This window comes from Hymenobacter glaciei (genome assembly GCF_039539585.1).
Taxonomy (GTDB): domain Bacteria; phylum Bacteroidota; class Bacteroidia; order Cytophagales; family Hymenobacteraceae; genus Hymenobacter; species Hymenobacter glaciei.
This window is the reverse complement of sequence record NZ_BAABDK010000031.1, coordinates 229219-285641: the sequence shown is the minus strand read 5'-3', so window position 1 is coordinate 285641 and position 56423 is coordinate 229219. Positions and strand designations below refer to the sequence as shown.

General features: G+C 60.9%; 45 protein-coding genes, 1 tRNA gene and 2 pseudogenes. 27 read left to right on the top strand and 21 right to left on the bottom strand.

All coding sequences use genetic code 11. The features are described from left to right. The first annotated feature begins 1058 nt into the window (after positions 1-1058). From ABD837_RS20960 to ABD837_RS20955, 3 genes and pseudogenes are all read left to right on the top strand, one after another. Positions 1059-1253: a transposase gene (locus tag ABD837_RS20960; RefSeq protein ID WP_345058511.1), complete on the top strand. Its 195-nt coding sequence runs from the start codon at positions 1059-1061 to the stop codon at positions 1251-1253. A gap of 159 nt (positions 1254-1412) precedes the next feature. Further along, positions 1413-1568: pseudogene (locus ABD837_RS25065) on the top strand (IS3-like element ISKpn18 family transposase); the annotation flags it as partial. Between the two features lie 17 nt (positions 1569-1585). Next, positions 1586-2041 (top strand): DDE-type integrase/transposase/recombinase, encoded by a 456-nt coding sequence (locus ABD837_RS20955; RefSeq protein WP_345058509.1) that lies wholly within the window; start codon positions 1586-1588, stop codon positions 2039-2041. A 568-nt stretch (positions 2042-2609) separates the two neighbouring features. On the opposite strand, the gene ABD837_RS20950 is transcribed toward ABD837_RS20955, so the two are convergent. Beyond that, a tRNA-Glu gene (locus tag ABD837_RS20950) sits at positions 2610-2681 on the bottom strand. Between the two features lie 317 nt (positions 2682-2998). On the opposite strand from ABD837_RS20950, the gene gap reads away from it, so the two are divergent. The 5 genes from gap to ABD837_RS20925 all read left to right on the top strand — a co-directional run bounded on the left by gap (position 2999) and on the right by ABD837_RS20925 (position 7789). Next, positions 2999-4006 carry a type I glyceraldehyde-3-phosphate dehydrogenase gene (gene gap, locus ABD837_RS20945; RefSeq protein WP_345058507.1) on the top strand — a complete coding sequence of 336 codons (1008 nt, stop codon included), beginning with the start codon at positions 2999-3001 and terminating at the stop codon, positions 4004-4006. A 184-nt stretch (positions 4007-4190) separates the two neighbouring features. Continuing rightward, on the top strand, positions 4191-5060 hold the full coding sequence (locus ABD837_RS20940) for a diacylglycerol/lipid kinase family protein (RefSeq protein WP_345058505.1): 870 nt from the start codon (positions 4191-4193) through the stop codon (positions 5058-5060). Between the two features lie 88 nt (positions 5061-5148). Beyond that, positions 5149-5484 (top strand): translation initiation factor, encoded by a 336-nt coding sequence (locus tag ABD837_RS20935; RefSeq protein ID WP_345058503.1) that lies wholly within the window; start codon positions 5149-5151, stop codon positions 5482-5484. A gap of 114 nt (positions 5485-5598) precedes the next feature. Beyond that, a complete protein-coding gene (locus tag ABD837_RS20930; protein WP_345058501.1) occupies positions 5599-6036 on the top strand; it encodes a DUF1622 domain-containing protein in 438 nt (145 codons plus the stop codon). A 157-nt stretch (positions 6037-6193) separates the two neighbouring features. After that, complete coding sequence (locus tag ABD837_RS20925; RefSeq protein WP_345058499.1) at positions 6194-7789, top strand: protein adenylyltransferase SelO; 1596 nt, start codon at positions 6194-6196, stop codon at positions 7787-7789. Positions 7790-7872: 83 nt separating this feature from the next. On the opposite strand, the gene ABD837_RS20920 is transcribed toward ABD837_RS20925, so the two are convergent. Continuing rightward, complete coding sequence (locus ABD837_RS20920) at positions 7873-9303, bottom strand: RtcB family protein (RefSeq protein WP_345058497.1); 1431 nt, start codon at positions 9301-9303, stop codon at positions 7873-7875. 165 nt (positions 9304-9468) lie between these two features. Beyond that, complete coding sequence (gene kdsB, locus ABD837_RS20915; RefSeq protein ID WP_345058495.1) at positions 9469-10218, bottom strand: 3-deoxy-manno-octulosonate cytidylyltransferase; 750 nt, start codon at positions 10216-10218, stop codon at positions 9469-9471. Positions 10219-10409: 191 nt separating this feature from the next. Between kdsB and ABD837_RS20910 the strand changes: the two genes are divergently transcribed. Together ABD837_RS20910 and ABD837_RS20905 are read left to right on the top strand one after the other, a co-directional pair. After that, positions 10410-11381, top strand: a complete 972-nt coding sequence (locus ABD837_RS20910; protein ID WP_345058493.1) for a LysM peptidoglycan-binding domain-containing protein — start codon at positions 10410-10412, stop codon at positions 11379-11381. Between the two features lie 177 nt (positions 11382-11558). Further along, positions 11559-12305 (top strand): TIGR02757 family protein, encoded by a 747-nt coding sequence (locus tag ABD837_RS20905; protein WP_425554366.1) that lies wholly within the window; start codon positions 11559-11561, stop codon positions 12303-12305. Between the two features lie 87 nt (positions 12306-12392). On the opposite strand, the gene ABD837_RS20900 is transcribed toward ABD837_RS20905, so the two are convergent. The 5 genes from ABD837_RS20900 to ABD837_RS20880 form a co-directional block, all read right to left on the bottom strand. Next, positions 12393-14036 (bottom strand): hypothetical protein, encoded by a 1644-nt coding sequence (locus ABD837_RS20900; RefSeq protein ID WP_345058489.1) that lies wholly within the window; start codon positions 14034-14036, stop codon positions 12393-12395. 32 nt (positions 14037-14068) lie between these two features. Further along, on the bottom strand, positions 14069-15760 hold the full coding sequence (locus ABD837_RS20895; protein WP_345058487.1) for a hypothetical protein: 1692 nt from the start codon (positions 15758-15760) through the stop codon (positions 14069-14071). Between the two features lie 94 nt (positions 15761-15854). After that, on the bottom strand, positions 15855-16496 hold the full coding sequence (locus tag ABD837_RS20890) for a hypothetical protein (protein WP_345058485.1): 642 nt from the start codon (positions 16494-16496) through the stop codon (positions 15855-15857). 3 nt (positions 16497-16499) lie between these two features. Continuing rightward, the gene (locus ABD837_RS20885) at positions 16500-17513 is read right to left on the bottom strand and encodes a WD40/YVTN/BNR-like repeat-containing protein (RefSeq protein ID WP_345058483.1); all 1014 of its coding nucleotides are present in this window, start codon (positions 17511-17513) and stop codon (positions 16500-16502) included. Positions 17514-18291: 778 nt separating this feature from the next. Then, positions 18292-18702 (bottom strand): hypothetical protein, encoded by a 411-nt coding sequence (locus ABD837_RS20880; RefSeq protein WP_345058481.1) that lies wholly within the window; start codon positions 18700-18702, stop codon positions 18292-18294. Between the two features lie 620 nt (positions 18703-19322). Here ABD837_RS20880 and ABD837_RS20875 point away from each other — a divergent pair. From ABD837_RS20875 to ABD837_RS20865, 3 genes are all read left to right on the top strand, one after another. Next, complete coding sequence (locus tag ABD837_RS20875) at positions 19323-21767, top strand: endonuclease MutS2 (protein WP_345058479.1); 2445 nt, start codon at positions 19323-19325, stop codon at positions 21765-21767. A 422-nt stretch (positions 21768-22189) separates the two neighbouring features. Beyond that, positions 22190-22627 (top strand): inner membrane protein YiaA, encoded by a 438-nt coding sequence (gene yiaA, locus ABD837_RS20870; RefSeq protein ID WP_345058477.1) that lies wholly within the window; start codon positions 22190-22192, stop codon positions 22625-22627. A gap of 347 nt (positions 22628-22974) precedes the next feature. Beyond that, complete coding sequence (locus tag ABD837_RS20865) at positions 22975-25965, top strand: MSEP-CTERM sorting domain-containing protein (RefSeq protein WP_345058475.1); 2991 nt, start codon at positions 22975-22977, stop codon at positions 25963-25965. A 346-nt stretch (positions 25966-26311) separates the two neighbouring features. Here ABD837_RS20865 and ABD837_RS20860 read toward each other — a convergent pair whose 3' ends face one another. From ABD837_RS20860 to ABD837_RS20835, 6 genes are all read right to left on the bottom strand, one after another. Then, on the bottom strand, positions 26312-28672 hold the full coding sequence (locus ABD837_RS20860; RefSeq protein WP_345058473.1) for a phospholipase D-like domain-containing protein: 2361 nt from the start codon (positions 28670-28672) through the stop codon (positions 26312-26314). 122 nt (positions 28673-28794) lie between these two features. Further along, positions 28795-29799, bottom strand: a complete 1005-nt coding sequence (locus tag ABD837_RS20855) for a hypothetical protein (protein ID WP_345058471.1) — start codon at positions 29797-29799, stop codon at positions 28795-28797. Between the two features lie 124 nt (positions 29800-29923). Further along, positions 29924-30964: a UDP-N-acetylmuramate dehydrogenase gene (gene murB / locus ABD837_RS20850; RefSeq protein ID WP_345058469.1), complete on the bottom strand. Its 1041-nt coding sequence runs from the start codon at positions 30962-30964 to the stop codon at positions 29924-29926. Positions 30965-31062: 98 nt separating this feature from the next. Next, entirely contained in the window at positions 31063-31608 is a 546-nt protein-coding gene (locus ABD837_RS20845) for a hypothetical protein (RefSeq protein ID WP_345058468.1), read from the bottom strand. A gap of 84 nt (positions 31609-31692) precedes the next feature. Continuing rightward, complete coding sequence (locus ABD837_RS20840; RefSeq protein ID WP_345058467.1) at positions 31693-32274, bottom strand: hypothetical protein; 582 nt, start codon at positions 32272-32274, stop codon at positions 31693-31695. 23 nt (positions 32275-32297) lie between these two features. Continuing rightward, positions 32298-33719: a sugar MFS transporter gene (locus ABD837_RS20835; protein WP_345058465.1), complete on the bottom strand. Its 1422-nt coding sequence runs from the start codon at positions 33717-33719 to the stop codon at positions 32298-32300. A gap of 125 nt (positions 33720-33844) precedes the next feature. On the opposite strand from ABD837_RS20835, the gene ABD837_RS20830 reads away from it, so the two are divergent. From ABD837_RS20830 to recQ, 4 genes and pseudogenes are all read left to right on the top strand, one after another. Continuing rightward, positions 33845-35071: a THUMP domain-containing class I SAM-dependent RNA methyltransferase gene (locus tag ABD837_RS20830; RefSeq protein ID WP_345058463.1), complete on the top strand. Its 1227-nt coding sequence runs from the start codon at positions 33845-33847 to the stop codon at positions 35069-35071. A gap of 80 nt (positions 35072-35151) precedes the next feature. After that, positions 35152-35376 (top strand): DUF559 domain-containing protein, encoded by a 225-nt coding sequence (locus ABD837_RS20825; RefSeq protein ID WP_345058461.1) that lies wholly within the window; start codon positions 35152-35154, stop codon positions 35374-35376. Next, positions 35336-35485 (top strand): annotated as a pseudogene (locus tag ABD837_RS25055) (DUF559 domain-containing protein); the annotation flags it as partial. The gene ABD837_RS20825 and the pseudogene ABD837_RS25055, both read left to right, overlap by 41 nt. A 141-nt stretch (positions 35486-35626) precedes the next feature. Further along, positions 35627-37876, top strand: coding sequence for a DNA helicase RecQ (gene recQ / locus ABD837_RS20820; RefSeq protein WP_345058459.1), 2250 nt, complete (start codon positions 35627-35629; stop codon positions 37874-37876). A 14-nt stretch (positions 37877-37890) separates the two neighbouring features. Here recQ and ABD837_RS20815 read toward each other — a convergent pair whose 3' ends face one another. Further along, positions 37891-38310 carry a hypothetical protein gene (locus ABD837_RS20815; RefSeq protein WP_345058457.1) on the bottom strand — a complete coding sequence of 140 codons (420 nt, stop codon included), beginning with the start codon at positions 38308-38310 and terminating at the stop codon, positions 37891-37893. Between the two features lie 9 nt (positions 38311-38319). Here ABD837_RS20815 and ABD837_RS20810 point away from each other — a divergent pair, with 9 nt between their 5' ends. The 8 genes from ABD837_RS20810 to ABD837_RS20775 all read left to right on the top strand — a co-directional run bounded on the left by ABD837_RS20810 (position 38320) and on the right by ABD837_RS20775 (position 45562). Then, on the top strand, positions 38320-39015 hold the full coding sequence (locus ABD837_RS20810; protein WP_345058456.1) for a DUF2306 domain-containing protein: 696 nt from the start codon (positions 38320-38322) through the stop codon (positions 39013-39015). Next, on the top strand, positions 39012-39875 hold the full coding sequence (locus ABD837_RS20805; RefSeq protein ID WP_345058454.1) for a hypothetical protein: 864 nt from the start codon (positions 39012-39014) through the stop codon (positions 39873-39875). Before ABD837_RS20810 ends, ABD837_RS20805 begins: the two co-directional genes overlap by 4 nt. Before the next feature lie 101 nt (positions 39876-39976). Beyond that, positions 39977-40834: a hypothetical protein gene (locus ABD837_RS20800; protein ID WP_345058452.1), complete on the top strand. Its 858-nt coding sequence runs from the start codon at positions 39977-39979 to the stop codon at positions 40832-40834. Between the two features lie 50 nt (positions 40835-40884). Beyond that, on the top strand, positions 40885-41748 hold the full coding sequence (locus ABD837_RS20795) for a hypothetical protein (protein ID WP_345058450.1): 864 nt from the start codon (positions 40885-40887) through the stop codon (positions 41746-41748). Positions 41749-41873: 125 nt separating this feature from the next. Then, complete coding sequence (locus ABD837_RS20790) at positions 41874-42761, top strand: hypothetical protein (RefSeq protein ID WP_345058448.1); 888 nt, start codon at positions 41874-41876, stop codon at positions 42759-42761. A 121-nt stretch (positions 42762-42882) separates the two neighbouring features. Then, a complete protein-coding gene (locus ABD837_RS20785) occupies positions 42883-43686 on the top strand; it encodes a hypothetical protein (RefSeq protein WP_345058446.1) in 804 nt (267 codons plus the stop codon). 83 nt (positions 43687-43769) lie between these two features. Next, positions 43770-44633, top strand: a complete 864-nt coding sequence (locus tag ABD837_RS20780; protein WP_345058444.1) for a helix-turn-helix domain-containing protein — start codon at positions 43770-43772, stop codon at positions 44631-44633. Positions 44634-44839: 206 nt separating this feature from the next. Then, entirely contained in the window at positions 44840-45562 is a 723-nt protein-coding gene (locus ABD837_RS20775) for a pirin family protein (RefSeq protein WP_345058442.1), read from the top strand. A 99-nt stretch (positions 45563-45661) separates the two neighbouring features. On the opposite strand, the gene ABD837_RS20770 is transcribed toward ABD837_RS20775, so the two are convergent. Beyond that, entirely contained in the window at positions 45662-46567 is a 906-nt protein-coding gene (locus tag ABD837_RS20770; RefSeq protein WP_345058440.1) for a hypothetical protein, read from the bottom strand. 222 nt (positions 46568-46789) lie between these two features. Here ABD837_RS20770 and ABD837_RS20765 point away from each other — a divergent pair, with 222 nt between their 5' ends. Next, positions 46790-47770, top strand: a complete 981-nt coding sequence (locus ABD837_RS20765; RefSeq protein WP_345058438.1) for a fasciclin domain-containing protein — start codon at positions 46790-46792, stop codon at positions 47768-47770. Positions 47771-47878: 108 nt separating this feature from the next. Then, positions 47879-49426 (top strand): alpha/beta hydrolase family protein, encoded by a 1548-nt coding sequence (locus ABD837_RS20760; RefSeq protein ID WP_345058436.1) that lies wholly within the window; start codon positions 47879-47881, stop codon positions 49424-49426. Between the two features lie 357 nt (positions 49427-49783). Here ABD837_RS20760 and ABD837_RS20755 read toward each other — a convergent pair whose 3' ends face one another. The 5 genes from ABD837_RS20755 to ABD837_RS20735 all read right to left on the bottom strand — a co-directional run bounded on the left by ABD837_RS20755 (position 49784) and on the right by ABD837_RS20735 (position 56399). Continuing rightward, on the bottom strand, positions 49784-51652 hold the full coding sequence (locus ABD837_RS20755; RefSeq protein ID WP_345058434.1) for a M2 family metallopeptidase: 1869 nt from the start codon (positions 51650-51652) through the stop codon (positions 49784-49786). 408 nt (positions 51653-52060) lie between these two features. Continuing rightward, on the bottom strand, positions 52061-53353 hold the full coding sequence (locus ABD837_RS20750; RefSeq protein WP_345058432.1) for a hypothetical protein: 1293 nt from the start codon (positions 53351-53353) through the stop codon (positions 52061-52063). A 26-nt stretch (positions 53354-53379) separates the two neighbouring features. After that, positions 53380-53706, bottom strand: a complete 327-nt coding sequence (locus ABD837_RS20745; protein ID WP_345058430.1) for a low molecular weight protein tyrosine phosphatase family protein — start codon at positions 53704-53706, stop codon at positions 53380-53382. Between the two features lie 129 nt (positions 53707-53835). Next, positions 53836-55287 (bottom strand): DEAD/DEAH box helicase, encoded by a 1452-nt coding sequence (locus ABD837_RS20740; RefSeq protein ID WP_345058428.1) that lies wholly within the window; start codon positions 55285-55287, stop codon positions 53836-53838. Positions 55288-55463: 176 nt separating this feature from the next. Further along, positions 55464-56399 carry a YihY/virulence factor BrkB family protein gene (locus tag ABD837_RS20735; RefSeq protein ID WP_345058426.1) on the bottom strand — a complete coding sequence of 312 codons (936 nt, stop codon included), beginning with the start codon at positions 56397-56399 and terminating at the stop codon, positions 55464-55466. Positions 56400-56423: the final 24 nt, after the last annotated feature.

Sequence of the window (56423 nt, the reverse complement as noted above, 5' to 3'; positions counted from 1 at the left end):
GCCGCCAACCTTTTTACACGTAATGCCCCTGCCGCTTTTGCCAGCCGCAGGGGCATTTTGCTGTCTGCCCCCGACGGTAGATTCGCAGATTGCTTGCTGGCTATATATTACACCGCTTTATTATTAAACGCATCTATCCGTCCGGTTTAGAAATTCGCTAACGTAAATAATCTGGCATTGGCCTAATGAAGATTGAGATTGTAATTATCAATTACTAAGGTTGTCTAACCAAGCCAAACAGAAGAAGAACATATGTTTCTTGTGTGATGACAACCAAAACTAACGGCACGTCGCTTGACAAACGGCACAAGCATGACAAGCTTTTAAGGCCGAGGCCATGCGTCTGACCAGTAAAAGCTGTAGCATGTTAGCCGCCACGCGGCAGTTGGGAATCATCTTCAAGCTATTGTAATTCAAGTAATAAGATAAACTCGTGGCTGAAATGGGTCGCAAAGTAGTAGCCCGTGACCCAGAGGTCAGCGCCCTGTACACTCATCTGAAGAGGGAGCAGGGAATTAACTTTGTGAAAATGCCTAGGTCATCTTCGGCCACCCGCTACAGGGAGTTCTCACTAGCATATTACACTGTGTGCTGGCCAAAGTAGTCGTGCGTTCGCCTGGTCAGGGACTGCGAGCGCCACCGGTGGCTAACTGCGTTTGGCAACGCCGTAGGCAACAGCTGCCGGTCGAACAGGGTCGGCAGGGAGTCGTGCCCGAAGCTGGTGCTTATGACGGACACCACGATGGTTCACCCCCGCTCTGCGGCAAAGTGTAGGCCAAGGGTACGCGGTCGGCCGCTGGCACATCCGTCGGGAGCTCAAAGCGCACGGCCTATGGGCCCCTGCAGCCCCGCTTGTTTGTGCCCCGCGCCACTGAGTTTGACTATGCAGTGCACGCCACGCTTAGTCGCTTACTCGGCCAGCTGGCTCCCCCGCCCTGAGCTGGGTCTTGGCTAGGGACATTGCGTATCTGTCCCGCCAGGTCGGAGACTGGCTGTACTTGGCCTTGTGAGGTGGTCTAGTTAAAACGGACAGTGAGAAGTCTTACCTTCCACTGCCCATGACCGAGAAACTGAATCCTGGTGGCTTATCCGCCACCCGTAAGAAATACACGTTCGCCTTCAAAGCCAAGTGCGTGCGCCAAGTAGCGGCCGGGGCCCGGCAAAGCGACGTGGCCCGCGCCCAAGGCATTTCGCCCGCCTTGCTGGGCCGCTGGCAGCGGCCCAGCAAGGCGGGCGCAAGCTGTGCCCAGTAGCGTCGAGCGCGCCGAACTCAAGCGCGTGGAAATGGAGCGCGATATTTTAAAAAAAGTCGTTACCATCTTTGCGCAACCGGCTCAATCATCAGTCGTTACGTATTCATCGAGGGCTGTACGGAGCCGTGGCCGGTGCAGGTACTCTGCCGCGTATTGGCCATGAGCACGGCCGGGTATTACGCGTGGCGCCGCCGTTCGCCGCCGCCCGCTGCGCCGTGGCAGGAAGCGGCGCAGGCCGCTTTCATGCGCCATGCCCGGCGCTACGGCACCCGGCGCTTGCGGGCCGAACTACACGCCGAGGGCCATAACGTGGGCCGTTACGCCCTGTGCTCGTGGCTGCACCGGCACGCGTTACGGGCGCTGAGCACCCGCCCGCACCGGCCCCGGACGACCGTGGCCGACCCGCGCCCACCGCCCCTGACCGGGTGTGGGGCGGCGACATCACGTATTTGTCGCTCGTGGGCGGGCGCTGGTGCTACCTGGCCACGTGGCGCGATGCGTGTTCGCGCCGGGTCGTGGGCTGGCACCTGGCCGCGCAGATGCCCACCGAACTCGTGCTGGTGGCGCTGGCACAAGCCCTGACCCTGCGCCAGCCCGCACCGGGACTCATCGTCCACGCCGACCGCGGCAGCCAGTACACCAGCGCCGCCTGCCGGGCCCGCGTCGACCAGGCCGGGGCCGTGCCCAGCTTTAGCCGACCGGGCAACCCGTACGATAACGCCCAGGCCGAAGCCGGCTGGAGCACACTCAAAACCGAACTGCTGCCCCACGGCACCGCGTTTGCCTAGCTCGAAAAAGCCCGTTTGGAAGTGGCCCACTACCTCGATTCCTACTTTAACCTCGACCGCCGCCACTCTGCGCTCGGCTACCGCTCGCCCCACCAATTTGAACAGGACCTAAAAACCAACCTACCTTAGCGAACTGTCCGTTTTTACTGGACCACCCCACATACCTAGCTTAAGTTTAAAAGCAGCTTTATCCTTGAAATCAACCTTGAATACCCCTTCCACAACCTCTAAGTGCATATAGGTTGTTTGGGTGAGTACGATTTTGGCGGTTTGATGCCTCTCGATGAAAGTAGTAAGCATCCCGAAAGGTAGTATCTGCTCCCACGTTCAATCATAGGAGCAAGCAAAAGCGCCGGGGCCGCTGCGAAACGCAACAACTCCGGCGCTAAGCGGGAAATAGTGGGACAACTGATTCACCCGGCCCGACAAAGGTAGATACTGCTGGCATTGGAGCTGCGAGGCATCTGTAAACCCACCCCAAAGAGGTAAGGTAGGCCGTTCTCATGCCCCACAGTCTACCCCCAACAAGCAAAAAAAGCCATTTCCAGTGCGGAAATGGCTTTTTTAGTAGTCCGTAGGGGAATCGAACCCCTGTTGGTAGAATGAAAATCTACTGTCCTAACCCCTAGACGAACGGACCGTTATTCGTTTTGATGATGCAAAGGTACGGCGCGCTTGTTGCTACACAAGCAACAAGGCAAAAAAAAGTGCCGAATTAAGCAAAGGGTGCTGTTTTTCAGGTGAAAAGATTTTTGTGGGTGTGGTGACGTTGCGCTTTGGCGGCCAGCGCCGGGCTAAAAGGAAGGCCATTCACGTTACTTATTAGTAGTCCGTAGCGGAATCGAACCGCTCCGGCGCTGACCCATGTGACTAACCCGCGCCTGCCTACTATCTTCGCCCCGCATTTCAATGGCTGCCAGTGTGGGAGCCTGCCACCTATCTTTCTCTGTTTTACTAATGGCAAAAATTAAAGTCGCCATCAACGGCTTCGGCCGCATTGGCCGTCTCACCTTCAAGTCGCTGCTTGGCCGCGACAACGTGGAAATCGTTGCTATCAACGACCTGACCGACAACAAAACGTTGGCCCACCTGCTAAAGTATGACTCCGTACACGGCCGTTTCGATGGTACCGTGAGCTACGACGAGGAAAGCCTCACCGTGAACGGGGTGAAAATTGCCGCTCTGGCCGAGCGCGACCCCAAGTTACTACCCTGGGGCAAGATGGGGGTTGACGTAGTGCTGGAATCGACTGGTCGCTTCGTGGACGAGGCGGGCGCTGGCCAGCACCTCACCGCTGGTGCCAAGAAAGTAGTGATTTCGGCACCTGCTACCGGCAACATCCCCACGGTGGTTTTGGGCGTGAACGAGGACATCCTCACCGGCTCGGAAACCATTCTGAGCAACGCTAGCTGCACTACCAACTGCCTGGCCCCAATGGCCAAGGTGTTGGACGATGCGTTCGGCATCGAGAAAGGCTACATCACCACGGTGCATGCTTACACGTCGGACCAGAACCTGCAGGATGCTCCTCACAAGGACCTGCGCCGTGCTCGCGCCGCTGCTTATAGCATCATTCCGACCAGCACCGGGGCCGCTAAGGCCGTAGGTCTGGTGCTGCCCACCTTGAAGGGCAAGCTCGACGGCCTGGCTATGCGCGTGCCCGTGCCGGATGGCTCGATGACCGACCTGACTGTTATCCTGAAAAAGGAGGTGACTAGGGAGCAAATCAATGCTGCTATTAAAGCTGCTGCTGATGGCCCTATGAAAGGAATTATTGAGTACACCACCGACCCGATTGTGAGCATTGACATCGTGGGCAACCCCCACAGCTGCATCTTCGACTCGGAGCTGACTTCGGCCAATGGCACGTTGGCTAAGGTAATTGGCTGGTACGATAACGAAACCGGCTACTCCACCCGCACCGCCGACCTCATCCAGAAGCTCGGTGAGCAAATGAACGGTTAATTGCTGCTCGCGTAATAGACGCCGTCCGCGTTGCCATTTACTGGCAGGCGGGCGGCGTTTTCGTTTGATAAGTATAGTGTGATAAAAATTCAATAGGAAGATGTGCTAATCTTAGTCTTATTTCTCCCTATCGAGTACTCATTGGTTCGTTTAAAAGCCGCCAAGCTTGCGCTGGGCGTTTATCATGCCCAAAACCTGCTTTATTTTAAATCCGAAAGCCGGCCCAAGCCAGCGCCACGACATGCCGGCGCTGATTGCGCGCTATTTCGGCGCACGCGAAGCTGACTATGAAATCAGGCTCACGGAGTATGCCGGGCACGCCGTGGAACTGGCCCGAACTGCTGCTGCCGAGGGATTTGCTATAGTTGCTGCTGTGGGTGGCGATGGCACTGTGAACGAGGTGGGACGCGGCCTGCTGGGCACCGAAACGGCCCTGGGCATCATTCCACAAGGGTCGGGCAATGGGTTGGCGCGCCACCTGAAGGTGCCATTGGGCCTGTCGGCCGCCTTGCGGCAGCTGGCCGCACCCACGTTCAGCCGCATGGATGTGGGCGTTATCAACGGCCACGAGTTCTTTTGCACGGCCGGTTTGGGGTTTGATGCGCACGTAAGCCAGCACTTTGCCATGGCCGGCTCGCGGGGCCTGAGCACTTACTTGCAGGTAACACTGCGCGAGTACCGCCGCTATTGCTCGGTGCCAGTGGTTGCTACCCTCGACGGTCAGGAAATCAGCACCGACTGCTACGTGCTGGCTTTTGCCAATGCTTCGCAGTACGGTAACAACGCCTACATTGCCCCCCGGGCCGACCTGCGCGACGGCCTGCTAGATGTGTGCCTGATTGATGCATTGCCTGCCATGCGCGCCTTTCGGGTGAGTCTGGCGATGGCGCTTGGCAACTTGCCACAGAGCAAAGCCGCCGAGTATTTCCGGGTGCCACGCGGACGGGTTGTTGCCGAGGCACCCATTGGCTTCCACGTCGACGGTGACTACCTGGGCCACGCTACTGAATTCGATGTAGCCCTACTGCCGTTGGCATTGGCCGTGGCGGTTTGATTTTTGGTGTCAGTAACCAGCGGTTAGTTGCAACTAATTAGAAGGTGCTGACTCTGGCAACAATTAATAACGAGTAACTTATTAGCGCATGAAACAGAACCGGACGGGAGTTGTATACTCCACCAATCCCGATTTCGGCTATCAGTCGAATGAGCCAACAGCGGCTACCACGTTGCCCCCCCAGCAACAGCAATTGCGAGTACAGCTGGATAAGAAACAGCGCGGGGGCAAGCAGGTAACGCTCGTGACCGGCTTTGTGGGTGCCGATGCCGACCTGCAAAGCCTAGGCAAGCTGCTGAAAACCAAGTGCGGCGTTGGCGGCAGTGCCAAAGATGGGGAAGTAGTGGTGCAGGGCGACTTCCGCGACAAGGTGCTTGAGGTACTGCTGAAGGAAGGCTATAAAGCCAAAAAGGCCGGCGGTTAGGGATAAGAATACATTCGGGCTGGTACTTGCGCTGGTAACCGTACAGCGCAGCTCGACTTATTGGCCGGCTGTGCCATACTTCACCTTGTTAATTCGATTGCCTGGCCTATGTTCATGTTATCCATACTCTTTCTATCGGCGCTACCTGAGGCCGCACGCGATGTAACCTCGGTGCACGGCCGCGCCGAAAGCGTTGTTATTGAAGGCGTATTGTGGCTGAAGCTGGGTGTTGAGACCGTAGGCGCTACTATTATAACGCTGGGTATACTCAGTGCCGGCTGGCTGTTGCTGAAGGCGCTGATGCGGCAGCAAACGGCTGATTTCACGGCTATTCGGTTGGCGCTGGCCCGGTATTTAGCCCTGGCGCTGGAGTTTCAGCTCGGAGCCGATATTCTGAGCACAGCCATAGCGCCAAGCTGGGAGCAGATTGGCAAGCTCGGTGCTATTGCAGTCATCCGTACGGCTCTTAACTACTTCCTGTCTCGGGAGATGCGCGAGGAGCGTGGCCAGACCGATAGTGCCGAGAAGCCTGTGGTGGAACGCGCGGACTGACATACGGGGTTTACATCTCCGATAAATGTACCCCCAGGTGCAACTGGAGCGTTTACCAAGGGACGTTGATGCTCTCCAGAACCTGGAGTCAGCGCAATGCTGCGCGTCTTGCAAGCTTCCCGATACCTTCTATCATTGCCTAACTACCTGCATACTTATGCCAACTGCACCACTTGACCAAGTTCCGTTTGAAAATCCCTTTGTAGAAGAGCTGCGCGGCGAATTGTCCGGCAATAAGGGCTCGCGCCAGGTTCCCGGCTATTGTTATTCGCGGGTGGCACCCTCGCCGGTGCCCGACCCGAAAATACTAGCGTGGTCCGAGGAGCTCGGCGGGTTTCTGGGCCTGGCCCGGCCAGAGGAGCGCAGCGCGGCGGTTGCCATGCTAGCTGGCAACCTGCTTACTTCGGGCATGAAGCCCTTTGCCGCACGTTACGGGGGGCATCAGTTTGGTAATTGGGCCGGGCAACTGGGCGATGGCCGCGCCATTTCCCTGGGCCAGGTACCAGCCGTAGATGGCTCACGCTGGGAGATACAGCTGAAAGGAGCTGGGCCCACACCGTACTCGCGCCGCGCCGATGGCCGGGCGGTGCTGCGCTCGTCGGTGCGGGAGTTCTTGTGCAGTGAAGCCATGCACTACCTCGGTGTGCCCACCACGCGGGCCCTTAGCCTGGTAACAACCGGCGCCGACGTGGTGCGCGACATGTTTTACAACGGCAATGCCGCGCCCGAGCCAGGGGCCATTGTAGCGCGGGTAGCTCCAACGTTCATTCGCTTTGGCAACTTTCAGATTATGGCCGCTCATAACGAGTTGGACAATCTGCGGGCCCTGGCCAACTACGTGCTGCGCCACCATTACCCCGAGTTAGGGGAACCCTCGCCGGCAGTGTACGTGCACTGGTTTGAGGAAGTGGCCCGCCGAACGGCCGTGATGGTGGCGCACTGGATGAGCGTGGGCTTCGTGCACGGCGTGATGAACACCGATAACATGTCCATTCTGGGCCTCACCATTGACTACGGCCCCTACGGCTGGCTCGAGCCCTACGACCCCGACTGGACGCCCAATACCACCGATTTTGGCTCGCGCCGCTACGCCTTCGGGCAGCAACCCCACGTGGCCATGTGGAACCTGATGGCCTTGGCCCAGGCCCTTTCGCCGCTGGTAGAAGATGCCCGGGCGCTACGCCCCGGCCTCGATGTGTACGCCGAGACGCTGGCCGCCACGCAGCACGAATTGTTTCTGCGCAAGCTGGGCCTCACTTCGCTGGACCGGGCCGGCGACCAGTCATTAATTGAGGACCTTCCCGCTGCCCTGGCCGAGCCAGAAATCGACATGACCATCTTCTTCCGACAGCTTGCCCACCTGGCACCGGAGCTGCTGGCCGCCACTGGAAACGAAGAAGCCTTGTTTAGCAAGCTGCTTGAGAAAGCGGCCTACTCCATTGCTCCCAACGAGGACCAGACCCTGCGGGCATGGCTCCACCGCTACACGGAGCGGCTGCGGCAGGAGCCTGCCTCCGCCGAAGCCATTCGGGAGGCGATGTTACAGGCCAACCCCAAGTTTGTGCTGCGCAACTACCTTGCCCAGAATGCCATCGAGGCAGCCGAAGCAGGGGACTTGGCCCCACTCGAAACACTGTTTAACGTGCTGAAAACGCCCTTTGATGAACACCCTGAGCATGAGGAGCTGGCTGGCAAGCGGCCCGACTGGGCCCGCGACAAACCGGGCTGTGCCACGTTGTCGTGCAGTTCGTAAAAGCAGCATTGCCCATAAAAGAACAGGGATAAAACAGACGTACTGTTTTATCCCTGTTCTTTTATGGGTTATCGATAGCTGAGCTACTCGCCGCCGTACTTGCTGTGGCTTCCGCCACCGGCATCCATGCGCACGATTTTGGGTGTGAACGAGCCCAGCACGTCCACTAAGTCGCGCTGGTGGGCCATTACCTGATGAATGTCCTTGTAGGCCATCGGGGCTTCATCGAGTCCGCCGCCAATGAGCTCGACGCCCTGGTCGCGTAGCAACCGGCGTAGCTCTCCTTCCGACACCTGCAGCTTGGCCTGGGTGCGCGAGAGCCGCCGCCCAGCTCCGTGCGACGCTGATTGGATGGAATCCTGCTCGCCCCGGCCGCGCACGATAAAGCCTGGGGCCGTCATCGACCCTGGAATGACACCCAGCACGCCAGCGCCTGCCGGGGTTGCCCCCTTTCGGTGCACTATGGCTTCACGGCCGTTGGGCAAGGTTTCTTTCCAGGCGAAGTTGTGGTGGTTTTCTACTTTGGCCAAGGGCTTTTCGCCCAAGGCCTGGCTTAGGCGACGGTGAATGTCGCGGTGGCAAGCCGAGGCGTAATCGCCGGCCAGGTTCATGGCCCGCCAGTACTCCTGACCTTCCTGCGAGTCGAGGTCGAGCCAAGCGAGGTAGCGTGCCTCGGGCGGCAGCGGGCATTTTTTCATGGCTATTTTGGTGTAGTGCTGGGCAATGGCCGCGCCTAGCCCCCGCGAACCACTGTGCGAGAGCAGCCCCAGGTATTGGCCTACGGGCACGCCCAGTTCGTTGTCTTCGGCCGTGATGTCGACCAGGCCCCATTCCACGAAGTGGTTGCCCGAGCCCGACGAGCCAAGCTGCTTCACGGCGGCTTCGTGCTTGCCGCGCACCACGCTGATTTCCTTGAACTCCGGCCGGTCCAGCACGGCGTCATCGGTGGGGTTCTTGAATACCTCCTTGCCGCCGAAGCGCGTGTTGGCATGCAGCATTTTTTTGAGCTCCTGAGTCCGCTGCTCCAGGTAACGCGGGGGCAGGGCAAATACCGACAGGGCCATGCGACAGCCAATGTCCATGCCCACGCCGTAGGGAATCACGGCGTTGTCCACGGCCAGTACCCCACCGATGGGCAGCCCGTAACCCTGGTGGGCATCGGGCATTAGGGCCCCGTCGAGCGTTACGGGCAGCTGCATGGCGGTATCCATCTGCCGGCGGGCACCGTCTTCAATAAATGCATCGCCGTAGCGCCGGTAGTCTTTCACTTCCGGGTTGAGGACCGCCGAGCGGCTGGGGTCGGGCACGAATTCCTTGGCCAACTCACGCCACAGCGAATCGCGCAGGTAGGCGTAAGGGTCTTCTTTAATTTTCTGCAGCAGTGCCAGGGCGCTGCCTTTGTCCAGCTTGCGCAGCTGCCGGTCTTCCAGAATGTCGAGCGCTAGCGTAATGGGGCGGCCTTCGGGGTAGCCAAGTTTGCGCAGGTCGTTGCCACGTAGCTTAAGAGTCGCCATGATACAGCAGGGTGGGTGGACTGCTTGTAGCGGAAGTTCTCAGGTGCGGGTTATGGTTGAGCTTGGCTCAACGGAGGTGCTTTCCCAGGTGTTACCCTAATGAAAACGCTGGACTTCCAGCAGTTTACCAACCCTAACCAATGCGACTTTTTCTTTAGACTTCGACTACGCACCCAGCCGGACACGGGCTTTTTCCACATCCTCTGGGGTATCAATTCCGAACGCATCCAGCTCCGTCTCGGCGCAGCGAATTTGGTAGCCTGCTTCGAGCCAGCGGAGCTGCTCAAGGCTCTCGGCAGCTTCGAGGGGCGATACGGGCAGGCGCGTGAGTTGCCCAAGTACCGCGGGCTGGTAGGCATACAGGCCCAGGTGGCGCAGGTAGCGGTGGTGGGCCAGCCAGTCGGCCTCGGGGCGGTTGCGCTGGTAGGGCAGGGGGTGGCGGCTGAAGTACAGGGCGTGGCCCTGCGCATCGAGCACAACCTTGGGCAGGTGCGGGCTGAATAATTCCTCGGCCGACACCACGGGCTTAACGAGCGTGGCAATGGCAGGCGCAGTGGCCGGGTCAGCGAATAAATCAGCCAGAGCATTGATTTGAGCGGGGTGAATGAACGGCTCGTCGCCCTGGATGTTGACGATGCAGTGCACGTCGGCCGGGGCGCCAAGCTGCTGGAAGGCTTCCCAGAGGCGGTCGGTGCCGCTGGGGTGGTCGGGGCGGGTGAGCACGGCCTCGCCGCCGAACTCCTGCACGTGGCGCAGAATGCGCTCGTCGTCGGTGGCCACCACCACACGAGCCAGGTTGGCCTGCCGGGCCTGGCGCACCACGCGCTCAATCATGCTCTGCCCGCCGAGGTCGACGAGCGGCTTGCCGGGCAGGCGGGTGGAGGCATAGCGGGCAGGAATGAGGCCGAGAACCATAGAATAGGAACTGGAAAGTGGGCGTGAAAAGTCGGAATTTCTTTCCGGATTGTGCGCCAAAGAACGGGCCTGCGGCGAGTTGAAACGAGGCGCAGCCAATTCCCCGCCGGTTTTTGCGTTATTTTGCCAGCGCGGGCGGCCTGCCCGGCTCTCCCGGGCGGGGGAAACGTGAATTTTGCAAGGCTACTATCATGACTGTATTTATTTCGCTGCTGACGGTGCTGGCCCTGAACAGCCCCGGCCCCGGCAAACCCGCGGCCGCCAAAGCTGCGCCTCCCGACTCCATTGGCCAGGAAATGCGCGGCGGCCAGCGCTTCGTGAAACACCGCGTGGGGCCCGGCGAAACCCTCACCGCCCTCACGCGCCGCTACGGCGTGACCCTGGCCCAGCTCAACGCGGCCAACCCGCAGATTAAAAACGGCCTCGGCATCGGCCAGATTGTGTACGTGCCCCGTCCGGCTGCCGGCAAAGCCAGCGCCGCCGCACCGGCCAAAACCACGGCTGCCAGTGCTACGCCCGTGGGCCCCGTGCCCGCTCGCTACACGGTGCGCAAGGGCGAAACCCTGTTTGCCATTGCCAATCGCTACCAGCTTTCGCCCGAGGAGTTAATAAAGCTGAACAAGCTGCCCGCAGGCGGCACCGTGCGCGCCGGCCAGCAGCTGCTACTCGCCGCTACCGAAGAAACAGCGGCCTCGGCCAAAGTAACTACAACCGTGCGCCCAGCCGAAACAGAGGCCATACCAGCCAGCAAAACGCCCGCCACCCCGGCCCCCGACAAGCCCGCCCAGGTAGCCACTGTAACCCCCGACAAGCCGACCGACCGCGAGCAAAGGAAGGAAGAGCGCGAAGAAAAGCCCGAGCGCACCCCCACCCGCGCCAGCGAACTGCTGGGCCGCGTGGTAGAATCGGGCCTGGGTGCGTCCATCGAGAACAGTACGACCGAGAAGTACCTGGCGCTGCACAAAACGGCCCCCGTTGGCACCATCATGCAGGTGAGAAATGCCATGAACGGCCTCTACGTGTACGTGCGCGTCATCGGCAAGCTGCCCAACACCGGCGAGAACAACAACATTCTGGTGCGCCTGTCGCCCCGCGCGGTGCAAAAGCTCGGCACGGGGGATTCCCGCTTCCGCGTTGAGACGAACTACATCCCGGAGCCGTAGCGCACCGCTTAATTTAAAGCCGTTGACAAAAAAGCACGTCATGCTGAGCTGGTCGAAGCATCTCTACCGCGCAACTAATCAATTTTAGTAGGGCAGTAGAGATGCTTCGACCAGCTCAGCATGACGTGCTGCTTTAATGGTGCCTCTACCAACTATTTTTACTCTTCCGCTTTGAACATCCCGCAACTCCGTCGCCAGCTTGATGCGCAGTATGTGCGCTACAACCGCCCGGATTTCATCGCCAACGACCCCATTCAGATTCCGCACCGCTTCAGTGCGCGGGCCGATATTGAAATTTCGGGGCTGTTTGCGGCGCTGCTGGCCTGGGGGCAGCGGCCCACCATCATCAACAAGTGCAACGAGCTGATGCGCCGCATGGATAATGCGCCTCATCAATTCATCACCCAGCACCACGACGAGGACTTGAAGGGGTTGCTGGGCTTTTGCCACCGCACCTTTTGCGATACCGACTTGCTGTACTTCGTGCACTTTCTGCGCGACTGGTACCAGCAGCACGACACGCTGGAAACCGCGTTTCTGGTGGGGCACTCGCAGCGCGAGCGGCTCATTAATTTCCACAACCATTTTTTTAGCCTGCCCGATGCGCCCGCCCGCACCCGCAAGCACGTGGCCACCCCGGCCCGGGGCTCGGCCTGCAAGCGCGTGAACATGTACCTGCGCTGGATGGTACGCCGCGATGAGCACGGAGTCGACTTCGGCCTCTGGAACCGCCTATCAATGGCCGACCTCATCATGCCCATCGACCTGCACGTGGAGCGCCAGGCCCGCCCGCTGGGCCTGCTCACTCGCAAGCTTGTGGACTGGCAGGCTGCCGAAGAGCTCACCGCCAACCTGCGCCTGCTCGACCCCACCGACCCGGTGAAGTACGACTTCGCACTGTTCGGGGCGGGAGTGGATAAGTAGCTTTTTTCGCCCCAGGCAGGAGCGCAAAAAAGAAGGCCGGCCGCTTCATACGCGGCCGGCCTTCGACATACTGGCGGGGTTGGAGGCCTAATTCACGTTGTACACGCTCACGGGCTTGCCCTGCTCGTAGGGTGCGACAATGACCAGCGCGGAGGCCGGGCCGGTAGCCGAAACCGAGTACACGTAGAACGTGTGGCCCTTCCGGGTTTTGTCGTTGGCGTGGGCTTCCACTACTTGGCCAATTTTGCGGTACATCTCCGAAGAGGAGGCCAGCAGACCGCCCCCGAGCAGGTGGCGCTGCGCGGCGCCGGTGGTGTTGTCGGGGCTTTCGAGGTAGCTGGGGCCGCTGAAGAACACGGCTTCCTGGCCTTTGCGTTTTTCGAACGACAGCAGCTGGCGCGGGGCAGCACTCAGTTGCGCGTCGAACGACGAGGCCATTACGCCGCCATCGCGGGTGCTGAATTCAAACGTGAGCTCCTGCGTGAAAGGAGACTGCAGCAGCATGCCGGGAATAAAGACGAGCATGGTGCTGCGAGGCCGCAGCATGTCCTCATCAAAGCCCGGCACGCTCGCGTAGGGGGCAATACTAGCTTTGAGCAGGTTGCCATCGGCGGAGTAGCGCTGGGCAAACGTGCCCAGACCCGGCAAGCCGCTGCCGCCGGCTGAGGCAATTTCGTTGGTGTACTGGCCGGCAAACAGGTAGCCGCCGGTCGTCTCGTCGAGCAAAACTTCGCAGTCGCCGCCGGTTTCGAGGTAAAAGGTGCGGCTGAGACTTACGGTTTTACCGGCGGTAGTGAGCGAGCGCGGGGGCCGCGCCACACCGGTGTGCGGAAAGCTGATACCGCCTTGCAGGTAGTGTTTGACGGGTAGGCCCTGGTGCAGCTTCGTAACGAAGCCGCCCAGGCGGTGGCCATCGGCGGCGGCGAGGCGCATTACCTCAAACTCGACGGGGGTGCGGCGGGCATCGGCGCGTTTATCGGCTCCGCGCAGGGCCCGGTAGAAGTGGCAGGTGCCGGCCTGGAAGCCCGCAAATACCCAGTCGAGGTCGAAGTCATCGGCGTGCTGCACGTTGGCGGCGGGCGGCAGGTTGAGGGCGAGCTGCGTGAGCTTGCCAGTGGCCAGGTCGCAGCGGTCGAGGTAGAGCTGCGAGGTTTTTTCGCGCACGCTGCTCTCGCGGGCCAGCACGTACACCACGCCCGGCTCGGCAAATGCCGTGATGACCGCGCGCTCAGTCTTAGCCGGTACCTCGGGCACCTTAAATACCTTGCCGCGGATGTCGCCGGTGGGCGAAATTGCCTGCACCACCAACGCGTTGCGCGGCACGCCCTGCTCGGGGGCGCCGTCGCTGATGGGCTCCACGGTATAGGCGGTGTTTTCGGCGCTGGTCATGAACAGCGGCATCGTGGTGATGAGGCTTTCATCGGACGGTGCACCGGAGCTGCTCAGCAAGCCGGCGCCCCGCATTACCTGGGCCTTGAGCAGCGTGGCTTCCCAGGCAGGCGAGCCGTCGGGCTGCAGCGCTACGACGCGCACCTTGCTCCGTTTCAGGCCCGGAAAAAACAGTAGGGTGTTGTGGTTGGGCAGCGTGATGGTGGCGTGCAGCAACTCATCCTTGCCGGTTTCGAGCGTGCGCACGGGGCCTTGCGGCGGAACCGGCCGTGTGGGCGGAGCTGCCCGCAATGTGCCGGCAGCCAGCAGCAACCCCAGTGGCAGGCAAGTCAGAACTTTCATAATGGAAAGGATGAGGATAGGTGCTGTACAGACTAAAACCGGTACACCTGCAGCGAGCCGCCGGGCGAGTCTTTCTGCTCGATGACGAGGCCGGAGTCGGTGCTGGTGGGGCTCAGGTAAAAGCGGTAGTTGGCGGCGTCAACCCCTACCGAGCGGCGCAGCTTCTCAATGGCCGTGTACACGGGGTGGTCGCCCTTGCCGGGGTGCTCGTAAATGCGCACTTCATCGACCATGCCGTGCCCGGAGCTGATGTAAAAGGGTTGGGCATATACCACGTAGGAATACAGCCGTTCGTCCTTGTCCTTGCCCGAGAGGTAGTCGTAGCGCTGAGGCTTCAGGTCGCGGTCCATCAGCAGTTCAAAGTCTTCGCTGCGGCCGAAATACAACAGCGGCGCGAAGCTGAACTGGCTCTGGCCGGTGAGCGGGTCGAGGTGGAAGCGGGTGCTGCGGTTGTAGTTGCCCTTGAAGCTGCCGCTTTTTTTGTTGGCGCGCATGGCATCGCTGTACGGGCCCTGCATCTGGGCCACCGTGCGGCCATCGGTGCTGAAGCGGCGCTCGAAAAAGCCCAGCAGCTCGGTCTGGGTGAGGTCGGGCAGGTTGCCCTCGGCATACTCGCCGAAGATGAGCACCTCGCCGGTGGCGTGGTCGAGGTAGAACGAGCCGGTGCCTCCCGACGACGTGTTCCACTCGTCGTAGGTGACGTAGCTGTTGCGGCCCGCCGACACGGTGTAGTAGTTCGGAATGTGGTTGAGCTCGCCGGGGTTGGGCATCTGGCCCGAATAAGCGGGGATGGTGCCCGGGTTGAGGCCCAGCGTGGTGCTGAAACCGCCGGTTTGCTTGCCCTGGTCGTCCACGATGTACACCTGGTAGGTGATGGGCTGCTTGCCGGGCTTGTCGTCGGGGCCATTCACCAGGGTGCGGCGGCAGAAGTACGTTTGGTTGGGGCGGTGGCCCAAAAAGGCCCACTCCTGGTACCAGTAGCGGAAGCGGGTCATGCCCGTGATGTGCTTGGGCGTAGCGGGCAGCTCCAGGGGCTCGCGGCGCACGGTTTTGGTTTGCAGGTCGTAGTGCATGGTGCAGAACACCAGCGTTTCCTCGCGCTTGTTGGTTTCGCGCACCACTTCCGCGTAGCCCTTGGCATCGGCGTAGCGCCCAAAGGCAACGGCCTCGGTCTTTTTCGAGTCCGGGCTCGGGCGCGGGTTAAACAAAAACTGGGTGAGGTGGCCCTGCTCGTCGATGCGCTGCACGTTGGTCTGGCCCTCCTTCAGCTGGCGGGCCTGCTCTTTGGGCAGGTCCTTGATGGCGTCGCCGTCGAGGCGCTCGGCCAGCACCACGCTGTTGCCGTCGCTGAACACGTTGGCCGGAAACAGCTGGGCCGCCGTGCGGTCCTTGCGGCGCTGCTTGTCTTCGCGGGCCAGCTGGCCCAGGGCCATTTGGCGCGTATCGAGGAAGTAGCTGCTTTCGGTGGCGTGCTGCATGCGCGTGGCGGTTGTTTTCCAGAGCGTGCGGCCATCGGGGGCCAGGCACTGGGCCGTCACGTCCGCCGAAGCCGCATCGGTGAGCAGCAGCACCGTGTTGTGGTTGGGCAGGTTCACGGTGCCGCCCAGGATGCCGCGCCCGGGCAGGCTGATGGTTTGCACCGATTGCAGCGCCACGGGTGCCTGCGCGGCCACGCTGCCAACTGCCAGCAGCAATGCTGCCAGCGGGAGGTAAGGAGATTTCATGAACAGAAAATAGGGGTATGGATAGGGTAGGAGGCCGCCCTGGTGCCGTCGGTCGACGGCTGGAGCAGCGGTGGGGATAGTCCCGGAATGTTTCTTAAAACGACTTGCCTAAAAGCACGGTGAAGGCCCGCAGCCGCAGCGACTCGACCGGCCCTTCGCTCGACAAGAGCGTGTAGTAGCGCGTGGCCCGCAGGTCGGCGCTCACCCGCAGAAACCAGTCGGTATCGGAAGTGGCGTACACGCCCTCGAGCATGGCGCTGGGCGCACTAAAGGGCAGGTAAAACCGGCAGAAACGGTAGCCCAGGCCTACGCCCACGCCAAAGTCCTTCTTCGAGTGCTTGCTGGCCTTGGCCCCAAAGCGGTAGGTGGCATACTCCGGAAAATCGAGGATAATCTGCTTGTTGAAGCCCTCCGCATCCTCCTGGGTGGTGCCCATCAGGCCGGCCGCCGCGTTCAGCGAGATGCCCAGCGACTGCTCGCCGCCGCTAAACTGCAGCAGCGGTGCATCGAAGCCCAGGTTGCCGGTCAGCACCAGGGGCAGCGCGTTCACTTCCTTGATGACGTAGCCGGGCGTTATGCCCGAGTAGCCGTAGGGGTTGGCCTGCTCGATGTAGCGCGCGTGCACCGGCACGGCGCCCACGCCCAGGCTGCTATGAAACTTGCTGACCTGCGCCTGCGCCACCGGAGTTGCCAGACCGCCGGCACCAAGCGCCAGCGCGATAAAAATTGCCCTCATGGGTTATTGGTAGTGGAAACGGTAGATGAGGCCGCGCGCACCCACGGCGTAGAACGTGCCGCTATCGGCGAAGTCGGCGGCGTAAAACGTTTCGGCAAAGCTGGTGCCCGTGGGGGTGTGTACGTTCACCCAGGGCGTGTTTTCGCTCAGCGAATAGCCGGCGTGCTGCCGGATAATGGTGCGGTAGCCCACGGCTACTACCGGCCCCCGCGGCCCAGCCGTGGCCAGCCCGTACAACGGCCCCATCTGGTCGTCGGGCCGGAAATAGTAGCCCGACGCGGCGGGCGAATAGGCCTCGAAGCCAGTGGCCCGGGCCAATACGTAGCTTTTTTCATTGAAGCGCAGCACGTCGTATTGCTGGTCGCTCTGGAAACTGCCGCCCGACGAGTCGAACACGTTCCAGGTGGCCCCGCCATTGCTGGTGGTCCACTTGGCGTAGCTGTCGCCCACCACCATCCCGGAGTCGGGCGTGCTGAACGAGACGGCCCGCATGGAGTAGCTCTTGAAGTAGTAGTTGTGGGTGCTGGTCCAGGTGGCGCCGCCGTTGGTGGTTTTGTTGATGAGCGCGCCCGCCCCCACCACGTAGCCCACCTGGGGCGTCACAAACTGCACGTCGTGGATGGCCGCCCCCGTCGAGCCGTACCCGTTGTAGGTGGGCACGTAGGCCCACGTCTGGCCGCCGTTGGTGGTGCGGTACAGGCCGGTATCGGTGCCCGCCCAGCCGGTGGTGGCCGAGGTAAACAGCAGTTTGTTTACCGTGCGGGTTCCCAGCGAAAGGAGGCGCGTCCAGGTCTGGCCCGCGTCGGTGGTGGTGTAGAGCGCGCCGCGGTCGCCGCCCACAAATCCCTGGCTCGCCGACACAAAGTCGACCGTGCGCAGGGCCAGGGTATCGGCTGCCGTGGGCAGCTTCAGCGCATCATAGCGCATGGTAGAATAGGAATCGAAAACGTATTTTTCCTCCTTGCAGCCGGCGGTTGCCAGCAAGCCCAGGCTCAATGCCCAGTAAAGTTTTTTCATGTGCGCGCAATGGGTGACGTTCCAAAGCTACGGGCACGAAAGCAGATAATGAAATAGTTGTGCGCAGGTATTTTGGCGGTCTGCTATTTTCGCACCGTGGGCAGCCGAAAGCTGCTGATGAAGCACGACTTCGCGCTGTTTGGAGTGGGGTGGATAAGTAGAGTTAAACACGCTGGCGCGCGTCTGCCACGCGCTGCCCGCTGGGTTTTCTGCCTTACCTGCTTCAGTCCGCTGACGCAGGGCGTGGGAAACAGTCGTTAAGGAAAATCAGGGTTACTTTCGTTTATGGGAGCTAAATATGTGTGCTTCACTTGTCGCAAAGCGGTCAATGTGCCTTATGGCGCCACAGGTCCGGTGCGGTGCACGGACTGCGGGGCTGAATTGGTGGTGCTGCCCCACCGTTTTCGTCCACCTAAAAAGCGTGAAGAGGACAAATGGGCAGTAGCTCGTTATCTGGTGGAGCACGGCTTTTGCTACGAACACCTTGCCCCAGGCCATTATCCGGAATGGGCCACAACCAAGTTCGGAAACTATGTTCAGTATCCGGAGAATTTACGGGAAGCGAAGGAATTCATAGAGAAGTATGGGGCATCAACGCGCAGGACAATGTGAAGTGCTTATATTCACTTAGCGCGGTTTCGTGGTCAGTGTACAGGCTGAGCGACGTAGGGTGCGGGGCTTGCCCCCGCCCGTCGTTGACCGGTTCCGTTCAACGACGGGCGGGGGCAAGCCCCGCACCCTACATCCACTGACTCCGAAACTGCTCTAAACTGCCCTTTTAGCCCGCCCCCTGCGCCCCCGCCACCACAACCAGCAGCGCATCCTCGGCGGCGCGGGTGAGGCGGTGGTAGAAGTAGCGGCCGCGTCGCTCGCGCTGGGTGAGGCCGCGGGTGAGCAGTTCCAGGCTCATGCGGCAGCCGGCGCGCCATTGCAAGCCGGCGGCTAGCTGCAACTGCTCAGTGCTCAGTTCGGGCTGCTCCATGAGGGCCACGAGCATGCGGGCCATGCGCAGGTGGGTGCGGGCATCGCGCACGCCCTGGCGCGGAATGAGCCAGGCCTGAATGCGGGCCAGCACGGCGGCGGGTTCCTGGCTGGGCGGCGGGGGCGGGGCATCGCGCTCGATGAGGCGCTGGGCAAAGCGGGTAGCCAGCGTATCGGTAGCAGCGGCGGCAGGAGCGTCGGGGGCCATAGGTGTTACGTTGTGCGGATGGAAAGACTGGAAAGATAGCGGCAATTGCTCTCCTGTAGGTAGTTGCTGTCCTTCTGAATGGTAATCCTGCCTCGCTACTAGTTATCTAGGTCCCCCTGAGCGAGAGTATGACCACGATACGACCTGTCCGTGCCCTATTTGCTGCTAGTTCAGCCTAAATAACTTGAACAAATGTCCGCTTTAATATAAAATCAGTCTTGCTGCCAGCTGTTGCGGTCCCCCTTAGGCATAGCGCTGCCCTGCTGGTTGCATACGCTGCCTTGCTATAGAACCTGTTTAGGAAGCCGGCACAACCTGGCAGAACCATGTAGAGACGCGACCCATCGCGTCTCCGGAACCGCGCCAAGCGGAATCGTTGCTTCCTATCGTTCAACCGAAGGTCAGCGAAGCTAACGCCGAGACGCGATGGGTCGCGTCTCTACATGGTTCCCGCAACTTTCTAAACAGCTTTATGGTCAATTGCAGCCTTGCCACGGCGCTCGATAGATGGGGACGCTGAAGAGCGGCGAACTAAAGTAGGCCCGCTCGTATATACCCCGCGAATCATCCCGCCGGCTTCGCTGTTTACCTTCGTATTCCATTACCGAAAGACGACCTACTTGCTGTTACCTCAACACTTCGAACAAAAAATCGGCTTCACCACCCTGCGCGAGCAGCTCGAAGCCAATTGCCTCTCGGCGCTCGGCCGGCACTACGTGGCCCGCATGGAGTTCCAGGCCAAGCACGAGCCGCTGCTGAAAATTCTGCAGCAGACCGATGAATTTACCTATTTGCTGCGCAGCGGGGCCGACTTTCCGGCTTCCCACTACCACGATGCCCAGGCCCACCTCAAGCGCGCCGCGCTGCCCGGGGCCTACCTCGACGTGGCCGCCTTCTTCGAGGTGAAGATGAGTTTGCGCACCATCCGGCAGGCCCTGAGCTTTTTCTCCGACGCCGACCCCGGCCTGTACCCCACGCTGCGGCTGCTGGGCATTGGCATTCAGGTCGACCGCAACCTGCTGGCCGCCCTGGATAAGGTGGTGGACGACGACGGCGCCGTGCGCGACGATGCCTCGCCGCTGCTGCGCCAGATTCGGCAGGAGCTCATTGCCCGCCAGGGCCAGCTGCGCAAGCAGATTGCCGGCATCCTGCGCCACGCCAAAAACGAGGGCTGGATTCCGTCCGACTCCGAGCCGACGATACGCGGCGGGCGGCTGGTGCTGCCGGTTATTGCCGAGCACAAGCGCAAGGTGAAAGGCCTGATTCACGACGAGTCGGCTTCGGGCCAGACGGTGTACATCGAGCCGGCCGAGGTGTTCGAGCTCAACAACGACATCAAGGACCTGGATAACGCCTACCACCGCGAGCTTATCCGCATCCTCACGGTGCTCACCGACCAGCTGCGGCCCCACATCCCCGACCTGCGCAAGGCCTATTCCTACCTCGGGCTGATTGACTTTATCCGGGCCAAAGCGCGCCTGGCCGTGACGCTCGATTGCCGGCTGCCGCTGCTGCACAACAAGCCCCTGCTGAAGTGGGAAAAAGTGCGCCACCCGCTGCTGCAGCTGGCGTTTGCCCAGCACAAGCGCGACAACGGCGACGCCCGCGAAGTAGTGCCGCTGGATTTGGAGCTCAACCACGAGCAGCGCATCCTCGTCATCTCCGGCCCCAACGCCGGCGGCAAATCCGTGAGCCTGAAAACCGTGGGCCTCGTGCAGTTCATGCTGCAAATGGGCCTACTCATTCCCTGCGCCGACAATTCCGAAGCCGGCGTGTTCGAGGACATTTTCCTGGACATCGGCGACGAGCAGAGCCTGGAAAACGACCTTTCAACCTACTCGTCGCACCTGTTGGCCATGAAGCAGTTCATGCTGCTGGCCGGCAAGAAAAGCCTGGTGCTGATTGACGAATTCGGCACCGGCACCGAGCCCAGCCTGGGCGGCGCCATCGCCGAGGCCGTGCTCGACCAGCTGAACAAGGCGCGGGTGTACGGCGTCATCACCACGCACTACACCAACCTGAAGAACTTCGCCGAGCGCACCCCGCACCTTGTGAACGGAGCCATGCGCTACGACCCCGAGAAGCTACAGCCGCTCTACCGCCTCGAAGTGGGCAAGCCGGGCTCGTCGTTCGCCATCGAAATTGCCCGCAAAATTGGCCTGCCCAAGGAGGTAGTGGAGCGCGCCACCCAACTCGTGGGCAAGGACAAAATCCGCTACGACCGCCTGCTCGAAGGGCTGGAGAAAGACAAGCTGGAGCTGGAAACCCGCACCGCCGAAGCCGCCAAGGCCGAGCGCCGCCTCAAGAGTGCCGCCAAGGAATACCAGGACCTCAAGCAGCACCTCGAAGACACCAAGCTCGAAACCCTGCGCACCGCCAAGCAGCAGGCCAAGGCGCTGCTGGTAAACACCAACCAGCAAATCGAAGCCACCATCGGCGAAATCCGGCGCGGCCAGGCGGATAAGGAAGTGAACAAGGCCGCCCGCGAGAAGCTCGAAACCTTCGTGCGGCAGGAGCTGCAGATTGAGCCGCCCAAGCCCAAAGCCACCCGCGAGCGGGCCGTGGCCGGCGCGGTGCAGCCCGGCGACAAAGTGGCTCTGTTCGGCCAGGAGGGCCACGGCGAAGTGGTGAGCGTGAAAGGCAACACCGCCGAAGTCATGTTCGGCGGCATGAAGACGCTCACGAAACTCAGCCAGCTCGAAAAGCTCGGCCGGGCCGAAATCCGGGAGCGGGAGCAGGCCGCTAAGTCCAAAGCCGGCAAGCTGGGTGGCGGTGGCTCGAGCGGTGGCAATAGCGTGAACATCACCGACCGCATGGCCGGCTTCAGCCCCACGCTCGACCTGCGCGGCGAGCGCGCCGAAGACGCCCTCACCAAAACCATGAGCTTCGTCGACGACGCCGTGATGCTGGGCATGCCCGAAATCAAGTTCCTGCACGGCCGCGGCAACGGGGTGTTGCGCCAGGTGGTGCGCGACTACCTGCGCTCGCAGCGCGCCGTAGCCAGCGTGGCCGACGAGCACGCCGACCGGGGCGGGGACGGCGTAACCATTGCCGTGCTGAAATAGCTGGTTTGGCGTTGCGTTGGGTGGTGTATAAAGTTTTTGTCTCGTAAGTTATACCCATCACGAAGTGCATTACGAACGATGTAGAGACGCGACCCTTTGCGTCTCAGCGTTCGCGCCTCCATTATGAGGTTCTGCTTTACTCGTTCAACGCCGAGACGCGAAGGGTCGCGTCTCTACATCGTTCGCCGATTTTTGCAAACCAATTCGGGAGGATTATAAAACCCAGGTCTGAACAAGGCCTGGGTTTGTTTTTAGAGAGATTTCAAGGATTAGAAAGAAGAATTTGAGAATTGAAAAGTCTGATATAGGGAAATATTGGTTAGCCAATAGCAGCAGATAGTGGTAGGTTTGCTGCGTTTCCAGCAAGACGCGCCGCCGCGACCCTACCGGAAGCAGCCATTTTTCCACAACTTTTTCTCTGCATGAACCCCTCAACCAACCTCCCGAACGCTCCGCAAACATCCGCTGCCTTTATTGGCGCTTCCTGGGTGGCGCTGCTCGTCGGCTTTGCCGCCTTCAACGTGGGCCTCTGGAATGCCACAATGGCCCTGAACGAGAAAGGCTATTATTTCACGGTGCTGATGTACGGCCTGTTTGCCGCCATTTCGGTGCAGAAAAGCGTGCGCGACCGCCTCGAAGGCCTGCCGGTTACCAACCTATACTATGGCATCAGCTGGGTCTCGGTGCTGCTGACGGTGCTGCTGCTGGCGGTGGGCCTCTGGCATGCCACCCTCACGCTGAGCGAAAAGGGCTTCTACGCCATGGCCTTCGTGCTGAGCATGTTTGCCGCCATTGCCGTACAGAAAAACACCCGCGACACGCTAAAGCGCGAACCTTCCGAACCGTCACAGCTCGGCTAATTGCCGCGGCTGAGCTCGATGGCGGAAGCTTGCTGCGGGGCTTATATTCTGAGCCTGCACTTGGCCTCCAGATACATGCCCGCCGCGCGGCACTCCAGCGCAACCAGCTAGTAAAGCGGCACGAGTCGTTCAATGAGTAAAAATAAAAAAGCCGTTCCTGGGTCAGGAACGGCTTTTTCTATTGCACAGCGGCCCTATTTGACAATAAACTTTGAAATACAAAGTTCTTTAAAATACATTTGTATCGTTCCTGATATCCGGGTTTTGCTGCCGGCCGCGTTGCGGAGCCGGGCAGGATTTCCTGTGCCTTTTTCTCCTCTTCAAACGGCAGTTTTCTGCCCCAAACCATGCAAAACCTGCGCTCTCCCAAATGGATATTTCTGGCTAACACCGCGCCGCTGCTGGTGTATCTGCTGGTGTGTGCCGGCGAGTATTCGGTGGTGCACACGCTGTTGCCGGCCGCGAGTGTGGGGGAGTGGCAAGCCTTTGGGGCAGTACTGGCGCTGCTGGGCCTGGGCGGGGCGGGCTACGCAGGCCTGCAAATGGTGCGCCGGCAGCCGGTGAGTGCCTGGTACAGCGTAGCAGCGCTGCTGGCTTATAGCTTGTGGCTGTGCCTGCTTACTACGCAAGCCGACGAGTTGCTGCCTCGCAGTGTGCCCGCCTGGATGGTGCCCACCAACCCCATCCTCATGGCCTGGACCTTCCTGATGCCCACACTAGCGCACGCCATGCTGGCGTTGGTGGCCCGCTTCACACCCGACGACCAGCCCCACCAGGCCGCGCCCAACATCTTGTTTGCGGTGGTGGTACCCATGGGCTGGGCACTGGTATTCGGGGTGCTGTCGTGGGTGTCGCAGCTATTCCGCGGCTCGTCTGGTACCCAGGTGTACACGGGACCATCTGTCTGGGAAACCGTGGGCACGGTCATCATTGTGGTGGCGCTGGTAGTGGGCACGCTGAGTTTTTTCTTTTTTCTGACGCGGGCGCTGTTCATCACCTCACGCCGCCGCGAGCGAAGCTGGGCCGATGGCGGCCTCGTCTGGAAAATCGTGGTCACCATCGTGCTGCCGCTGATTGGGCTGGGGGTGAACAACGGGCTGTTTTTCGGGCAGGGCTTCCGCGAGGCCAACGGCATTTTCGGCAACTTCAGCAGCCCGTGGTTTTATATACTCACCATTGTGAACGGGGTGCTGCTGTGCCTGCCCGATAGCGGCCGGCCCGGGCTGCGGCTGGCGCAGCTGCTGGGCCGTAGCGCGCTGTTTGGCTTCACGTTTTACTTTTTCCTGGTGTTCCTGCCGTTTTTGCCGCTGGCAATTCCGGCCATTATTCTCATTGGGGCCGGGTTTTTATTGCTGGCCCCGCTGCTGCTGTTTGTGGTGCACGTGCGCCAGTTGAGCGACGACGTGGCCGCGCTGCGGGCGGTGTACTCGCCACGCCTGGTAACTGCAGCGTTGGTGGCCGGGCTGGCCGTGCTACCGCTCTACTTCACTGGCAGCTTCTGGCACCGGCGGCAGGTGTTGCACGAAGCCCTGGCCTACGTGTACACGCCCGACTACACCCAGCCGCCGCACGTCGATGCCGAAGCACTGGCGGCTACGCTGGCCCAGGTACGGCAGAACAAGGACCGCAACCAGGAACTGTTCTTCGGCTCGCAGCAGCCTTACCTGTCTACCTACTTCAACTGGCTGGTACTCGATAACCTGATGCTGTCGGAGCACAAAATCAACGAGTTGGAATTGATTTTTAAAGGCGCAGTGCCCGACCCCAATTATTTAGCACGCAGCCGCTTCAATAGCTCACCGTCAACCCAAAACTTCACCGGGGCCGACCTCGACGGCTTCAACGACCCCGCGCCAAACCCCGACGCCCCTCAACTGCGCAGCGCTGCTGTGCGCAGCACCTACGATGCCCGCCAGCAAGCTTGGGTGAGCTGGGTCGACCTGGAAGTGGCCAACCGCAACTCCAGCTTCCAGAACCGCGAGTATAGCACGGCCATTCGGCTGCCCGAAGGCTGCTGGGTGGGCGACTATACCCTCACCATTGGCAACCGGCAGGAGCACGGCATTCTGGCCGAGAAAAAAGCCGCCACCTGGGTGTTTGCACAGATTCTGAGCGAAAACAGCTCCCGCGACCCCGGGCTGCTGGCCTACCGCGGGCCCAACGAAATTGCCGTGCGGGTTTACCCGGTGTCAGGAGCCGAGGCGCGCCACACCAGCATCCAGTTCCTGCACAAAGAGCCCTGCACGCTCACCGTCGACGGCCGCACGCTGGCCCTGGGCGACAGTGCCGCTGCCCCACTCACTGCGTCCATCAGCGTGCCGGGCAGCGGCGTGGCCTACGTGAGCGCCGCGGCCAAGCAGCGGCTGCCGCTGGTGCAGCGCCGGCCCTACTACCATTTCCTGCTCGATGCATCCGCGAGCCGGCCGGGCTCCGCAAAGGCATTCCGTGAGCGCGTGGCGAGCCAGGTGGCCCAGCCAATGCCCAACGGGGCAGCGCCCCGGTTCAGTCTGGTGAATGCCGCTACCATCCCCGTGGCTGCCGGCACCGATTGGGCCGATGCGCTCGGCAAAATCCCTGGCACCGGCGGCTTTTACCTCAGCGGGGCCATCCGTCGGGTGTTGTTCGATACGCAAGAGCACCCCAGCGCTACCTATCCCGTGCTGGTGGCGGTGACCGACGACTTCAACAACGCCGTGTTGGATGCGGATTTCGAGGATTTCCAAATCGCCTACCCCGAAAGCGACGTATTCTATGTGCTGGGCCCTGATGGGCACCTTGTGCCGCACTCGCTACGCCACGAAACCCGGAAGCCCTTGCAACTCGGCCAAGTGGCGCTGCCCGCGCCCGGCGCCCCCGTCCCGGTGCGTGCCTGGCCCGATGCTGCCCACCCGCGCGCTTACCTGCCCGCCACGCCAACTGCCGCCGTCGTTATCGTTGGGCGCCCCACCGTGCCCACGGCCAATGCGCCGGCCTCCACCCGCTGGTTGGCTGGCCTGCTGTTGCGGGGCTACGGCCAGTGGCAAAGCTTCCACCCCGAAATCACCGACCGTGAACGGGTGCCCTTTATCCAGGCCAGCTTTCGGGCGGGCATTCTCACGCCCTTCACCTCTTTCCTGGCCCTCGAAAACAACGCCCAAAAAGCTGCTTTGTACCGCAAGCAGGAGCAAACCCTGGCCGCCACCGCCTCGCTCGATACGATGGAAAACGAAAATTTAGCGCCCAGCGCTACCGCCACCCCCATCGACAGCGGCGCGCTGCTACTGTTAGCTGCCGGACTGTTGCTGGCCGGCTGGCACCTGCGACGCATGCGCGCTATAGCCGGCACGCGGCAGTTATAACTAGCGCGGCCAGTGCCCCGACGTGGGACCGGCCGCGTTACGTATGCTGGCTGATGACGAGCCGCTTTGGGGTTGCTATTGCTCAGTATCTGCAATCGGGCGTGTCCTGCTTCGCCCACTTCCCTTGCCGTAAGCTCCAAGGGCAGCCCGGCCCGTTATGAGTCAACGACGGGAAACGCTCCTATATGCAGTTGTGACGGTTGGCTTCCTGGCGCTCATTGCCTGGGTGATTCAGGCCGGGGCCGGGGCACCGCTCAAAAGCGCAGAATTGGGATGTGCGCTTCAGGCATAAAAAAAGGTGGCTCCCGTGCGGGAGCCACCTTTTTGCCTTTCAGCTAACAGCTGCTTACTGAACCACTACGCGGCTCGTCTGCACGGCTTCGGGGGTGGTCACCTGCACCATGTACAGGCCGGCCTTCAGCGACGTGGCGTCGATGGTCAGGTCGGTGCCGTTCAGGGGCTGGGTTTGGGTCATTACCACGCGGCCGGTTACGTCGCGCAACACCACGGTAGCCATGCGGGCCGAAGCACCGGTCAGGTGCAGCTGGAAGCTGCCGCGCGTAGGGTTGGGGTAGGCTTGCAGCGTGTTGGCTTGGATGCTACCGGCCTTGGTAGCCAGTACCAGGCGACATACCGTGATACCAGCAGTCTGCTCGGCAATGCGGGCGGCGTACTCCTGGTAGTAGCGGTTGGTCACTTTGGCATCGTGCACCACCAGCGTGTTTTCGTCGTTCTCCGTATCGGCCGAAGCCGTCCAGTTGTGCGAGCCCACGAACACCGTCGGGTCCGACTGGCTGGCACCGGCGTCCACAATCAGGGTTTTGTGGTGCATGATGCCGTTGGTGCGGTCGATGAGCACGCGGTTGCCCATGCCCGCCTTGATGAGGCGGAAGGCGTAGCCGGCCGTGCCGCTGGTGTCGTTCACGAGGCCGTCGGAGCAGGCGGCAATGTTGCGGCTGATAACCTGGTTAGCCAGGGCGCGGCCCAGGTCGGCGCGGGTGATGAGCATCGACGCGAAGTGCAGGTCGTTGTCAGCCGAGGCAATGGCGGTGAGCAGGCGACCATTCACGTTGTCGGTGGGCGAGAAGTACGACTCTACCGAGCGGCCGCCAATCATGAGGAAGTGCGGGGTGTTGTCGGTTTTGCGCGAGCCGAACAGGATGGTGCCGGGCACGTCGGTTTTCGAGCCCCACATCTCTTCAAACTCAACGGTGTAGACGCGGGCCAAAGCCTGGTCTTGCAAGGCAATCACGTTGTTGCGGTCGGTGGTCAGCTGGGCAGCCGTCCAGTTCATCGAACCCGTCCACACCCACGGAATGTTGGGGTTGGTGCTCTCGGCATCAATAATCACAAACTTGTTGTGCATGATGGCGCTGCCGCTGCTACCCGTTTGGGCCGGGCGGGCGGCACGGGGAATTGTGGTGGGTAGCTGGCCCACGCTCACGTTGGCATTGTCGTCTTCGTAGAGAATGCGCACGCGCACACCGCGGGTTTTAGCAGCAATCACGGCATCACGAATAATCGTGTTGTTCCAGTTATAAATGGCAATATCCAGCGTCTGGGTGGCGCGTCCAATGTACTTGGCCAACGTATCCGGCGCGCTGCTGTTGAGCGTGTACACGGCCACATTGCCGGGGAGGGCCAGGGTCGCATCCACGGGGTTGTTGAAGTAGTTCTTGATAACGCCCGACGACAGCGAAGCCGTAATCATGGGCACTAGGCGCGACTCGGAACGGCCCACGCTGTTCACCGAAATGGCCTGCACGTAGTAGATGGTGGCCGGCAACAAGCCCGTTAGCGTCTGGCTGTGGGCATTGCTGAGGGTGGTGCTGCCCGCTACGGTGGTGAAAGTGCCGGTGGGCGAGGTGGAGTACGCCAAGCGGGTGTCGCCGGTGTTTGAGGTGTTGAACGACACCGTGAAGCCATTGGTCGTGATGTTGCTCGGCACCGGAGTCGTCGTCAGGTTGGGGGTGAGGCCCTGCACAAAGTCGGCGTACTTGCGGTTGAGTAGCTGATAACCACCGGTGGTGCTGGTGGACGACGAAGCGTATTGGCTCACGATGCCTATGGCGTCGAACGTGCCGGTCGGGCTGGGTTTGCCAATCAGGCCATCGGCCCCATTCGAGCTGGTGGGCACGTAGGTAACCAGCGTGGCGTTGTTATTCAGCCGGTAGGTTGTATTCGCCGCGAACGACGAGACCGTGGCGCCGCCGGTGGTGTTCACCGAAGTGAGCCCGTTGATGCGCACCAGCATGCCTTCGTACTGTTCGGCATAAGCCGAGGCAGCGTTGGCCGCTGTGAACACGATGGGGGCCGGCACCGGGCGGTTGCCGGCCAGTACGGTCAGCGACGTAATGGGGTCAACTTCGAGCAAGCCGCGAAACATCTTCAGGCCGCCGGTTACTTGAATGCTGTCGCCGGGAACCAGCGTGCTGAGGGCGCTGCCAAAAGCGCCGGCATCGGTCGAGTACACGCCCACGCCCGAGTTCGGGCCCGTGCCATCCTGGATGTAGCGAATGATGCTAACCGTGGAGCCCAGCTCGGCACCGTTCGTGACAATGCCGCGCACCGTAACGGTGGGGCCGGCTGTGCTGTTGGTGGTGGGAGCCATGGCCCGCGCCGCCGCAATGGTTATAACAGTCTGGGCCGCCGCTGAGCCGCCCGTGAGGACGCCCGCAAACAAGGCCAGCAGAGTAAATTTTTTCATACTTAAAAGAACTGAGTGGGAATGAGATAGGACAAGCCTGGGCCGGAGCCGAATAACAAAGTTGTTGAAACTCAGCGGCACCAACCGCAACCGTCGGCGCGAAGTGCCCGGCCAGACAAAAACTAGTTTTTGCCGTTCAGGCGTACGCGCTTGCCGCTGCTGGTGATGAAGGGCACCGGCGGAGCAGTTTCGGTGCCATTGGCGTTGCGCGAGCTTACCTCCACGTAGTAGGTAGTGCCCGGAATGAGGTTGGTGAGCGGCAGGCTGTGGCGGGTCGTGAGGGTTGGGTCGACCTGGCTTTCCTTCAGCTGCTTGGGGTCGAGGCCGTAGCGCACCCGGGTGTCGCCGGGGTTGAGCGTCGAAAACACCACGGTAAAGCCATTGCCGCTAACGTTTACGGGCACGGGCTCCTCGGTAAGGCGGGGAAGGCCCCCACCGCGCACCATGTCGCTGATGAGGCGGGGCATGAGCTGGTAGCCGCCCGTGCCACCCGGTGCGTGCTGGCTCAGGATGCCGCGCACATCAAACGACTCATCCGTTGGCGGAGCCGAGTCCACCAGCCCATCCGGACCGGTGCTGGCCGAGGTAACCCGTACGAGGGTGCCGGGCAGTCCATCAATCAGGTAATTGGTATTGCCATTAAACGACATGGCCGGGCTGCCCGTGAGGTTCGTCAGGCGTTTAACGCCCTTAATCTCCAACAAGCGGCCTTCGTTGGCTTCCACAAAGGCCTCGGCCGCGCGCTCAGCGGGCACTTGCACGGCGCGCACGCGCATGCCGCTGGCCAGCTTATGGAACGACGCAATGGGGTCCATTTCCATCAGGCCGTTGTATACCTTCAGCTGGCCCGTTACCTGGATGCTGTCGCCGGCGTGCAAGTCGCCAAAGCCCGGGAGTTTGGTAGGCTGGGCATAGAGGGCCAGGCCCGCGTCGGTGTCCTGCACATAGCGGAGGTTGCCCATTTCGGGGCCGTTGATTACCACGGCTCGAATGGTAACGGTGCTACCAGGGGCTTGGGCCCGCGCCGCCTTCACTGTTAGCACGGGTGGGACGCCCGGCCCGGGCGGAGTGGAAGTTGCGGAAAGGAACCCGGTGAGGAGGCCGGCGAGAAGAAAAAGTGAAGTCATGCTCGAGCTAATTGGAAAATAAATAGACTGACAATGAAGCCGCCTTCGCAAAGTTCAGCATAAAATATTCATTTTCCATTATCCCAGCCGCAAAAATATGGCTTGAATTCGTTCTGTTGAATCTTTACAAAATATTAACTTCCGGGTGAAGCTCGATGGCAAACTGCTGGCGTACGGCCGCGATTATTTCCTCGGCCAGCGCCCGTATTTCATTGCCCGTAGCCCCGCCGTGGTTCACAAGTACCAGCGCTTGGCGGGCGTGCACCCCGTGGGTGCCTTCGCCGGGCCCGCGCCGCAGCCCTTTCCAGCCGGCCTGTTCGATAAGCCAGCCGGCGGGCACCTTCACGCCGCCGGGCACCGTGTAGCCGGGCAGGTCGGGGTATTGGCTTTTAAGGCGGTCGAAGGCGGCCTGAGAGATTTCAGGGTTTTTGAAAAAGGAACCGGCATTGCCGATTACGGCCGGGTCGGGCAGCTTCGAGCGGCGAATGTGCACCACAGCGCGGCTCACTTCCTGCGGCGTAGGGTCGCCCTCGATGCCGAGTTCAGCCAGTGTTTCAGTGATGGCCCCGTAGCGCACGTTAGGCCGGGCCTGCCGGTGCAGGCGCAGCACCACGGCCGTGACCACAAACTGGTCCTTGAGCACATTTTTAAATACACTCTCGCGGTACCCGAAACCGCAGTCGGCGGCCGTGAATACGCGCAACGCGCCAGTGCCGATTTCGACGGCTTCGAGATGCTCGAAGGTGTCGCGCAACTCGGCCCCGTAGGCGCCAATGTTTTGCAGCGGGGCCGCGCCTACCGTGCCGGGAATAAGGGACAGGTTTTCGATGCCGCTCAGCTGTTGGTCGAGGGCATATTCGACGAGGCCGTGCCAGCTCTCACCGGCCCCGGCTCGGATAAGGGCCGTGTCGTCGGTGCCGTCCTCGCTCATGATTTCGAGCCCACGGATTTCATTTTTGAGCACGACGCCGGGGAAATCCTGCGTGAACAACAGGTTGGAGCCCCCGCCGAGGATGAGCTTTTCGGCCGCCTGCACCTGCGGGAGGTTCAGCAGTTGGCGCAGCTCATCGGCCGAGGCGAAGCGGGCGAAGTAGCGGGCCCGCACATCGAGGCCGAAAGTGTTGTAGGGGCGGAGGGAGACGTTTTCTTCGAGCATAGGCATCATGGCCGCAAAGGTAGCGGCCGGGCTGCTGCGCAAACTCGGCGAGTTTGCGCAGCAGCCCGGCCGCTGGTGGCAGGCATTGAAGGGAGCACCTAGCTGCGTTATTTCAACCTGGCTTTTACGTTGAAACGAGAGTCGGCGCGCACGGTGGTATTCTGGCGCACGGGCTGCGCCACCTCCACATCGGTGAACAGCGTGTAGGAGCCACTGCGCAGGTACAGGTCGAGCTTGGCGCCCGAAGGCGTGAGGTTGATGCTTATCTGCCCCGTGGGCACCGGGCTGAGCGAGGCCAGCAGGGTTTTGTTGGTGCCCGAGTTGTCGCTGGCAATGTAAATTTTGACGCTTTTCAGGAAATCAAAATTCTGCCCGGCCGGGTCGGTCACGGTCAGCGCCAGGCGGTCGAGCGTCACGTCCTGCACATAGTCGGCGCTGGTGTTATTGGCCGAATACGTGCCCGAAGACGAGGAATTGACCGTGGCGCCCGGCAGCGATAGAACGGTCGTGTTGAGCAAACCTGAAGCCGGTACTACAAAGCTGCTGGAGTCATTAACCTGAAACGAAAGCAGGTTTTCAATTTTCTTGCAACCGACAATACCCAGCAGCAGGACCAATACAAAGAGGATGGGGGTGAACAGGGATTTTTTCATTAGTAAAATAGTCTGCCGGTATGTTAAGGAGGCTTGGCAGTTCGGCCTTTAACGGGCTTGGGTACAACTTAGTGCAATTCGCGCTCAGCCCAGGTAGTGCGCCGCATAGATAATGCCGTAAATCCAAACTGTGTACAGGCCGGCATGCCACAGCCCTTGGCCGAGGCTGGCCCACAAACGGCCCCGGCAGCGATTCGAGTTCTTGAAGACCAGCCGCATGGCCCGGAAAAACACCCAGTACAGCATTGCCGCGAAGATGAGAATGCCCGTCCAGAGCAACGCACCCAGCCACCAGATGATGAACACCGCCACGATGGCTAGCACCACTGCCATTATAATGGCAGCCACAATTCCATGGCCCTCAGCTACATCAAAGCCTTGCAACCCTTCAAGCCCGCTGGCGCTGGGAAAATGGTTTCGGCTGATGCGGTCAGTCAGGCGGCCCACATCGTCGCGCAGCTTCACGCCGTGGTAGAGCCCCATGGTGGTGAAGATGGAAAAAGCCGCGAATAAAATGCTGGTCGAAATCAGCGAATTGGCAAACAGCGAGCGGTGGTGGCCCAGCCCGAATTGCCACACCGCTACCGTGGTTAGCGCGATTACAGCTCCCGAAACCAAGGCCACGTTGCCGGCGCTAAGCAGGCGATAAGAACGCGGAGTTGTCATCGTTTAGCAAAACACCTAAAGAACTATCGCACGCGGTAGCCGCTCACGGCATAAAACAGCAGGTACAAGTAGCACAGCGCCGGCACCACGAAGGCGACCCGCAGTCCTCCGCCGTGCGTGGCCAGCCAACCCATGAGCGGCGGAATAAGCGCCCCGCCCACAATGGCCATAATCAGGTAAGAAGAGCCCTGCTTGGTGAACGGCCCGAGCCCGGTGATAGCCAGCGGGAAAATGACGGGCCACATAATGGAGTTCATCAGTCCGCAGAGCACGATGAGCCACAGCGCGGTTTCGCCGGTGCTCAGGATGCTAGCGCCCACCAGCGCCGTGCCCGCCGCGCACACGGCCACCAGCAGCACTCGGTTGTGGAACTTCAGCAGCAGCGGAATGCCTATTAGCCGACCAATGAGCGAGCCGAACCAGTACGACGACACCAGCACCGCGCCCACGGCTTTGGTGAAACCAGCCGTGGTATCAATGGCCGAAGGCTCCTTGCCAAACAGCACCAGCGCGTAGTTGGTGGCCACGTTCAGCCCTTGCACCAGGCTTTGGGTGAAGGCCGAAAGCTGCTTGATGCCCTGCGATTCGCCGTAGCGAATCAGAAACGAGCCCAGGCCGACTTCTACGCCCACGTACACGAAAATGGCCGCGATGCCCAGCACAAGGTGCGGAAAGCCTAGCGCGCTAGTGCGGTGAGATATTTTCAGCTTGCCATCCTCATCCCATTCAGCCCCTCTCACAGCTTCATCGGCCGGAATGCTTTCAATATCTGGCAACTTTACCAAGAAGAAAAACACTGCTGCCAAAAGCATCAGAAATGCCGCTAATCCTAAATACGGACCTTTCACGAGCTTCGACTCTTCGGCCAGCCGTTCGGCCAGCGGCAGCGCCGCCAGCCGGGCCTTTAGTGCCACCGAGCCGCCGAACAACACCAAGCCGCCCACCAGCGGCGACAGCGCCCCACCGAAGTTATTGGCCACGCCCACCACGCTCACCCGCGCCGCCGCGCCCCGCGCCGGTCCCAGAATGCTCACGTAGGGGTTGGCCGCTACCTGCAGCAGCGTGATGCCGGCACCCAGGGTGGCCAGCGCCGTGAGGAACAAGGCGAACTCTCGCGAGTCGGCCGCCGGGATGAAGAGCAAAGCGCCACCAGCCATCACCAGTAGGCCCACCACAATGCCGCGCTGGTAGCCCAGCTTCTTCAGCACCCAGCCGGCAGGCAGCGACATGAGAAAATACGCACCGAAGAAGGCCGACTGCACCGCCGAGGACTGCAAATCGGTGAGCTGGCACACGTCCTTCAAATACGGCATCAGCACGTCGTTGAAGTTGGTAACGGCCCCGAACAGGAAGAACAGGGTCGTCATCAGCACCATGGGGCCGGCGTAGGAACGTGCGGGCGCGGCAGTTGCAGTGGGAGCGGGGGAGGAGGGAGCGAGGGCCATAGGAGCGTAGCGCATGCTTCAGCTTGCGCCCGGTGGAAATGTGATGGGTTTGGTAGCGCAAGCTAAAGCATGCGCTAGACTTTCTGCCGACCTTTGCGCTGTGGGCCAAAGCCCGCGTTAATTCTATGCACCTTACCGCCACCACCCAATTCGGCCTGGAAGAACTGCTCGCCGACGAGCTTTACGCCCTCGGGGCCGATATCACGCACGTGGGCTCGCGGGCTGTCGAGTTCATCGGCGACCACCGCCTGCTCTACGAAGCCGCGCTGTGGAGCCGCCTCTCCATGCGCCTGTTGCGGCCCTTCGCCGCCTTTTATGCCGCCGATGAAAAAGCCCTGTACCGCGAAGTAAGCCGCATCGACTGGCAGGATTTTATTGGTCCCGGCCAGACGTTTGCCATCACGCCCGTGGTGAACCGCTCCACATTTGAGCATTCGCTGTTCGTGGCCCAACTCACCAAGGATGCCATTGTGGACCAGTTTCGGGACCGCACCGGCGAGCGCCCCAGCATCGACACCCGCACGCCCGACATCCGCCTGCACCTGCGCATGACGGAAAACGAAGTCATCCTCAGCCTCGACGCAGCCGGCGACTCGCTGCACCGCCGCGGCTACCGCCAGCACACCAACGAAGCCCCGCTGAACGAGGTGCTGGCCGCTGGCCTAGTCATGCTTTCGGGCTGGGATGGCAAGAAACCCCTCATCGACCCCATGTGCGGCTCGGCCACCATTCTCACCGAGGCGGGCCTCATCAGCCAGCGCATCGCGCCCGGCCTGTTTCACCAGGGCAAGTTTGGCTTCGAAAACTGGTACGACTTCGACCCCGAGCTCTGGAACCAAGTGCGCGAAGAAGCCAAAGCCCAGCGCCTCGACGAGCCGCAAGCCTACCTCGCCGGCTCCGACCTCGACCCCAGAACCATCGACATGGCCGCCGCCAACATCACCGCTGCCGGCCTGGAGGATTTCGTTAAGCTTTCCGTTCGTGATGTGAAGGACGCAATGGCCCCAGCCAAGGAGGAGCCGGGCATCGTAATTATGAACCCGCCCTACGGCGAGCGAATAGGGGAGGAGGCCGAAATGGCCGACCTCTACAAGACGATTGGTAACACGCTGAAAACGGGTTTCCAGGGCTACAACGCGTTTGTGTTTACGGGAAATCTGGAAGCGGCCAAGAGCGTCGGGCTGAAGCCGGCGCGGCGGGTGCCGCTATTTAACGGACCGATTGACTGCCGGCTCTTGAAGTATGAGCTATACCGGGGGAGCCGGCGGGCCTCACCGCCTGCCGGAACCTCACCCCCCAGCCCCCTCTCCCAAAAAGAGGGGGAGCCAGACGACGCTCAGAGCAATAGCTAAAAAAAATATAACCGGTGCCCCCTCTTTTTTGGAGAGGGGTCAGGGGGTGAGGTTCTGGTGGGTGGTACTACCTTCCTCACATGAACGAGCCTCCCAAACTCAGCGGTCCGCAAGAGCACATCTACCGCACGGATGTTCGCACCTGGGACAAGGCCAAAGTCTACGCTCGTGAAAATCGCAAAGCTGCTACGCCCGCTGAAAATCTGCTTTGGCAACATCTGTGCGGCTCGAAGCAGGGAATAAAATTTCGTCGGCAGCACGCCATTGGCTTTTTTTATTGTCGATTTCATCTGTGTAGCTGCTAAGCTAATTGTCGAGGTTGACGGCGAAATCCACCTCACTCCCGAGCAAGCCGAATACGATACCGGCCGTACCTTCACACTAACGGAATTAGGATACCGCGAACTGCGTTTCACCAACCAGCAAGTGCTAACCAGCTTAGACGAAGTCTTGGCCGAAATAGCCCAATTCCTGAAAAAAAACCCCTTAGAACAACCGTCTGGCTCCCCCTCTTTTTTGGAGAGGGGGCCGGGGGGTGAGGTTACCCCGACCGATATGCCCGAACTAGCCACTCCCGACCAACTCACAGCCGCCCGCCAGGCCCTGAAACGGTACTACGGCTACGACAATTTTCGCCCCATGCAGGGCGACATTATCCAGCACATCCTCGCCGGGAAAGACACTGTGGTGCTCATGCCCACCGGCGGCGGCAAGTCGGTCTGCTTCCAGATTCCGGCCGTCGTTTCCGAAGGCACCTGCATCGTGGTTTCGCCCCTCATCGCGCTGATGAAGGACCAGGTGGAAGCCCTGAAAGCCAACGGCATTCCCGCCGCCTACATCAACAGCAGTGTGGGCCAGAGCGAGGCCAACGACATTGCCCGCGCCGCCACGGGCGGCTACCTCAAGCTGCTTTACGTGTCGCCTGAGAAGCTGCTGAGCGACGGGTTTATGCAGTTCCTGACCCGCGTCAACATCAGTTTGTTTGCAATTGACGAGGCGCACTGTATTTCGAGCTGGGGCCACGATTTCCGGCCCGAATACACCCAGCTGGGCCAGCTGCGCACGCACTTCCCTAGCACACCCATCATTGCCCTCACGGCCACGGCCGACCGTCTTACCAAGCGCGACATCATCACCCAGCTCAACCTGCGTGAGCACAAGGTGTTTCTGTCCAGCTTCGACCGGCCCAACATCAACATGCTGGTGCGCCCCGGCCAGGACCGGGTGGCCTCGGTAATCGACTACATTGGCCGCCACCCGCAGGACCCGGGCATCATTTACTGCCTCTCGCGCAAAACCTGCGAAACCATCTCGGCCAAGCTCATTGCCAAGGGCATTAAGGCGGCGCACTACCACGCCGGCCTCACGCCCTTGCAGCGCGGCAAGGCCCAGGAGGCTTTCTTGCAGGATGATATTCAGGTGATTGTGGCCACCATTGCCTTCGGCATGGGCATTGACAAGAGCAACGTGCGCTGGGTGATGCACTACAACCTGCCGAAAAATATTGAGGGCTATTACCAGGAAATCGGCCGCGCCGGCCGCGACGGTGCGCCCAGCACCGCCATCCTGTTCTACAGCTTCGCCGATGTGATGCAGATGCGCGAGATGGTGACCAAGGACGTGCCCGCGCGTCAGGCCCAGCTCAACACCGCTAAGCTCGAGCGCATGCAGCAGTTTGCCGAAGCCGCCAGCTGCCGCCGCAAAATCCTGCTCAACTACTTCTCCGAAACCCTGCCCCAGGACTGCGGCAACTGCGACATCTGCCGCAACCCGCCCACCACGTTCGATGGCACCCTCATTGCCCAGAAGGCCCTATCGGCGGTGTTCCGCAGTCGCGAGAAAGTAGCCATCAACCTGCTGATTGACATTCTGCGGGGCATGCGCAACCAGGCCGTGCTGCAGGGCGGCTACGACCAGATAAAAACCTACGGCGCGGGCCGCGACCTGCCCTACCTCGACTGGTACAGCTACATCCACCAGATGCTGAACGACGGCCTGTTCTACATCGCCTACGAGGAAGGCTACGCCCTGAAAATCACCGAGCGCGGCCATCAGGTGCTGAAAGGCGAGCTGCCGCTGCCGCTCAAGAAATTCCAGCCCACCGAGAAAGCCGAGAAGCCCACCCGCGCCGGCAAGAAAGCTGCCAACGCCACTGCCGCCGCCGCCATTGGCACGCCCGAAGCGCAGCTGTTCGACAAGCTGCGCAAGCTGCGCAAGTCCATTGCCGACGAGCAGGGCGTGCCGCCTTACGTGGTGTTCTCCGATGCCACGCTGCAGGAAATGGCCGCCGAGCGCCCCGTGAACCGCGTGGGCATGCTGGGCGTGTCGGGTGTGGGCATGAAGAAGTTCGAAACCTACGGCGAAGCCTTCATCAGGCTTATTCTGGAAGAAGGGGGCGGGGCTGTTCCCTCCGATTCGGACAACATGTTCAGCGAGCCGCGGCCGCGCCTGTCGCCGCTCAACAAGGCGGAGAAGACTGAAAAAGCCGACAAAACGGTGACTGACTCGGAGGATGCCACCATCCAGTTCCATCAGATGGGCCTCACGCCCGAGGACATTTCCGAGCGCCGCGGCCTGGCCCTGAGCACCGTGAAAACGCATCTCTACAACGCCTACGCCAAGGGCCGCGAGCTGCGCATCCACGACTTCGTGAGCGACGCGGAGTTGGCCGAAGTCTTCACCGCCCGCGCTCAGCTCGGGGGCGACCCCACGCTGCGCGACCTATTCGACCACCTGCGCGAGAAGTACGACTACTTCCAGCTGCGCATGGCTGCGCTCTACCACAAGCGGTTGCGTGGGCAGTAGGTTGCCGGGTGAACCTATAGCGCGTCTATTTCAGAACCTTCTGCAGGTTGGCTGTTCGTCCACTCGTCGTAATTCTTTTTGAGCCCCCACAGGCTGCTGAGCAGTACCACTGCCAAGACCAACCCGGTAATAAGGCCGAAGCATAGAAACGCAATAAAGGCGGCTATAATGGCGTAGATGCGGTAGGCAATTTTTTTATATTCGTCTTCATACAGCTTGTAGGAAGAAAGCTGAAACCCAATGTAGCTGGCCCAGAGCAACAAGCCCCACGAAAAAAGGCCCATGATGAAGGTGCCTGATTTGCCAATCAGCAGCAAGCTGAGTAAAAGGCCAACGGCAGACAGTATCATTGCCACAATAGCCGCAATTTTCAACGCACGGGGTGTAAACATCTGGAAAGGAAAAGGGAGTTTCCCGCAAGATAGAAGTATCATTGGCTATAAATGCTTCTGTTCACGAAAGCCATGCTGCGTAAGTTCGTTCTACTACTATCGGCTCTGCTCATTGCTGCCTTTGCGGGGTTGATGCTCACTAAAACGCTGCCCTATTACACCTTTGAGAAGGGCATCCACTTTCTCACCACCAAGAGCGACGAAACCAACGACAACCCGCTTTTTCGGTTGGGTTTCTACGTGCACATCACCACCAGTCTGCTGGTACTGGTAGCCGGGCTGTTGCAGTTTCTGCCGTGGGTGGCGCGGCGCGGGCCGGTGCTGCACCGGCAGTTGGGCAAGTTCTACATCATCGGCATTCTGGCGTTGGCGGCCCCGTCGGGCCTCGTTCTGGCGCGCTTTGCCAATGGCGGGTTGGCCGCGCAAGTCGGCTTCACGCTGCAGTGCGTGGTGTGGTGGCTGTGCACCTGGCGCGCCTACCAGGCGGCCCGCCAGCGCCAGTGGTCCCTGCACGTCGACTGGATGCTGCGCTCCTACGCCGTAACGCTGGCTGCCCTGGCCCTGCGCGGCGAAAGCTACTTCATGTACTACGTGCTCGACACCAAGCCCATTGAAACCTACCTGACCGTGACGTGGCTTTCGTGGGTCGGCAACTTGGTGCTGCTCGAAATCTTGCTAGGCGTGGGCTTGGGGCGGTATTTTCTGCGCGAATATTCTGGAAACCTTCTTAATAAAGCATCGGCATGAACAACGCAGCACGCACCATCACCAAAGTTGGCTTTGTCGTGGTCGTCCTGCTTGGGCTGGGTGGCTTGGCACTGGCGTTTGCCAAAGCCCGGCAAAAAAGCAGGGAAAACCGGCAGCTTACCCTGCGTGATAGCCGCCTGTTCCCAAAGGAAAGCTACCGGCTGATGCAATTCGCCGATACCCTGGCCGCGTCGCAGCGCGATACGTTGTTCCGGCATCATGACTTGTCGCAGCTGCTTCAAATCTGTAAGGAACCGGGTTGTGCCGCGCAAAATGGGTTCTTCGGCTTGCAGCCGCAGCGGCTGGAGGTGGCGTTCACCTGGGTGAAGCAGGATGCCAAGCAAGCTGGCCTCTTCCACGTCGAGGGGCTGACCCGGGTATTCGGAAAGGTCAATTTGCTAAAAGGCAGCCTGCAGCTCACTCAAGCCCGCCATGCCTTCGACAAGCCCAACGGCATCTACATCGCGACGGGGCCTTTTCGGTTTCAGCTGTACGATGACAAGTCGCAGCCCACCGGGGCCATGCAAGGCCTTGCGGCGGTTGATTTTGAAACCTATGGCAACACGGTGTCCCTGGCCGGCGACGAAGGCGCGGCGCGCATGCGCTCCCGGCAATTTGCTTTTGAAGGCACCCGGACCGATGCCCACGCCACGCAGACGCAGCGCGTGGTGTGGGCTTCCGAGTTTCCCCCGGTGGGCCAGGAAATACTCGGGGATTTTGACATCGGCGGGCGCGTGGCCATCATCAACCCCAAATACAAAAAGTATGGCTGGGACGACTACTATAACCAGGATGAATGGTGGTTTTCTTCCCAGACTCCCCTTCTTGCCAATAGCTACCCCAACCGAGTGCTGCCCTAGTAGCGCGGGCCACCCATTTCGGTCAACCCGCGCATATAAATCTTAGCTAGGATATATGTAATTATGGGATGAGCTAGAAGCCTAGTTGGTAAGTTTGCGTCATGAAACCACCGCTTTCCTTTCTTGCGCTTGCCCTGGCCTGTTCGGCTTGTAACCCGCCATCCACGTCGCATAATGCTTCTGCCAAACCTGAGCAGGGGACGCCCGCCGCAGCAACGGCAGGCGCAGGTAGGCACGCAGTTGCCGTGCAGGCTTTGCCGGGCAAGCTGGCGTTGTTGCAGACTGTCGATTTGACAGCGGCACTCTCCGACTCATCGGCGGAACCAGGAACAAAGAGGGGGGCAATGGAAGGCTTCTACGGCCCTGCCAACTACCGCGTTTCCTTCTTCTTTACCAAGGTGGTGCGCGACGAGCAGCATCCCGATGTTTACCATATCTGGGGAAAGAACCGCTACAAAAAAGTAATAACACCCTTCACCGGCACCTGTACCTTTAAGCAGCTCACCAGCCTGCCCGATACCACGGACCTGGCGCGCCCGGAAACAGGCCAGCCTTCGCGGGGCTATTCGGTTATCGGTGACTATACCATTACGGAGGACCCGACTACGAAAGGCGCCGGGGTCTATTCCGGCAAGGTGATGCTGGACTTCTTTCTCACCGCTAGCGGCAAGGCCGTGCTGGCCTGGTCTGAGCCGTTGATGGAAGGTGGCATGACAAACCCAAGCAAGGGGAGCGGCCTCTTGTTTCAGGGGGTGTGGCGCGACAACAAAACAGGCCAAATCAAGGCGGCTTCCTGGTCCAGCGACTTTAGTGTGATAATACCCGAAACCTTGGAAAAAATGGGATTAGGGTCGCGGGGCGATACCATCTACCCCGAACTGGCCAAGTACGGCTGGAACGAATTGTATGAAAATAACGAATGGTGGGCCAAACCAACCAAGCCTGCCATGAGCCTATAGAGCTGCATCCGTGCGCTTGCCTTTTGAAAATTGCCCCTCATTCCTGCCTCATGAAAAAGCTGATTGTACTACTCGCGGTGGCCCTGACGAGCGCGGCCTGCCAGCACCAAACGCCCAAAGCGGTAGTTGCAAAACTAGCAACTAAGGCTGCACAGCACCCACTGAACCAGCCGCTGCCTTCGCTATTCGCGGCCGCCGACACACTGGATGCGCCCATGCGCGCGCTGGTGCGCCAGCACAACTTGGCCACGCTGTGGCAGGGCAATACCGACGAACGCAAGGACGACCCCACACTGGAGGGCTTTTTCGGGCCCGACCACTACCGTTTCGCATTTGTCTTCAACGAGGTGAGGCGCGATGCCCAGCACCCCGAGCTCTTCCACGTGCGCGGCAAATGCCGCTACCGCAAAAACATTCGCCCCTTCACCGGCACTCTCACTATGCGGGCAATAGCAATTCTACCCGATTCTGCTTTCCAGCAGATGATGGAAGGCGACCTCGGTACTGCCCCGGGCTCGGTGCAGACCTACACGGCCAAGGCCCAGCTGCAGCTGCGCGAGGAGAAACAGGAAAACAGCGGCCTTTTTGAAGGCGAAGCAGTGCTGGACTTTTACGTGACTGCCGACCATCATTTTGGCTATGTCACCAGCCTAGTCGATGGCGTCGACGATACCAACCCGACCCGGGGCGGTGGGGTACTGCTGCGGGGCAAGCGGCGCAACATTACAACTGGGCAGGTTAAAAGCTTCGTCGTAGCGGCTTCGGCGGTAATGGCCGCGCCGGATGTTTTTCAGGATTTTGCTATTGGCGACCGGGGCGATGAAATCAACCCGAAATACGCTAAATTGGGCTGGAACGAGTTGTGGGCCAACGAGGAATGGTGGCACGATTCGGCCAAGCCACCGCTCCTCTGATACGTGCTGGCCCGGCTTGGCTGGAATGAGTTTTGGATAGCCACGAATGGTGGGCCAAATCGCCCATATCTGGCTTAAGCTTTTAAGTAACAATCGTTTCTGTTTCCTATTCCTTCCTTTTTGCCATGAAAGCCCTGCTTATCACCGCGACCAGCCTGCTGACCATTGCCTGCCAACCCCAGGCGCATCCCCAAGCAGCCCAGGAGGCGGCTTCCCGGCCAGCCTTGGTGGTCGGCCGTGCTGCCGCCACTACGCCTGCCAAAGCGACCGCGTCGGTAAGTGAGGTGGCGCCCCTCGAAACCCTTCCGCCGGCGCTCCAAGCGCTGGTGCGGAAACACGACCTGACCCCGCTGCTGCAAACCGTGAAAGGCGACGAGGACCACTCCCAGAACGGCTTCTTTGGCCCCGAGCACCGCCGCATCGATTTTGTCTTTACCCACGTGCAGCGCGACATCACCAACCCCAACGTGTACCACCTGCAGGGCCAGGACCGGTACAAAGGAGTGGTGACACCGTTCGAAGGTACCTTTACGGTGAGCCACTTCGGCCAGGCACCGCGGTTCTCCGCGGAACGGTTGGCGCGTTACAGGAAATATAGTGCTGCGCAAAAAGACCCTCCACTGGTAAATCTGACCGAAGGAGGCTTTGCCCTGTATGAAGATTCTACTCGTCGGGGAGCGGGCGTATTCCGGGGCAAAGTCAGTATTGCTTGGAGGGTGGACAATGAGCGGGGGCTGGAGTTCGATTACCAGACAGAAGTAATGTCTTCGGAGGGTGGCGGCCTCAAGTACGAAGGCACTTGGACCAATTCGAAGACGCACCGCAGCTATCCCGTGGTTTGGGTCGAGGATATCTACTTCTATAACAGCCGGCAGAACGTGCTCGCGGACTTCAACGTGGGCGAACGAAGCCCCGAGGTTAACCCTAAGTACGCCCGGCTGGGTTGGAACAAATACTGGGAAAATGAGGAGTGGTGGGCAAAGACCCCACGACGTGATACCGGCCTTCTTTGAGCAATATTATTTCCCCCACCAGCCCGCAAAACACTAAACGGTACAGCTAATCGTTGAAAACCCCGAAGCGCCATCTGGCAATATAGCCAGCCCTTGCTCACCTGATTTTTTCGCTGTTCTCATGCGTTACTTCCTGCTGCTGGCGGCTCCTGCGCTGCTGCTTGGTGCCGCCAAGCCTTTGTACTGGCCCGCTGTTGCCGGCCCTGGCCACACCACTGCCGCGCCTCTGGCTGCGCCCGGCACGGTACTCTCCAACGCGGACCGCACGGCGCTGCTGGCTCGCGCCAGCCTGGGCCGGCTGTGGCAACACCAGGCCCGAAGCGGCTCCGAGGACGTGTTGAACGGTGTTTTAGGGTACGATGGGCGGCGGCTGGAATTCGTGTTTCTCAGTGTGCAGCCCGATGCCAAAAGCCCCGGCCGCTACATCGTGGCCGGCAAGTTCCGCTGTTACGGCGACATCACACCGTTTCGGGGCAGTATTGAGGTACAGCAGGTGCAGCTCCTGCCGGCCACCTCGGCGGGAGAGGATGGTGCCAGCAATATGGCTAAGCCCATTTACTGCGCCACAGGCAGCTTTGCCCTGCAAGCCACCAGCACCCACGGCCTGGGCGGGCGCTTCGATGGGCAGCTGGCAGTCGATTTCCGGGTGGGCAGCAGCGGCCGGGCCGCTTTGGTTCCCTACACGGCTAACGCACTCACCCGCAATGGCGGGTTACTTTTCGATGGCCAGTGGCGCGACGGGGCCGACGGCGACCCCGTACCCGCCGTCTGGAAGCAGGGAATGGCGGCTGCTCATCAGATTCTGACCCGCTTCCGAATTGGCGACCGCGACCTCCACCTCAACCCTCGCTATGCCCGCGTGGGCTGGGATACCTACTGGCAGAACGACGAATGGTGGATTGAAAAACGAGTGGCGCAACGCTAAAGTGGTGGGCAGAAAATTATTAGCTAAGTGAATTAGTAACTTCGCACTTGCGTTGCTAACTTCACCAGCCGAATCTGCGTTGAATGGAACGCTATTCCCGGCTGCTGCCCCTCCCCATGATTAATACGAACCTGAAATTTTGCCGGCGTGAGCTCGCCCTCACCCAGGCCCAGATGGCCGAAAAACTCGGCATCAAACGCTCGCTGGTGGGAGCCTACGAAGAAGGCCGCGCCGAGCCCCGCATTGCCACTCTCGTGAACATGGCCCGCCTGTTCGGCATCACGCTCGACCAACTCGTTACCACCGACTTCAGCAAGAAGAAAAACACCAAGATTATTGGCTCGCTGCCCGCGCCCGACCCCAACGCGCTGGCTGCCGATGCCGACGATAACCCCGAGCCGCCCACGCCTGCCGGCGGCAAGCTCCGCGTGCTGGCCTTCACCGTCGATAGAGACCAGAACGAGAACATCGAGCTGGTGCCTCAGAAAGCCGCTGCCGGCTACCTCAACGGCTACGCCGACCGCGAGTATCTGGAGGTGCTGCCCAAGTTCCGCCTGCCCATGCTCTCGAATACGGGCACGTACCGCGCCTTCGAAATTGCCGGTGACTCCATGCTGCCCATTGCCAGCGGCACGGTCATCGTGGGCCGCTACGTCGAGGATTGGTCCAGCATTAAGGACAGTACGCCGTGCATTGTGGTGAGCTCGCGCGATGGCATCGTGTTCAAGCGGGTGTACAACAAGCTGCGCTCGGGTTCGATGTTCGTGCTGCACTCCGACAACCCGCACTTTTCGCCCTACGATGTGCAGGCCGATGATGTGCTCGAAATATGGGAAGCCAAAAGCTACATCAGCAGCACGTTCCCCATTGCCGAGCTTTCGTTGGAGCGCGTAGCCAGCCTTGTGCTCGATTTGCAGCAGCAGGTGGCCCTGCTCAAAAGAGCGTAAGGCGAAGTACCCCGGGTTTTCAAGTCAGTGGCCCGAATGGCTGGGTGTCCGAACATGCCCCGCTTCGCTTGTACCCTCGAAAAGCCCTGCCGTTGCTACGGCAGGGCTTTATTGCGTCTGGTTGTTGAGGCCAACCCCGGCCGGCCGGCTGCGTATGGAGTTCGCCGCCTTTGCGCGCGTCTCACTATCACGCTAACGCCTTTCTGATGCTCAAGTACATCTCCTCCGCCGACCGCCACCACGCTGCTCCCGCCGCCTGGCTGAGTAGCTATTTCCTGTTTTCGTTTGCCGATTATTTCGACCGTAACAACATGCACTTCGGCCCGTTGCGCGTGTTCAACGACGATAGTGTGGCGGCGCAGTCGGGTTTTCCGCAGCATCCGCACTCTGAAATGGAGATTGTGACGCTGGTGCTCGACGGGGAAATCACGCATCAGGACACGATGGGCAACAAAACGACCATTAAAGCCGGCGAAGTGCAGCGCATGACGGCCGGCACCGGCCTGGCCCACTCCGAGTTCAACCGCCAGGACAAGCCCCTGCATCTTTATCAACTCTGGTTTTTGCCCGGGCAGCGTGGCCTGGCCCCCAGCTACGAGCAGAAGGACCTGGGTTTCCTCACCGGCAACAAGAACGAGCTGGTGCCGCTGGTAACCGGCCAGAAGGTGCTCGAAGACGTAGTATACATGAACTCGAACAGCACCGTGTACTGGTCGAACCTGAGTGCTGATAAAGAAATTGAGTTCAAGACTTTTCCCATCCGCCTCACCTTCATCTACGTGAAGGAAGGCACCATCTTCGTGAATGGCACCGAGCTGGGCCCCAACGACCAGGCCCGCATGACCGACGACGACGTGGTGCAAATTCGCGCCTCTACCGATGCCCAGTTCATCCTGATTGACCTGCCATCGTCGGAAGCCAACTATTAAAATTCAGGGCACCACGCAAAAGCCCCAGGCTGCAAGTACACAGTCCGTATTTCGGGACTATGCTTGCAGCCTGGGGCTTTTGCGTGGGGACTTTAGATGTTAGAAGTTGTAGGTAATACCCGCCGAGCCGCCCGTCGACTTGCCGATGTTGCGGCCTGCCACGTAGGTGCTGATGCCCAGCGTGAGGCCAAAACCGTTGGTGATGGGGCGGTAGCCGCTGGCTCCGAGGCGCACGTAGTTCACACGGGTGGCGGTGAAGGTGCCATCGAAACCGGCTTCGGTGATGTCGGTCCCGCCGTTTGACTCTTGCACTGAAACGGAACCTTCGAAGTAGTTTTTGGGGCCAGCGTACCCGATTTTTCCTTCAGCTACTAACGCATTGGGCACGTCGCCGGTGCGCAGGCTGTAGCCTAACTGGCCGGTTGCAAACACCCCAGAAACCGTTTTGAGGTGAACCACCCCAAGGGCCGTGGTTTTCGTGGCCCGGTTGCCAATGGCAATGATGTAGCCCAGGCCGGTGTTGGTTTGGTAGTTGCCCACCGGGGTGCTCACGCTGACCACGCCCAACAGGTCGAGGATGCTGCTGCCGATTTCGCGGGAAAACGACTTGAACTTGAGCACGCCTGTTAGGTCCTGCACGCCCTGGCGGGTATTGGCGAAGCCCTGGGCCGGGTACAAGGTATTGAGGTCGCCGATGGTGGTGCCAAATGCCTGGCCCTTCGACTGGATATAGGGCAGGCTCGCGATGAAGTCGATTTTATCGGTGATGCCGTAGGTGGCGTATAGATTGACGGAATTGACGCGTACTTCTTGAAATACAGGCACGCCACTCACTTTATCGGGGGCCAGGTAGGCGCTGGTATAACGTTCGGAGGTGCCCGAAACGACCACCGAGCCGTGGCCTTTGCCCGCCATGAAGCCACTGACGAGGCTTTGCGCGCGGAGCGCCGGAGAAATGCCGGCCACAAGCAAAGCACTTAGAATCAGCGTGGAAAATTGTTTCATATAATGTTTAACAGAGGAATAAAAAACTAAAACAGGAAGGTGAGTAATTGGGTTTAGGAACTATTCAAAAGAGTTTCGAAATCGGACTGAATGCGCAACTTACGGCGCAGTCTGAAGATTTGGATTTAGCTTAGCGCAATCCGAAGATTAAACAAAGCCGTTTATAATCAGTGAATTGAATTCAACAACTGTATACCTTCGACCAACACTTCTTTTTACCCGATGAAAATTATTACCCCCTTTAAAACCAGTGTCGTAATACTAGGCTTGGCGCTGGCCGGCAGTGGCTGCGCAAAAAATAAAGACATCGACCCGTCTATTACCAACATTGCCGTTACCAACCCCGATTTTCAGCTGCTCGAAGACGCCGCCATTCGCGGCGGGGTGGCTATCACGCTGGGCAACAAAAATCCCAACGATGCGCAGGGCAATTACACGGTGTTTGCCCCCACCAATTCCGCATTCAACCGCTTAGGCATTCGCGAAGCCGTCGACCTGACGGCCCTGCAGCCCGGTTTTCTTACCAACACCCTGCTCTACCACGTGTACAGTGGCTCCTTGGCGGGCAGCAGTCTCACGGCTGGCAATACCTCAAGTTCGCTGCTCGGGCCTACGCGTCGCATCATCACCCGCGCCGATGGCAGCAAATACGTGAACGGCTCGAAGATTCTGGGCACCGATGTAAAGGCGGCTAATGGCTTGGTGCACCCCATTGATAAGGTGCTGATTGCCACCGGTGGCAACGTGGTGCAATCGGCGGTGGCCCTGCAGTCGGCCCAGGTATTTACCAAGCCCGAGCTGACGCTGCTGGTGGCGGCGGTGCTGAAGTGCAAGCTGGAAGGGTTGCTGTCGCAGCCCGGCCCGTACACCGTGTTTGCGCCCACCGACCAGGCTTTCCGCGATGCCGGCATTGCCAGCGTCGACGCCATCAACAACATGACGCCGGCGCAGGTAACGGCCCTTACGGGTATTCTGGCCAACCACGTGCTGGCCGGCAACCTGGGCAACAAGTTCACGCCGGAGTTACCCGATGGTACCAGCGTGACCACCTTTGGCGGCGGGAGTTTGCAGCTGGGCGCGTTCAGCAACGGGGTGCTCACGGTGAAATCGAAGAGTATTTCTACTCCGGCCAACATGGGCATTCCCGACGTGCAGTGCACCAACGGCGTGGTGCACGTCATCGACCGGGTGCTGCTGCCCTAGTGGTGGGGTGTTGCCACCTCTCCTTATTCTCTCATTCTGACCGTTAGCCCTGCACCGGGCTTCCGCATTTGTCGGCGTCCCGCTATGGGGCAGCGGTACTGCATCCTCATGAAATATCTCCGTTTGCTGGCTTTGCTGGCTGTTTCCAGTGCCAGCGCAGTGCCCCGAGCTGTGGTGGCCCAAACCCCCGCCCCGGCAGTGGCTACCAATGCTCCTGGCCTCGCCGGTTTGTGGCAAGGACCATTGCCAATCCCCGGCGGTAGCTTGCCAGTTGCCTTCACGGTGCAGCAGCCAGCGGCCGATAAGCTGGCCGCTACCCTCGATTTGCCCGCCCGCCGCATGAGCCGGCTGCCTGTGTCGGTGACGTTGAAAGGCGACTCGGTTATCTTTTTTGCGGCCAAGGCCAGCTGCCGCTACGCCTGCGTGCGGGCCGCAAGTGGCCAGGAACTGCGCGGCACCTGGGCCCAGCCCGGCTTGCGCGTGCCACTGGTGCTGCGCCGTGTCGTGGTGCAGCCATCCGGTACAGCCGCCGCAGTTGTTGCGGCTACTACCTACCACATCGAAGCGGTGAAGCTGACCAGCCCGGCCGGAAACGTAGAATTGGCGGGCACGCTCAGTATTCCGGATGGGCCCGGGCCGTTTCCGGCTGCGGTGCTACTGTCCGACATGGGCCCACAGGACCGCGACGCCCGCCAGGGCACCTGCCGGCTGTTTGCCGACATCGCCAGCAACCTGGCCCGCCAGGGCATTGCTGTGCTCCGGCTGGATGACCGCGGTGTGGGCCAAAGCGGCGGCGACAACCGCCTCGCCACCACCGCCGACCTGGTTCGCGATGCCCAGGCGGCCCTCAGCTTCCTGCGTGTGCGGCCCAGCATCGACCCGGCCCGCACGGGTTTCATCGGCCACGGCGAGGGCGGCAACGTGGCGCTGCTGGCCGCGGCACAGCCGTTGCCGCCCAGCTTTGTGGTGGGCCTGGCAGCGGCCGGAGTTAGCGGGCTTGAGCTGCTGGCGGCCCAGGCCGAGCCGGCTACAGCCGCCGATACGGCCCGTGCCGGGGCGGCGCGCCGCCAGGCGCTGGCCGATGTTGCGGCCAAGGCCAAAGAGCTGCGTGCCAGCGGCTCGAACTCAGCCCAAATTGATACCTACGTGGCCCAGCAAACGCTGAAGCTGCGCAGCGCTGAGCGCAAGCAGGCCGAGGCTACGCTTAAGTTTCGGCGGGCCATGTTTGAGATTGTGCGCCAGACGGCGAATCGCGAGCAGGCCCAGGCCATTGTGACCAACATGCTGCGGCAGCGCTACCCAGCGCAGGAGGCTGCCCTTACGCGCAGCCGCGTCGAGGACCTGACCACACCCTGGGCCCGCTACTACCTGACCTTTGACCCCCAGGCGGCATTGGCCAAAGTGCAGTGCCCGGTGTTGCTGCTGAATGGCACCGACGACGCCGAAGTGAACGCCGCCACCAACCTCACTGCCCTCGAAAAAGGCCTCAAAGCCAACAAGCGCGTGATGGTGCGTCGCCTGCCCGGCGTGCAGCACTGGTTTCAGACGCCCGCCGCCGAGCTCCTCCCCAACGCCGATGGCTCCGTGGACCCGGTAGTGTCGGCAGCCATGCTCGACGCGGTGCGCGATTGGGTGCTGCAGCAAAGCCTACAGTAGTAAAGGCAAAAACGGACTGGCATCTAAAGAGGGTCGCATTACCCTCTTTAGATGCCAGTCCGTTTTATGTCAGGTGGTTAGAGAAGAGGAAAATCAAGCTAACTACCAATACTAACAATGGAAAAATTTGTGCTACCCGCTCAAAATAAGTCAGACGTTGGAAAGGAAAAAGGCAAATTAGGGCCGTAATCAACCCAGCCAAAAATACAGTAAGACAACCTGTTGACACAGTGTCTAGCCAAAATATGGGTTGTTGGATACTGACATTAGGGAGGGTTAAGCGCCATATTTGGTCGGCTACGAAAGTCAATGCAGCCAACAACCACAAATACTGTGGTTTCGATAAGATTCTCAACGTTACATCGTGTATTTTCGGCCCTTGTTCTGCTGTTGCAGGTAGGCCATCAGGGGCTGGAAGTAGGCGACCATGGCGCGGGCCGAGAGGTCTTCGCCGGTTTTCTCCTTCAGCACCTGGCGCCAGTCGCGGCTGGCGCCGGGGCGCATAATGTCGCGCAGGAAGTCGCCCACTTCCTTGTGGCCATAGTAGTTGGTGGCGTGCGGGTCCTGCTTGAGGATTTTGCGGGCGATGTGGTCGTGCAGTTGAAACAGGATGACGTAGCTCAGGGCGTAGTCGTAATACTGGGCGGGGTCGTCGTTGATGTGGGTTTTGGTGGCCGGGTCGAGGTAGTTTTCGCCGCGCGTGGTGGGCGGCACCATGCCCTGGTATTGCTTGCACAGTGCCCACCATTTGGCGTTCAGCTGGTCGGCGGGCAGCTTGTCAGCATAAAAGCTGTTTTCCCACTCGCTCACCACCCCCGAGGCGAAGGGAATGAAGGTAACGTAGCTCAGGGCTTCTTTGAGAAGCTGCTGGGTCTGGTCGGTCTGCACCTTGGGGTCAATCAGACCGAGGCCGGCCAGAAAGGGCTTCTGCTTGGCGGCCAGGCCCATCATCGAGCCGATGGCCTCGTGGTAGGCGCGGTTGGCTCCCTGGCGCAGCAGCGGCGGCACGTCGGGGTTCGTGTAGCTCTGGTAGTAGAAGATGTGGCCAAGCTCGTGGTGGGCGGTTTCGTACCACTCGGTGTTGGCCTCCACGCTCATGAGGCTGCGCAGGTCGTTGTTCAGGTCGATGTGCCAGGCCGAAGCGTGGTTGTTCTTCTTGTAGGTGGCGTTTTTGGGCAGCGGGTAGAGGCTGCTTTTATCCCAGAACGAGGCCGGCAGCGGCGAAAAGCCCAGGCTCTGGTAGAACCGCTCGCCCTGCTTCACCTGCCACTCGGCCCCTTTTTTGGCCAGCACCGCATCCAGGTTCAGGCCTTTCACGTCCACCATCGAGCCCCAGTCCTGGCCCCAGCGGTTGGGCAGCCAGTGCGCCGGCAGGTAGTCGGGCACCTGCTTCACGCCGTATTTTTTGGCCAGCTCGTAGCGGGCGTAGGTGTGCAGCTCGCGGTAGAGGGGCCGCAGCTCGGTGTTGATTTTGCGCACCAGCGCCATCATTTCGTCCCGGGTCAGGCCGTAGTCGCTGGCCTGGTAGGTGAAATAGTCGGGGTAGCCCAGGGCCTGCACGGTCTGGTTGCGCAGGTCGCGCAGGTTCAGCAAACCGGGTTTGAGCGTGGGGCCGATGGTTTTGCTGGCCTCCCATATCTGCTGGCGCTTGGCGGGGTTGGTTTCCTTGCGCAGCAGCTCGTCGAGGTCGTTGGTCGTCACCGACTTGCCGGCGTACTTATAATCGAACCCGTACAGCTTTTCGGTCTGAGCGGCTTCGGCTTTGATGCGGGCCTTCACCACGTCGGCCACCGTCTGGGGGTTGTTGGCGGCGTTGTAGAGAGCAGTTTCGAGCTGTTTGATTTGCAGCCCGTTCAACTCGTCGCGGTGCTTGAGCAGGTCGCGCAGCTGCTGGATGTTGCTGGCGCTGCCCGTGAAGGCAGCCATGCGCTGGTTGGCGCGGGTGGTGGCTCCGGCATTGGCCGTGTCGCCGGGCACAATGCGCGTGTTCGAACGCCACTCCGCCTCGCTCGAGGCCGTGTACAGCTGCACGTACTGGGCGTTGTAGTCGCGCAGAAATTCGTCGGCAATGGCGCCGTAGTCGATGTGCGCGGGCTGCGCGGGTGGGGGCGGTGGGGTTTCCGCCGTCGTGGGCTTGGCGGGAGACTTCACCACCGGCGTTTGCGCGGTGGAGGCGCAGGCGTTAAGTACGGCAGCGGCTACCAGCGGGAGAAAGTGCGTTTTCATGGAGCAAAGAAATAGGGTTTGCTGGGATTGTCGCGAGTAGGACGCAGCCTTAGCTGCGTCGAAGAGCGTGCTACGTGACTTCACACGGCGCCGGCCTGTAATCGCGCGGCTAAAGGGTCGTGCAGCGGCGACGCAGCAAAGGCTGCGTCCTACTTGGGACTCCTTGTATTTGCGTCCGTTGCCGCAGGGGCAGGGCGAGTTGCGGCCAAATTTGCGGCGGCTGCTGTAGCGTCTTCAGCCACTGGTGCGGGGTGGTAGGCCAGCCTGGGAAACGCTTTGGGGGTTCTGGTGGAAGGCCTGGGTGAGCAGGGCGTAGTGAAATGGCAGGCAACATGGCCACCAGCGCGGCCAGAGGCAGGATGTAGGGCTTGGGCCGGTATTTAGTACCGGCCAGCGGGCGGGGTTGGGCTAGTGAGTGGCACTGTCAGGGTTGCGGCCCAGGCGGTAGGCGATGCCCGCCCGCGCGACGAAGTTGGTGCCGATGATGCCTGAGAACGCGCCTTCGCTGTTGCGGTTGGTGTAAAGCTGTCCATCCAGGCTCAATGTGCACCGCTGGGCCCGCCAGCCCAGGCCCAGGCTGGGCAGGAGCGAGGGAAACCCGTAGCCGAGCTGGTCGTTGGTTAAGGCCACTGGCCCCCCGGTGCTAGACGTAATTGTAGGAGCAAAGGACTTGTTTAACTCGTAGGCCAGGCTCAGCAGCCATTGGCGCTCGTGCGGCAGCGGGAAGAAAAACCGCAGCCCCAGGCGGGCCGAGAACAGCCAGGCCCGATAATCGACGACATAATAGGAAACGGAAGAATTTAGCCGGTAATACTCGTAGCTCTGGTTGCTAAACCTGCTCAGGCTCAGCTCGCCGTAAAGTGCCCTGGTGCGGCCCGGGTGCAATAGGTCGGCATAGAGCCCGGCAAATGGCCGGGGCTGGCAGTCGGTGCAGGGCAGCGTTTCGGGCAGGCTCTCGTAGCCGTTCCGGAAAGAACTGTAACGCAGCCCCGCCACCAGCCCGCCCTGAAGCGCCAGGCGCCGCCGGGGTATGGCCTGGGCCAGCCAGCTGCGCGCCGGCGGTGCCGTTGGCGCGCACGCCTGGTTGTAGGCCTGCACCACTGCTGCCAATCCCTGCACCGTGAAGGGAGCCGCTGCTGCTGCCGTACGGGCCGCTGGGCAGTCGCCAAAATACAGCTCTAGCTGGCCCTGATAATTATTGCCATTCGCTACTTCCCGTCTGCCAGTAGTCGTTTCACGCAAATATTTCTGCTCGCTAAGCTCCAAATAGGGCTGGCCCGAACGGCGAATGAGGTAGTGAGCGATGCCCTGGTAAGTTGTGCGCAGCAGCCCGGCCGGGCCTTCCAACAGCACTTCGGCCAGCAGCGAATCGGTGCGGACATCGGTGGTGTAGCCGTGGGGTAGCCGGCTCAATTGCACTTCGGCGGCGTGGTTGATGGGCAGTGCCTCGTAGCGGAAGTAGCGCCCATTGGTGAAGCTCACGGCGCGCAGCTGCCGGGGCTGAAGCAGCTGGCTAGGGCTAGCCGGCGTGGCTCGGTACCGAATAAACTCCGGGGCGTCCACCCAAAAGCCATTTTCAATCTCGCCGCGCAGCGTGTCGCCATTGGCACGCACCAGCAGGCCGGGCTCAAAGGTTTGAGCGTGGGAGAGCGGCGTGACCAGTAGCAAAGCCGGCAGCGCAAAAAGGAGCCGAAGCTTCATAAATGGAATGGGGTAGAAATTCGCCCCTAAAGTAAGGGCAAATGTGCCACCAGCTTCTCGCGCAGCAAGGCAATTAGTCGTTCATCGCCAAAGGGGTACTTGTCTGGAATGCGCAACGTAACGAGGGTTTTGCCGCGCAGCTCATCGGCGAACTTTTCCCGCAGCCGGTCGGCGTGGCGGCGCTCCATCACGAAGATGACTTCGGCCCAGCCCAGGTGGCCGGCATCCACGCGCACCCGGGCTCCCGGCTCGGTGCCGGCCGAGCGCGCCTCGTAGTGCGCGTGCTCATCAAACAGCCGCTCGGCGGTGAGGCTGCGCCACTTGTTCTGGCTGCAGATGAAAAGGAGTCGCATGGGAACGTTTCCGTTTTGTCATCCTGAGCGCAGCGAAGGACCTTATCACTGCTGAACGGCTTGCAGTACAGCAACCGGCAGAGGCGTGATAAGGTCCTTCGCTGCGCTCAGGATGACAGATTTACTTTGCTACCGAATCAGCGCCACTTTCACCTTCTTGCCTTTAACCTTGGCGCCCTGCATGCGGGCTAATATCTCCTCGGCCTGGCTTTCGGGCACGGCCACGAAGCTGTGGTGGTCGAATACTTCGATGCGGCCCACGGCCTCGCGCTCCATGCCGCCTACGCTCACGAAGGCTCCGGCCAGGTCGCCCCGGCTGATTTTCTCACTCTTGCCCGCCGACACGTGCAGCGTAACCGTGCTCGGGCGCGGGGCTTTGGGCAGGGCGTCGGGCAGCGCGGCGGGGCGCAGGCCCTTCCAGTCCACGGTGCGGGCGGAGGGCCACTGCTGAATTTTCTGCTGCTCGTGCGGGGTTACCAGCAGGTGGGCAGTACCTACGGCGCCGGCACGGGCCGTGCGGCCGGCCCGGTGCTGGAAGGTGTCGGCATCGTGGGGTGGGTCGAATTGCACCACGGTGCCCAGCTCGCTCACGTCGAGGCCGCGGGCCGCCACGTCGGTAGCTACCAGCACGGTGGCCGAGCCGTTGCGCAGCTTCATCATGCTCTTGTCGCGCTCGGGCTGCAGCATTTTGCCGTGCAAAGCTTCAGCGGCCATGCCCCGGCCGCGCAGAAAGCGCGTCAGCTCCTCCACGCGGTCGCGGGTGTTGGCAAATACCAGGGAGCTGCCCGCGTCGGGCGAGTTGAGCAGTTGGTAAAGGGCCGCCGGCTTCATGTCGGCGGCGCTCAGGACGTGGCCGCGCAGCACCAGGCTTTCGGGCAGCGTGGTGGCGTTCGAGCCGCCCACGTTCATCACCCGGGGGCGGGTGAGGTACTCGCGCACGAGGTTCAGCACCTTGTCGGGCATGGTGGCCGAGAACAGCAGCGTCTGCCGGCGTTGCGGCAAGCGGCTGATGATGGTGGCCATTTCCTCCTGAAAACCCAGTTCCAGCAGCTTGTCGGCTTCGTCCAGCACCAGCACCTTCAGGCGGTTGGGCACGATGGTGCGGCGCTCGAGGTGGTCGAGCATGCGGCCGGGGGTGGCCACCACAATGTGCGGCATCTGCTGCAGGCCCTTCACTTCTTCGCGCATGGCGTGGCCGCCGTAGTAGCCGGCCACGCGCAGGTTGGCCATGTGCTTGCCAAGGCCGCGCAGGGCGTCGCGCACCTGCATCACCAACTCGCGCGCGGGCACCAGCACCAGCGCCTGCATGGTGGCCGACGTCACATCCACCTGCTGCAGAATGGCCAAACCGTAGGCAGCGGTTTTGCCCGAGCCCGTGGGGGCCTGGCCGGCCACATCCTGCCCTTCGAGGGCGGGCGCCAGCACCAGCTGCTGCACGGGCGTCGGCTGGGTGAAGTTCAGTTCGGCCACACCAGCCAACAGGGCGGGGGAGAGGCCAAAATCGGCGAATTGCAGGTCGGGCTTGGTGGTTTTGGGCGCTTCGGCAGCGGCCCCGGCGGCGGAGGTATCGGGAGTTTGCACGGAGCAAAGGTACGCCGGACGAAGAGCGTGACGCCTTTGGCTTAATGAAGAATGAGGAATTTGGAATGTAGGGGCGGGGCTTGCCCCCGCCCGTCGTTAAAGGATACCCGCGCCTGCTGTTCAACGACGGGCGGGAACAAACCCCCGCCCCTACATTCCTCATTAAGCCAAAGGCGTTACTCTTCCACATTAACCAACCGGTACCGCACCGCCGTTTTCTTCGGCTTAATATCCAACCCAATGCGGTGGGCATAGGCCTTCGTGAAAGCCGCGCCAAAGTAGAATATCATGGCGCAGTAGAACACGAACAGCAGCACCAGCACCAGGCTAGAGGCCGGCCCGTACACCGGGCCCAAATCGCGGGCTACCAGCAGCTGGCCCAGCACTACCTCGCCCAGGCTGATGAGCAGCGCCGTGAGCGCCGCCCCGCGCGTGACGGCCCGCCACGGCACTTTGGCCAAGCTCAGCGTGCGGAACGTAACGCCGAACCAGGTAGCGAGAATGAGCCAGGCAATCACGGCGTTCAGCCCCCGCACAATGAAATAAACGAAAGTGACATCGAAGTCGCGGATGCTTTCGGCAAACAGGCCCAAGGCCGTGTCAGCCCCGAATGCCAGCAACGACAGCACCGCCGTAGCCAGCAGAATACCCACCGAGCGCACCCGCTCGTGTACGGCCTGCGATACCTTGCCCGCGTTGCGCTTGGGCCGAATTTGCCAGAGCTGATTGAGCGAGTGCTGAATGATGGTGAACAGCGTGGTGGCCACAAACAGCAGGAAAATGAACCCGCACACCGTCACCAGCCGGCTGCGCATGGGGTCGGCCACGTTCATCACAATCTGCGACACCAGGCCGGCGGCCGGGGCTCCCACCAGGTTGCTGACCTTGCCCAGCAGCAGCACCCGCACCATCGACGACGGGTAGAGCGAGCTGAGCAGCGCGATGAGGATGATGAGAATGGGCGGCAGTGCAAACGAGGTGAAGAAGGCCGTGGCCGCCCCCAGCCGCAACGGGTCGTTCTGGCCCAGCTCGCGCCCGGCGCGGTGCAATAAAATGGGCAGTTCGCGCCACCAGGGACCGGGCAGCTCGGCGGGCGCAGGTACTTTTGTCATCAGGAAACCAAACAGGAAGACGGC

Bases quoted from the DNA above. Each gene is read 5' to 3' on its own strand.
- ABD837_RS20755 (WP_345058434.1), bottom strand. From the start codon at position 51,652: ATGAAAACGCACTTTCTCCCGCTGGTAGCCGCTGCCGTACTTAACGCC.
- yiaA (WP_345058477.1), top strand. From the start codon at position 22,190: ATGAACCCCTCAACCAACCTCCCGAACGCTCCGCAAACATCCGCTGCC.
- recQ (WP_345058459.1), top strand. From the start codon at position 35,627: ATGCCCGAACTAGCCACTCCCGACCAACTCACAGCCGCCCGCCAGGCC.
- ABD837_RS20920 (WP_345058497.1), bottom strand. From the start codon at position 9,303: ATGGCGACTCTTAAGCTACGTGGCAACGACCTGCGCAAACTTGGCTAC.
- ABD837_RS20925 (WP_345058499.1), top strand. From the start codon at position 6,194: ATGCCAACTGCACCACTTGACCAAGTTCCGTTTGAAAATCCCTTTGTA.
- ABD837_RS20890 (WP_345058485.1), bottom strand. From the start codon at position 16,496: ATGAGGGCAATTTTTATCGCGCTGGCGCTTGGTGCCGGCGGTCTGGCA.
- gap (WP_345058507.1), top strand. From the start codon at position 2,999: ATGGCAAAAATTAAAGTCGCCATCAACGGCTTCGGCCGCATTGGCCGT.
- ABD837_RS20860 (WP_345058473.1), bottom strand. From the start codon at position 28,672: ATGAAAAAATTTACTCTGCTGGCCTTGTTTGCGGGCGTCCTCACGGGC.
- ABD837_RS20815 (WP_345058457.1), bottom strand. From the start codon at position 38,310: ATGATACTTCTATCTTGCGGGAAACTCCCTTTTCCTTTCCAGATGTTT.
- ABD837_RS20940 (WP_345058505.1), top strand. From the start codon at position 4,191: ATGCCCAAAACCTGCTTTATTTTAAATCCGAAAGCCGGCCCAAGCCAG.
- ABD837_RS20930 (WP_345058501.1), top strand. From the start codon at position 5,599: ATGTTATCCATACTCTTTCTATCGGCGCTACCTGAGGCCGCACGCGAT.
- ABD837_RS20900 (WP_345058489.1), bottom strand. From the start codon at position 14,036: ATGAAAGTTCTGACTTGCCTGCCACTGGGGTTGCTGCTGGCTGCCGGC.
- ABD837_RS20825 (WP_345058461.1), top strand. From the start codon at position 35,152: ATGAACGAGCCTCCCAAACTCAGCGGTCCGCAAGAGCACATCTACCGC.
- ABD837_RS20770 (WP_345058440.1), bottom strand. From the start codon at position 46,567: ATGAAACAATTTTCCACGCTGATTCTAAGTGCTTTGCTTGTGGCCGGC.
- ABD837_RS20735 (WP_345058426.1), bottom strand. From the start codon at position 56,399: ATGACAAAAGTACCTGCGCCCGCCGAGCTGCCCGGTCCCTGGTGGCGC.
- ABD837_RS20750 (WP_345058432.1), bottom strand. From the start codon at position 53,353: ATGAAGCTTCGGCTCCTTTTTGCGCTGCCGGCTTTGCTACTGGTCACG.
- kdsB (WP_345058495.1), bottom strand. From the start codon at position 10,218: ATGGTTCTCGGCCTCATTCCTGCCCGCTATGCCTCCACCCGCCTGCCC.
- ABD837_RS20760 (WP_345058436.1), top strand. From the start codon at position 47,879: ATGAAATATCTCCGTTTGCTGGCTTTGCTGGCTGTTTCCAGTGCCAGC.
- ABD837_RS20745 (WP_345058430.1), bottom strand. From the start codon at position 53,706: ATGCGACTCCTTTTCATCTGCAGCCAGAACAAGTGGCGCAGCCTCACC.
- ABD837_RS20765 (WP_345058438.1), top strand. From the start codon at position 46,790: ATGAAAATTATTACCCCCTTTAAAACCAGTGTCGTAATACTAGGCTTG.
- ABD837_RS20810 (WP_345058456.1), top strand. From the start codon at position 38,320: ATGCTTCTGTTCACGAAAGCCATGCTGCGTAAGTTCGTTCTACTACTA.
- ABD837_RS20865 (WP_345058475.1), top strand. From the start codon at position 22,975: ATGCAAAACCTGCGCTCTCCCAAATGGATATTTCTGGCTAACACCGCG.
- ABD837_RS20805 (WP_345058454.1), top strand. From the start codon at position 39,012: ATGAACAACGCAGCACGCACCATCACCAAAGTTGGCTTTGTCGTGGTC.
- ABD837_RS20830 (WP_345058463.1), top strand. From the start codon at position 33,845: ATGCACCTTACCGCCACCACCCAATTCGGCCTGGAAGAACTGCTCGCC.
- ABD837_RS20800 (WP_345058452.1), top strand. From the start codon at position 39,977: ATGAAACCACCGCTTTCCTTTCTTGCGCTTGCCCTGGCCTGTTCGGCT.
- ABD837_RS20895 (WP_345058487.1), bottom strand. From the start codon at position 15,760: ATGAAATCTCCTTACCTCCCGCTGGCAGCATTGCTGCTGGCAGTTGGC.
- ABD837_RS20960 (WP_345058511.1), top strand. From the start codon at position 1,059: ATGACCGAGAAACTGAATCCTGGTGGCTTATCCGCCACCCGTAAGAAA.
- ABD837_RS20775 (WP_345058442.1), top strand. From the start codon at position 44,840: ATGCTCAAGTACATCTCCTCCGCCGACCGCCACCACGCTGCTCCCGCC.
- ABD837_RS20845 (WP_345058468.1), bottom strand. From the start codon at position 31,608: ATGAAAAAATCCCTGTTCACCCCCATCCTCTTTGTATTGGTCCTGCTG.
- ABD837_RS20885 (WP_345058483.1), bottom strand. From the start codon at position 17,513: ATGAAAAAACTTTACTGGGCATTGAGCCTGGGCTTGCTGGCAACCGCC.
- ABD837_RS20835 (WP_345058465.1), bottom strand. From the start codon at position 33,719: ATGGCCCTCGCTCCCTCCTCCCCCGCTCCCACTGCAACTGCCGCGCCC.
- murB (WP_345058469.1), bottom strand. From the start codon at position 30,964: ATGATGCCTATGCTCGAAGAAAACGTCTCCCTCCGCCCCTACAACACT.
- ABD837_RS20880 (WP_345058481.1), bottom strand. From the start codon at position 18,702: ATGGCCCCCGACGCTCCTGCCGCCGCTGCTACCGATACGCTGGCTACC.
- ABD837_RS20790 (WP_345058448.1), top strand. From the start codon at position 41,874: ATGAAAGCCCTGCTTATCACCGCGACCAGCCTGCTGACCATTGCCTGC.
- ABD837_RS20855 (WP_345058471.1), bottom strand. From the start codon at position 29,799: ATGACTTCACTTTTTCTTCTCGCCGGCCTCCTCACCGGGTTCCTTTCC.
- ABD837_RS20795 (WP_345058450.1), top strand. From the start codon at position 40,885: ATGAAAAAGCTGATTGTACTACTCGCGGTGGCCCTGACGAGCGCGGCC.
- ABD837_RS20935 (WP_345058503.1), top strand. From the start codon at position 5,149: ATGAAACAGAACCGGACGGGAGTTGTATACTCCACCAATCCCGATTTC.
- ABD837_RS20780 (WP_345058444.1), top strand. From the start codon at position 43,770: ATGGAACGCTATTCCCGGCTGCTGCCCCTCCCCATGATTAATACGAAC.
- ABD837_RS20910 (WP_345058493.1), top strand. From the start codon at position 10,410: ATGACTGTATTTATTTCGCTGCTGACGGTGCTGGCCCTGAACAGCCCC.
- ABD837_RS20840 (WP_345058467.1), bottom strand. From the start codon at position 32,274: ATGACAACTCCGCGTTCTTATCGCCTGCTTAGCGCCGGCAACGTGGCC.
- ABD837_RS20785 (WP_345058446.1), top strand. From the start codon at position 42,883: ATGCGTTACTTCCTGCTGCTGGCGGCTCCTGCGCTGCTGCTTGGTGCC.